54 protein-coding genes (1 of these 54 only partly in view) are annotated in these 55,190 nt (G+C 72.0%); 33 read left to right on the plus strand and 21 right to left on the minus strand.

Translation table 11 applies throughout. From position 1 onward, the window contains the following. On the minus strand, window positions 1-106 hold the 5' end (the start) of the coding sequence (locus E3N83_RS19090; protein ID WP_151084694.1) for an enoyl-CoA hydratase/isomerase family protein. The gene continues 695 nt to the left of window position 1, outside the view; the window shows 106 of its 801 coding nt (coding positions 1-106); the start codon lies at window positions 104-106; its stop codon lies off the left edge, out of view. Window positions 107-131: 25 nt separating this feature from the next. Further along, the gene (locus E3N83_RS19095) at window positions 132-908 is read right to left on the minus strand and encodes a PaaX family transcriptional regulator (RefSeq protein WP_151084695.1); all 777 of its coding nucleotides are present in this window, start codon (window positions 906-908) and stop codon (window positions 132-134) included. A 137-nt stretch (window positions 909-1,045) separates the two neighbouring features. Here E3N83_RS19095 and E3N83_RS19100 point away from each other — a divergent pair, with 137 nt between their 5' ends. The 3 genes from E3N83_RS19100 to E3N83_RS19110 are packed head-to-tail and all read left to right on the plus strand — an operon-like array spanning window position 1,046 to window position 3,094. Beyond that, window positions 1,046-1,213: a DUF3117 domain-containing protein gene (locus E3N83_RS19100; RefSeq protein ID WP_151084696.1), complete on the plus strand. Its 168-nt coding sequence runs from the start codon at window positions 1,046-1,048 to the stop codon at window positions 1,211-1,213. Window position 1,214: 1 nt separating this feature from the next. Continuing rightward, a complete protein-coding gene (locus tag E3N83_RS19105) occupies window positions 1,215-2,750 on the plus strand; it encodes a leucyl aminopeptidase family protein (protein WP_238342987.1) in 1,536 nt (511 codons plus the stop codon). Beyond that, window positions 2,747-3,094, plus strand: coding sequence for a hypothetical protein (locus E3N83_RS19110; RefSeq protein WP_238342988.1), 348 nt, complete (start codon window positions 2,747-2,749; stop codon window positions 3,092-3,094). The genes E3N83_RS19105 and E3N83_RS19110 overlap by 4 nt, the downstream gene beginning before the upstream one ends. Before the next feature lie 10 nt (window positions 3,095-3,104). Here E3N83_RS19110 and E3N83_RS19115 read toward each other — a convergent pair whose 3' ends face one another. Next, entirely contained in the window at window positions 3,105-3,767 is a 663-nt protein-coding gene (locus E3N83_RS19115) for an O-methyltransferase (RefSeq protein WP_151084697.1), read from the minus strand. 238 nt (window positions 3,768-4,005) lie between these two features. Here E3N83_RS19115 and sigE point away from each other — a divergent pair, with 238 nt between their 5' ends. The 4 genes from sigE (at window position 4,006) to E3N83_RS19135 (ending at window position 7,437) form a co-directional block, all read left to right on the plus strand. Further along, entirely contained in the window at window positions 4,006-4,617 is a 612-nt protein-coding gene (gene sigE, locus E3N83_RS19120) for an RNA polymerase sigma factor SigE (protein ID WP_191907874.1), read from the plus strand. Beyond that, window positions 4,614-5,174 (plus strand): anti-sigma factor family protein, encoded by a 561-nt coding sequence (locus tag E3N83_RS19125; protein WP_151084698.1) that lies wholly within the window; start codon window positions 4,614-4,616, stop codon window positions 5,172-5,174. The genes sigE and E3N83_RS19125 overlap by 4 nt, the downstream gene beginning before the upstream one ends. A 64-nt stretch (window positions 5,175-5,238) precedes the next feature. Beyond that, the gene (locus E3N83_RS19130; RefSeq protein ID WP_151084699.1) at window positions 5,239-6,558 is read left to right on the plus strand and encodes a S1C family serine protease; all 1,320 of its coding nucleotides are present in this window, start codon (window positions 5,239-5,241) and stop codon (window positions 6,556-6,558) included. Between the two features lie 42 nt (window positions 6,559-6,600). Then, window positions 6,601-7,437, plus strand: coding sequence for a DUF3105 domain-containing protein (locus E3N83_RS19135; protein WP_151084700.1), 837 nt, complete (start codon window positions 6,601-6,603; stop codon window positions 7,435-7,437). On the opposite strand, the gene E3N83_RS19140 is transcribed toward E3N83_RS19135, so the two are convergent. Next, the gene (locus tag E3N83_RS19140; protein ID WP_151084701.1) at window positions 7,438-7,692 is read right to left on the minus strand and encodes a helix-turn-helix domain-containing protein; all 255 of its coding nucleotides are present in this window, start codon (window positions 7,690-7,692) and stop codon (window positions 7,438-7,440) included. Window positions 7,693-7,834: 142 nt separating this feature from the next. Between E3N83_RS19140 and E3N83_RS19145 the strand changes: the two genes are divergently transcribed. Together E3N83_RS19145 and E3N83_RS19150 are read left to right on the plus strand one after the other, a co-directional pair. After that, the gene (locus E3N83_RS19145) at window positions 7,835-8,497 is read left to right on the plus strand and encodes a CpaB family protein (RefSeq protein WP_151084702.1); all 663 of its coding nucleotides are present in this window, start codon (window positions 7,835-7,837) and stop codon (window positions 8,495-8,497) included. A 2-nt stretch (window positions 8,498-8,499) separates the two neighbouring features. Then, window positions 8,500-9,726 carry a CpaE/TadZ family protein gene (locus E3N83_RS19150; RefSeq protein ID WP_151084703.1) on the plus strand — a complete coding sequence of 409 codons (1,227 nt, stop codon included), beginning with the start codon at window positions 8,500-8,502 and terminating at the stop codon, window positions 9,724-9,726. Window positions 9,727-9,730: 4 nt separating this feature from the next. Here the strand turns inward: E3N83_RS19150 and E3N83_RS19155 are convergent, their stop codons facing one another. The 3 genes from E3N83_RS19155 to E3N83_RS19165 are packed head-to-tail and all read right to left on the minus strand — an operon-like array spanning window position 9,731 to window position 13,184. After that, complete coding sequence (locus E3N83_RS19155; RefSeq protein WP_151084704.1) at window positions 9,731-11,434, minus strand: formate--tetrahydrofolate ligase; 1,704 nt, start codon at window positions 11,432-11,434, stop codon at window positions 9,731-9,733. 53 nt (window positions 11,435-11,487) lie between these two features. After that, window positions 11,488-12,825 (minus strand): hypothetical protein, encoded by a 1,338-nt coding sequence (locus E3N83_RS19160; RefSeq protein WP_238342989.1) that lies wholly within the window; start codon window positions 12,823-12,825, stop codon window positions 11,488-11,490. Then, the gene (locus E3N83_RS19165) at window positions 12,822-13,184 is read right to left on the minus strand and encodes a hypothetical protein (RefSeq protein ID WP_151084705.1); all 363 of its coding nucleotides are present in this window, start codon (window positions 13,182-13,184) and stop codon (window positions 12,822-12,824) included. The genes E3N83_RS19160 and E3N83_RS19165 overlap by 4 nt, the downstream gene beginning before the upstream one ends. A 96-nt stretch (window positions 13,185-13,280) precedes the next feature. On the opposite strand from E3N83_RS19165, the gene E3N83_RS19170 reads away from it, so the two are divergent. From E3N83_RS19170 to pruA, 3 genes are read left to right on the plus strand one after another with little or no spacing between them, the layout of a single operon-like run. Further along, entirely contained in the window at window positions 13,281-14,735 is a 1,455-nt protein-coding gene (locus E3N83_RS19170; protein WP_151084706.1) for a WS/DGAT/MGAT family O-acyltransferase, read from the plus strand. Beyond that, window positions 14,732-15,088, plus strand: a complete 357-nt coding sequence (locus tag E3N83_RS19175; RefSeq protein ID WP_151084707.1) for a DUF6912 family protein — start codon at window positions 14,732-14,734, stop codon at window positions 15,086-15,088. Before E3N83_RS19170 ends, E3N83_RS19175 begins: the two co-directional genes overlap by 4 nt. Before the next feature lie 45 nt (window positions 15,089-15,133). Beyond that, window positions 15,134-16,762, plus strand: a complete 1,629-nt coding sequence (gene pruA / locus E3N83_RS19180) for an L-glutamate gamma-semialdehyde dehydrogenase (RefSeq protein WP_151084708.1) — start codon at window positions 15,134-15,136, stop codon at window positions 16,760-16,762. A gap of 261 nt (window positions 16,763-17,023) precedes the next feature. On the opposite strand, the gene E3N83_RS19185 is transcribed toward pruA, so the two are convergent. Together E3N83_RS19185 and E3N83_RS19190 are read right to left on the minus strand one after the other, a co-directional pair. Then, window positions 17,024-17,518 carry a DUF2505 domain-containing protein gene (locus tag E3N83_RS19185; protein ID WP_151084709.1) on the minus strand — a complete coding sequence of 165 codons (495 nt, stop codon included), beginning with the start codon at window positions 17,516-17,518 and terminating at the stop codon, window positions 17,024-17,026. 25 nt (window positions 17,519-17,543) lie between these two features. After that, entirely contained in the window at window positions 17,544-18,350 is an 807-nt protein-coding gene (locus E3N83_RS19190) for a hypothetical protein (protein ID WP_151084710.1), read from the minus strand. Between the two features lie 115 nt (window positions 18,351-18,465). Here E3N83_RS19190 and E3N83_RS19195 point away from each other — a divergent pair, with 115 nt between their 5' ends. Beyond that, window positions 18,466-23,352 carry an NAD-glutamate dehydrogenase gene (locus tag E3N83_RS19195; protein WP_151085503.1) on the plus strand — a complete coding sequence of 1,629 codons (4,887 nt, stop codon included), beginning with the start codon at window positions 18,466-18,468 and terminating at the stop codon, window positions 23,350-23,352. A gap of 173 nt (window positions 23,353-23,525) precedes the next feature. On the opposite strand, the gene E3N83_RS19200 is transcribed toward E3N83_RS19195, so the two are convergent. Genes E3N83_RS19200 through E3N83_RS19210 form a run of 3 tightly spaced genes read right to left on the minus strand, consistent with a single transcriptional unit; the run spans window position 23,526 to window position 26,362 of the window. After that, window positions 23,526-24,383 carry a COG4705 family protein gene (locus E3N83_RS19200; protein ID WP_151084711.1) on the minus strand — a complete coding sequence of 286 codons (858 nt, stop codon included), beginning with the start codon at window positions 24,381-24,383 and terminating at the stop codon, window positions 23,526-23,528. A 51-nt stretch (window positions 24,384-24,434) separates the two neighbouring features. Then, the gene (locus E3N83_RS19205) at window positions 24,435-25,709 is read right to left on the minus strand and encodes a sensor histidine kinase (protein ID WP_151084712.1); all 1,275 of its coding nucleotides are present in this window, start codon (window positions 25,707-25,709) and stop codon (window positions 24,435-24,437) included. Beyond that, the gene (locus tag E3N83_RS19210) at window positions 25,700-26,362 is read right to left on the minus strand and encodes a response regulator transcription factor (RefSeq protein WP_151084713.1); all 663 of its coding nucleotides are present in this window, start codon (window positions 26,360-26,362) and stop codon (window positions 25,700-25,702) included. The genes E3N83_RS19205 and E3N83_RS19210 overlap by 10 nt, the downstream gene beginning before the upstream one ends. A 106-nt stretch (window positions 26,363-26,468) precedes the next feature. Here E3N83_RS19210 and E3N83_RS19215 point away from each other — a divergent pair, with 106 nt between their 5' ends. After that, window positions 26,469-28,238: an ABC transporter ATP-binding protein gene (locus tag E3N83_RS19215; protein WP_151084714.1), complete on the plus strand. Its 1,770-nt coding sequence runs from the start codon at window positions 26,469-26,471 to the stop codon at window positions 28,236-28,238. Further along, entirely contained in the window at window positions 28,235-30,106 is a 1,872-nt protein-coding gene (locus tag E3N83_RS19220; protein WP_151084715.1) for an ABC transporter ATP-binding protein, read from the plus strand. The genes E3N83_RS19215 and E3N83_RS19220 overlap by 4 nt, the downstream gene beginning before the upstream one ends. A gap of 7 nt (window positions 30,107-30,113) precedes the next feature. On the opposite strand, the gene E3N83_RS19675 is transcribed toward E3N83_RS19220, so the two are convergent. Next, the gene (locus tag E3N83_RS19675; RefSeq protein WP_191907875.1) at window positions 30,114-30,278 is read right to left on the minus strand and encodes a hypothetical protein; all 165 of its coding nucleotides are present in this window, start codon (window positions 30,276-30,278) and stop codon (window positions 30,114-30,116) included. Window positions 30,279-30,446: 168 nt separating this feature from the next. Between E3N83_RS19675 and E3N83_RS19225 the strand changes: the two genes are divergently transcribed. Together E3N83_RS19225 and E3N83_RS19230 are read left to right on the plus strand one after the other, a co-directional pair. After that, on the plus strand, window positions 30,447-30,959 hold the full coding sequence (locus E3N83_RS19225) for a sigma-70 family RNA polymerase sigma factor (protein WP_151084716.1): 513 nt from the start codon (window positions 30,447-30,449) through the stop codon (window positions 30,957-30,959). Then, window positions 30,956-31,648, plus strand: coding sequence for an anti-sigma factor family protein (locus E3N83_RS19230; protein ID WP_151084717.1), 693 nt, complete (start codon window positions 30,956-30,958; stop codon window positions 31,646-31,648). Before E3N83_RS19225 ends, E3N83_RS19230 begins: the two co-directional genes overlap by 4 nt. Before the next feature lie 170 nt (window positions 31,649-31,818). Here E3N83_RS19230 and E3N83_RS19235 read toward each other — a convergent pair whose 3' ends face one another. Both E3N83_RS19235 and E3N83_RS19240 read right to left on the minus strand, forming a co-directional pair. Next, window positions 31,819-32,208 carry a hypothetical protein gene (locus E3N83_RS19235; RefSeq protein WP_151084718.1) on the minus strand — a complete coding sequence of 130 codons (390 nt, stop codon included), beginning with the start codon at window positions 32,206-32,208 and terminating at the stop codon, window positions 31,819-31,821. Window positions 32,209-32,280: 72 nt separating this feature from the next. Continuing rightward, entirely contained in the window at window positions 32,281-34,605 is a 2,325-nt protein-coding gene (locus E3N83_RS19240; protein WP_151084719.1) for a CDP-alcohol phosphatidyltransferase family protein, read from the minus strand. Window positions 34,606-34,708: 103 nt separating this feature from the next. Between E3N83_RS19240 and E3N83_RS19245 the strand changes: the two genes are divergently transcribed. From E3N83_RS19245 to E3N83_RS19270, 6 genes are read left to right on the plus strand one after another with little or no spacing between them, the layout of a single operon-like run. Next, the gene (locus tag E3N83_RS19245) at window positions 34,709-35,707 is read left to right on the plus strand and encodes a zinc-dependent alcohol dehydrogenase (RefSeq protein ID WP_151084720.1); all 999 of its coding nucleotides are present in this window, start codon (window positions 34,709-34,711) and stop codon (window positions 35,705-35,707) included. After that, window positions 35,695-36,093, plus strand: a complete 399-nt coding sequence (locus tag E3N83_RS19250; protein WP_151084721.1) for a 6-pyruvoyl trahydropterin synthase family protein — start codon at window positions 35,695-35,697, stop codon at window positions 36,091-36,093. The genes E3N83_RS19245 and E3N83_RS19250 overlap by 13 nt, the downstream gene beginning before the upstream one ends. Next, a complete protein-coding gene (locus E3N83_RS19255) occupies window positions 36,090-37,154 on the plus strand; it encodes a glycosyltransferase family 4 protein (RefSeq protein WP_151084722.1) in 1,065 nt (354 codons plus the stop codon). Before E3N83_RS19250 ends, E3N83_RS19255 begins: the two co-directional genes overlap by 4 nt. After that, window positions 37,151-38,104 (plus strand): lysylphosphatidylglycerol synthase transmembrane domain-containing protein, encoded by a 954-nt coding sequence (locus E3N83_RS19260; RefSeq protein WP_151084723.1) that lies wholly within the window; start codon window positions 37,151-37,153, stop codon window positions 38,102-38,104. The genes E3N83_RS19255 and E3N83_RS19260 overlap by 4 nt, the downstream gene beginning before the upstream one ends. Further along, window positions 38,097-38,801: a RibD family protein gene (locus tag E3N83_RS19265; protein ID WP_151084724.1), complete on the plus strand. Its 705-nt coding sequence runs from the start codon at window positions 38,097-38,099 to the stop codon at window positions 38,799-38,801. The genes E3N83_RS19260 and E3N83_RS19265 overlap by 8 nt, the downstream gene beginning before the upstream one ends. Before the next feature lie 9 nt (window positions 38,802-38,810). Beyond that, entirely contained in the window at window positions 38,811-40,193 is a 1,383-nt protein-coding gene (locus E3N83_RS19270; protein WP_151084725.1) for an amidase, read from the plus strand. Window positions 40,194-40,287: 94 nt separating this feature from the next. Here the strand turns inward: E3N83_RS19270 and E3N83_RS19275 are convergent, their stop codons facing one another. Next, window positions 40,288-41,553, minus strand: coding sequence for an RNA polymerase sigma factor (locus tag E3N83_RS19275; protein WP_151084726.1), 1,266 nt, complete (start codon window positions 41,551-41,553; stop codon window positions 40,288-40,290). A 201-nt stretch (window positions 41,554-41,754) separates the two neighbouring features. Between E3N83_RS19275 and E3N83_RS19280 the strand changes: the two genes are divergently transcribed. Further along, window positions 41,755-42,657: an ABC transporter ATP-binding protein gene (locus tag E3N83_RS19280; protein ID WP_202879282.1), complete on the plus strand. Its 903-nt coding sequence runs from the start codon at window positions 41,755-41,757 to the stop codon at window positions 42,655-42,657. Next, window positions 42,654-43,715: an ABC transporter permease gene (locus tag E3N83_RS19285; protein WP_151084728.1), complete on the plus strand. Its 1,062-nt coding sequence runs from the start codon at window positions 42,654-42,656 to the stop codon at window positions 43,713-43,715. The genes E3N83_RS19280 and E3N83_RS19285 overlap by 4 nt, the downstream gene beginning before the upstream one ends. Here E3N83_RS19285 and E3N83_RS19290 read toward each other — a convergent pair. After that, window positions 43,712-43,933 (minus strand): hypothetical protein, encoded by a 222-nt coding sequence (locus E3N83_RS19290; RefSeq protein WP_151084729.1) that lies wholly within the window; start codon window positions 43,931-43,933, stop codon window positions 43,712-43,714. The two genes, E3N83_RS19285 and E3N83_RS19290, sit on opposite strands and share 4 nt — an antisense overlap. A 12-nt stretch (window positions 43,934-43,945) precedes the next feature. Next, entirely contained in the window at window positions 43,946-44,242 is a 297-nt protein-coding gene (locus E3N83_RS19295; RefSeq protein WP_191907876.1) for an AAA family ATPase, read from the minus strand. Window positions 44,243-44,294: 52 nt separating this feature from the next. On the opposite strand from E3N83_RS19295, the gene E3N83_RS19300 reads away from it, so the two are divergent. Both E3N83_RS19300 and E3N83_RS19305 read left to right on the plus strand, forming a co-directional pair. Beyond that, the gene (locus tag E3N83_RS19300; RefSeq protein ID WP_151084731.1) at window positions 44,295-44,879 is read left to right on the plus strand and encodes a hypothetical protein; all 585 of its coding nucleotides are present in this window, start codon (window positions 44,295-44,297) and stop codon (window positions 44,877-44,879) included. 9 nt (window positions 44,880-44,888) lie between these two features. Next, the gene (locus E3N83_RS19305; protein WP_151084732.1) at window positions 44,889-45,392 is read left to right on the plus strand and encodes a GNAT family N-acetyltransferase; all 504 of its coding nucleotides are present in this window, start codon (window positions 44,889-44,891) and stop codon (window positions 45,390-45,392) included. 19 nt (window positions 45,393-45,411) lie between these two features. Here the strand turns inward: E3N83_RS19305 and E3N83_RS19310 are convergent, their stop codons facing one another. Continuing rightward, complete coding sequence (locus tag E3N83_RS19310) at window positions 45,412-46,068, minus strand: calcium-binding protein (protein WP_191907877.1); 657 nt, start codon at window positions 46,066-46,068, stop codon at window positions 45,412-45,414. Window positions 46,069-46,364: 296 nt separating this feature from the next. On the opposite strand from E3N83_RS19310, the gene E3N83_RS19315 reads away from it, so the two are divergent. Continuing rightward, window positions 46,365-47,810, plus strand: a complete 1,446-nt coding sequence (locus tag E3N83_RS19315; RefSeq protein WP_151084734.1) for a sugar transferase — start codon at window positions 46,365-46,367, stop codon at window positions 47,808-47,810. Window positions 47,811-47,921: 111 nt separating this feature from the next. On the opposite strand, the gene E3N83_RS19320 is transcribed toward E3N83_RS19315, so the two are convergent. Both E3N83_RS19320 and E3N83_RS19325 read right to left on the minus strand, forming a co-directional pair. Then, entirely contained in the window at window positions 47,922-48,497 is a 576-nt protein-coding gene (locus tag E3N83_RS19320; protein ID WP_151084735.1) for a LamG-like jellyroll fold domain-containing protein, read from the minus strand. A 234-nt stretch (window positions 48,498-48,731) separates the two neighbouring features. Beyond that, window positions 48,732-49,757, minus strand: coding sequence for a glycosyltransferase family 2 protein (locus tag E3N83_RS19325; protein ID WP_151084736.1), 1,026 nt, complete (start codon window positions 49,755-49,757; stop codon window positions 48,732-48,734). 111 nt (window positions 49,758-49,868) lie between these two features. Here E3N83_RS19325 and E3N83_RS19330 point away from each other — a divergent pair, with 111 nt between their 5' ends. The 5 genes from E3N83_RS19330 to E3N83_RS19350 all read left to right on the plus strand — a co-directional run bounded on the left by E3N83_RS19330 (window position 49,869) and on the right by E3N83_RS19350 (window position 55,021). Further along, entirely contained in the window at window positions 49,869-50,609 is a 741-nt protein-coding gene (locus E3N83_RS19330; protein WP_151084737.1) for a hypothetical protein, read from the plus strand. Beyond that, complete coding sequence (locus E3N83_RS19335) at window positions 50,606-51,676, plus strand: glycosyltransferase family 4 protein (protein ID WP_151084738.1); 1,071 nt, start codon at window positions 50,606-50,608, stop codon at window positions 51,674-51,676. Before E3N83_RS19330 ends, E3N83_RS19335 begins: the two co-directional genes overlap by 4 nt. 121 nt (window positions 51,677-51,797) lie before the next feature. Then, entirely contained in the window at window positions 51,798-52,775 is a 978-nt protein-coding gene (locus tag E3N83_RS19340; protein WP_151084739.1) for a hypothetical protein, read from the plus strand. Window positions 52,776-52,838: 63 nt separating this feature from the next. Next, a complete protein-coding gene (locus tag E3N83_RS19345; RefSeq protein WP_191907878.1) occupies window positions 52,839-53,897 on the plus strand; it encodes a sulfotransferase family protein in 1,059 nt (352 codons plus the stop codon). After that, window positions 53,894-55,021 (plus strand): phosphoenolpyruvate carboxykinase (ATP), encoded by a 1,128-nt coding sequence (locus tag E3N83_RS19350; RefSeq protein ID WP_151084741.1) that lies wholly within the window; start codon window positions 53,894-53,896, stop codon window positions 55,019-55,021. The genes E3N83_RS19345 and E3N83_RS19350 overlap by 4 nt, the downstream gene beginning before the upstream one ends. Window positions 55,022-55,190 lie beyond the last annotated feature (169 nt).

Raw genomic sequence — 55,190 nt, forward strand, 5'->3', positions numbered from 1 at the left:
CCTTGGTGGCCACGTCGAGGCTGTTCATGGCCTCGGGACGGTTGAACGTGATGGTCGCGACGCCGTCGGCGACCTCCAGCAGGACGGGTGAGTCGTCAGCGCTCATGCCCGCAGGCTATTCACCCGAGCGGTCAGGCGCGGAGGCAGCGTGCCACGAACCGGTCGGAGGCGGGCTTCAACCGCCGCGCCTCGCTGGTGAACAGCTCCGCGGCGGGACCTCCCGGCCAGTCGCGCGGCAGCAGCTCGGCCGGCAGCCCCGGGTCGGCGAACAGGAACTTGCGCCACTCGTGCACGAGCCGGAAGCGGGCCGCGAAGGAGGCCTCCTCCTCGTCGTCGTGGCGGGCGAGCTCGTGGCGCACGAGGTCGTCGGCCACGTCCGGCCAGCCGTCGTACGACGCCGCGAGGCCGGTCAGGTCCCAGGCGGTGACCGGATCGGGCCGCAGTTCCACCGCCACCGCGTGCCGGGCCCGGCCACCCGCCCGGGCCACGACGTCGTCGAGCTCGGGCCGGTCGTAGGGGCACAACCAGACTCCCGGAGCGTGCTCGGCGTGCCCGAGGTAGCTCAGCTCCTGCCGGAGCCGGCTGCGCGCCCCCCGGTCGCCCGGCAGCTCGACGAAGGTCAGGCGCCAGCGGCCGTCCCAGGTCTCGGGGCTGCTGCGGTAGATCCGGCCGGCCGCCTCGGACAGCCGCTCGATGGCACGCGGGGTGGCCCGGTAACCGGGAGCGGCGGCCACCCGGGTCGGCTCCAGCCAACCCTGCGCGGCCATCCGCGAGATCGCCGTCCGCACCGCCGGGGCAGCGATCCCCACCGGCTCGAGGAGCCGGATCAGGGCCGAGACGGGGGCCTGGTGGGCGCGGGACCGGAGGTGATCGCCGTACACGTCGAACAGGGCCGAACGGGCGCGCATGGCGTCACTGTGCCAGTACGACGTCGGGGTTGGGCGGGCGCGTGTCGCCGCGATAGGGGATAATGGCTCGACAACGGGCATGTGGGGGCTCTTTCTCCGCACGCCTCGGTTCCGAACCAACCAGAAGAGGTGCGCGGATGGCGGCAATGAAGCCGCGGACAGGTGACGGTCCGCTCGAGGTCACCAAGGAAGGCCGCGGCATCGTGATGCGGGTGCCGCTGGAAGGCGGTGGCCGCCTCGTGGTCGAGCTCAACGCCGACGAGGCGGGGGCGCTGGGAGACGCACTCAAGGAGGTCGTCGGCTGACGTGCCCGCGACCCTCGCCCTTCCCGCCCAGGTCTCGCCTCCTGCTTTCGCACTGAGCGACAAGACGCCGCTCGAGCTGGGCGGCGTCGAGGTGATGGCGTTCTCGTTCACCGCGGCCGACGGAGTGGTCGACCTCGGCCCGGAGGCCGCGGAGACCGGTGCCGCCCTGGGCCTCGACCTGACCGAGGCGCTGGCGGCGCACCGCGCGACCGGCAAGGCCGGCGAGATCGTGTCGGTGCCCGTCGCCGGCCGCGGCGCGCGCTCCGCCCTCCGGCTGGTGCTGCTGGTCGGCCTCGGCGACGGCACGGACGCCGACTTCCGCCGGGCCGGTGCCGCGCTGGCCCGGGCGACCACCGACCGCGACACGGTGGCGACCACGGTCGCCGCGTCCGGAGACGGCCACGCGCTGACCGCGTTCGTGGTCGGCGCGATGCTCGGCTCCTTCGGCTTCCACTGGCGCTCACAGGGTCCCGAGCACCACCCCGTACGCCGGATGGTGCTGGCCGGGCTGGCCGACGACGACTACTCCGGCGACCTCGAGCGTGGGCTCGAGCTCGGTGGTGCCGGCTGGCGAGCCCGGATGCTGTCGACGGTGCCGTCCAACCTCAAGTCGCCGCAGTGGCTGGCCGAGCAGGCCGAGACGCTGGCGCGTGAGCACGGACTGGCGTGCGAGATCTGGGACGAGCGCAAGCTAGCCAAGCAGGGCTTCGGCGGCATCGTCGGCGTCGGCCAGGCCTCGGCCACGCCGCCGCGGCTGATCCGCCTCGACTACGCGCCGACCAAGGCGGGCCGCCGGACCCCGCGGGTCGTGCTGGTCGGCAAGGGCATCACCTTCGACACCGGTGGCCTCTCGATCAAGCCCGGCGAGGGCATGACGACGATGAAGCGCGACATGACCGGCGGCGCTGTCGTGCTCGCGGTGATGGCGGCCCTCGGTCGGCTCGGCTGCCCGGTCCGGGTGACCGGCCTGGTGCCGGCCGCCGAGAACGCCATCGGCGGCAACGCACTGCGCCCCGGCGACGTGCTCACCCAGTACGGCGGTCGCACGACCGAGGTGCTCAACACCGACGCCGAGGGGCGACTGGTGCTGGCCGATGCGATGGCCTACGCCGTCGACCACCTCGACCCGGCCGTGATCGTCGACGTCGCGACCCTGACCGGCGCGATGAAGGTGGCCCTCGGCCAGCGCGTGGGCGGCTTCTTCGCCAACGACGAGCGGCTCGCCACCCGGTTGTTCGAGGCCGGTGAGGCGTCGGGCGAGCCGCTGTGGCGGATGCCCCTGGAGCCCGACTACGAGGACACGCTGGCCTCGACGGTCGCCGACTCGAAGAACAACCCCGGCGGGCCGGGTGCGATCACCGCCGCCCTGTTCCTCCAGCACTTCGCCGGTGACGTGCCGTGGGCGCACCTCGACCTGGCCTCGGTGGGCGACTCGCCCTCGGAGTCCTTCGAGTGGACCACCGGTCCGTCGGGCTTCGGTGCCCGGGCGCTGCTGACCTGGCTGACCGGGCCCGAGCCGCTGGCCGGCATCGGGTGACCGACCTGCGGGGGCTGACCGTCCGCTGGTCGCTGGAGGGAGCCCCCGAGGGGGTCGAGGAGGCGCTGGCCGCCTACGTCGCGGAGACGTCGTACGACCGGTTCAGCGCGATGCCCGACCTCGCCTTCAAGAGCTGGCGCTGCGTGAGCGGCGCGTGGTTCGAGGGCTGCTACGTCTTCGCCGACGACGCGAGCCGGGCGGCCTTCCAGGCCACCTTCACGGCCGGCGCCGCCGACGCCCCGGGCTCGCAGATCATCGGCAGCCCTCCGGTGCTGATCGAGGCCTGCACCATTGTGGCGGTCGCCGAGGGCGGCGCCGGATTCCGGCCCGCCCGCCCCGCCTGAGCCGGCGGCGTCACGCCCCGGAGGCGTCGGGCGACCATTCCTTCTTCGCGACCAGCAGCCCGTCGCCGACCGGGAGCAGCATCGGCACCAGGGACTCGTGGGCGGCGATCTCCCGGCCGAGGTCGCGGATCACGGTGGTCTCCTCGTCGCGCTGCGAGGGGTCGGCCACCCGGTCGTGCCACAACGCGTTGTCGAAGGCCACGATGCCGCCCGGACGGAGCAGGCGCAGGGCCTCCTTGAGGTAGGCGGCGTACTCGGTCTTGTCACCGTCGCAGAAGACGAGGTCGTAGTGGCCGTCGGTCAGCCGGGGGAGCACGTCGAGCGCGGCACCGGCGATGGTCCGGGCCCGCTGCGGTGCGACTCCGCCCTCGTTGAAGGTCTCCCGGGCCAGCCGCTGGTGCTCGGCCTCGATGTCGACGGTGGTCAGGATGCCGTCGGGGCGCATCCCGCGCAGGAGCCACAGGCCGCTGACGCCGGTGCCGGTGCCCACCTCGACCACCGCGCGGGCCTCGATCACCGAGGCCAGGAAGCGCAGTGCGGCGCCGCCGCCCGGGCTGATCGCGACCACCCCGACCTCGTCGGCGCGGGCGCGCGCGGCGGCGAGCACGTCGTCCTCGGCCACGAAGCTCTCGGTGTAGGACCAGCTGGCGGGCTTGGGCGGGGCAACGGGCATCGCGGTCGGAGCCTTCCGGTCGGGGCGTCGGTCAGGCCGACACTATCGCGAGGGGACCGGGTCGGAATCGGGGAACATTGCCGACCCCCTCGCTCGTTGGAGGAGTGAGTCGGCCGCGAGTTCACATGATGTGGCGGGCTCTGCTCACAGGTTCCTCTCAGTCGCAGGGTCGAGAGTTCTCACGAAGGGAAAGCCACTGTTCGGGTCACCGGCGCGCAGGCGCCCTCAGGAGGAGTCCGTGGACGCCGTGTCCAGCCAGGCGTACGACGACACCCAGGCCGACCACGACGGCGTGCCGACGTGGGAGGAGATCGTCGACCGGCACTCCGAGCGCGTCTACCGGCTCGCGTTCCGCCTGACCGGCAACCGCCACGACGCCGAGGACCTGACCCAGGAGGTGTTCGTCCGCGTCTTCCGGAGCCTGTCCACCTACCAGCCCGGCACGTTCGAGGGCTGGATCCACCGGATCACCACCAACCTCTTCCTCGACCAGGCCCGCCGCAAGCAGCGGATCCGCTTCGACGCCCTGTCCGACGAGCGTGCCGACCGCCTGCACAGCGCGCTGCCGACGCCCGACACGGCGTACGCCGACCAGACGTTCGACGACGACATCGAGCGCGCCCTGTCCACCCTGCCGCCGGAGTTCCGGGCGGCCGTGGTGCTGTGCGACGTCGAGGGGCTCTCCTACGACGAGATCGCCACGATCCTCGACGCCAAGCTCGGCACCGTGCGCTCCCGGATCCACCGCGGCCGCGCGATGCTGCGCGAGGCCCTGGCCCACCGCGCTCCCGCCGACGGCCGCACCCGCTACCGCGGACCGGCCGTCCTGCCGCAGGGGTCGACGTCGTGATCGGCCACCTCGGCCCCCGGATCAGCGCCCTGCTCGACGGCCAGCTCACGCCGGCCGAGGAGGACCGCGCCTGGGAGCACGTCCACGCCTGCCACGAGTGCCGCGACGAGGTCGAGCGCGAGGGCTGGGTGAAGACTCGGCTCTCCTCGATGCAGTACGCCGGCTCGCCGGCGCCGGCGCACCTCAAGGGCTCGCTGATGGTCTCCGGGGTGATCGCCCAGTGGCACGAGGCGATGCCCGAGGAGATGTTCCTGGCCGTGGGCGGGCGCACCCGCCGGCATCTCGGTCTGGCCGGGATCGGCGGTGGCGCCATCGGTGCCGCGGTGATGGGGGTGCTCGCCCTGGGCGCCTCACCGGCCAACGCGCCGGGCTCGGTGGACGGCCCGGTCGAGGTCTCGCACGGCAGCTCGCTGTCGAGCTCGATCACCGCCGTCGTCGACCGCACCGACCCGCGGGCCGCCCAGTCGTCCCACCCGTCACCGCAGCCCGGGTCGACCCGGAGCCGTTCGGACGCCGACCCGGTGCTCCGCGCGCTGCGTCGTACACTCGCGCAGTAGGGCCCGACCGGGCCGGAACGCCGCCGCGAGGGCGGCATCTCGAGGGTGGAGAGCCAGGTCCCGCGTGAGCGACGAGCAACCCGGTAGCGACGACACCGCGCCGCTCGCAGGCTCCGACGGTGGGAGCTGGCTGCCGCCGCGCGTGCAGCCGCCTCCCCCGTTGCGCGACGAGATCACCGGCTACGGAGGTGCTCCGGCGGCCTTCGGCACCGGTTACCCGCCGCCCGGCCCGTCGACCCAGCCGTACGGCGTACCGCCGGCACCGCCCCCGCCGCCGCGCGGGCGGGTGCCCGGCTGGCTGTGGCCGGTGGTGTGCGTGCTCGCGCTGCTGCTCGGCGTGGTCGGTGGTGTCGCGGGCGGCGCCGCCTACGAGAGCTGGCACCGCCACCACACCGAGGGCCGGCTCGCCGGTGGGCTGGGTGAGGCCGGCACCGTGTCGAAGCGTCCCCTGCCGGGCAACCACTCCGTCGCCGCGGTCGCCCAGCGCCTGCTGCCGAGCACGATCCAGGTGCTGGCGGCCTACCAGGGCAAGAAGGACGGCGCGACCGGCTCGGGGTTCGTCCTCGACAGCGCCGGGCACTACATCACCAACAACCACGTCGTCGCCGACGCCGTCGCCAACGGCGGCCCGATCGAGATCGTGGACCAGAAGGGCGACAAGTTCACCGCGACCGTGGTGGGCCGCAGCCCGACCTACGACCTGGCCGTCCTCTACGTGAAGGGCGGCCCGTCGCTGCCGCCGGCCAGCCTCGGTTCGGCCCACCTGCTCCGGGTCGGCGACCAGGTCGTGGCCTTCGGGTCACCCCTCGGGCTGAGCAGCACCGTCACCTCGGGCATCGTCAGCGCGCTGAACCGTCCGGTCACCACCAGCGACTCGACCTCCGAGGCCTCGTCGTACATCAACGCGGTGCAGACCGATGCCGCGATCAACCCGGGCAACTCCGGTGGGCCGCTGGTGGATCTCTCCGGCCGCGTCGTCGGTGTGAACTCCGCGATCGCCACCACCGGCAGCAGCGGCACCGGTCAGTCGGGCAACATCGGGGTCGGCTTCGCCATCCCGATCGACCAGGTCAAGATCACCGCCGACCAGATCCTGCGCACCGGTGCGGCGCGCTATCCGGTGATCGGCGCCACCGTGAACACGTCCGGGGCCGGCGGGTCGGGTGCCCGGATCCTGGCGGTGACGAAGTCCAGCCCGGCCGCCCGAGCCGGGCTGCACAAGGGCGACGTGGTCACCGCCGTCGCCGGTGAGCCCGTGGCCGACGGGATCGCGCTGATCGTGGCGATCCGGGCGCACCAGCCCGGCGACACCGTGCCGTTCACGGTCCGCCGGGGCGGCTCCACGATGTCGGTGAGGATCACGCTGGGGTCTCAGGTCGGCTGACCTCCCACACACCGACTTGGACGATGCTTCTAAGGTGTCGTCGTGGCCAAGCCCTCCCGACGTGAAGCCGAAGCCGCGCGACGCGAGCGCGCGGCCCAGATCCAGCGCGAGCACCAGCAGCGCGAGCGCCGCCGGATCATGCTCGGCGTCGTCGTCGTCCTGCTGATCCTGATCGGCATCGGCTTCGGTGTCTACCGCGGCCTCCACAAGACCAAGCTGTCGGCGGACACCCAACAGATCCTGCCGGCCGCGGTGACCGGCCAGACGACCACCGAGACCAAGCCCAGCACGGTGGCCAACCCGACCAAGATCTCCGGCGTGATCGCCTACGACACGGCCGGCTACCCCGGCCCGGGTACGCCAGGGCCCGGCACCCTCTCCCACGACCACGTCACCGGCCCGGTCACCTACGCGGTGACCCCGCCGGTCGGTGGCGAGCACAACGCGATCTGGATGAACGCCGGCGTCTACACCAAGCCGGTGCCCTCCGAGCGGGCCGTGCACAACCTCGAGCACGGCGCCGTCTGGATCACCTACGACCCCGACCTCTCGGCCGCCAAGGTTCAGCAGCTGGTCGACTTCTTCGACAAGCAGACCATGATCTCGGAGTCGGGCGGCCGGTCCAACCGGTACGTCGACCTGAGTCCCTGGACCGACAACAGCCTGCCGAGCCCGATCATGATCAGCTCGTGGGGCTACCAGCTCGGTGTGGACAGCCCGACCGACCCGCGCCTCCAGCAGTTCGTGGACACCTTCCGCAACAGCAAGACCTACAGCCCGGAGTACGGCTCGCCCGTGGACGGCGTACCGGTGCAGACCGGTGGTCAGCCCGCGATCAACGGCTCGTCCAAGCCCAACCCCGCCGGCGCTGCCAACTGATCAGTCGACCTCGGTGGGCCGCTCGTCGGCGGCCGGCTCGGAGAACGGGTGCTGGTCCACGAAGGTCCGCGCCTCGTCGTACATCCGCTCGATGTAGGCCTCCAGCTGGCTGGCCTCGACCCGCCACTGGCCGCGGCCGCCGATCTTGATCGCCGCCAGGTCGCCGCGGCGCACCAGGGCGTAGACCTGCGCGCTGGAGGTGCTCAGGATCTCGGCGACGTCCGCGAGCGTGAGGAAGCGTGGCGTGGGAGCCATGGGGCCATCGTTGCACGAGTGACCGTCCGCCCGGGCCCGGCTCGAACGAGCCTGTGGAGGAGGGTGCACCGGAGGCCGGTTCTGGGGTGAGAATGGCGCGGTGAGCAGGACTCTCGGGAAGACTGACACGCCCTCAGGCAGCTTGCCGGCCTCGTCCGCGGCCATGGTGCCGGCCACCCGCGCCACCACGCCGGGCTGGCGCGACCCCCGGATGTGGGTCGGGATCGCGATCGTGGCCGCCTCGGTCGTGGTCGGGTCGCTGGTGCTCGGCGCCTCCGACGACACCGCGCCGGTCTGGGCCGCGGCCCGCACCATGGGCACCGGCCACGTGCTGACCGCGGACGACCTGACCGTACGCCGCGTGCACTTCGCCGACGCCTCGGACGCCGACCTCTACTACCCGGCCGGTCGGCCGCTCCCGGCCGACCTGCGGCTGGTGCACGGCGTGGGTGCCGGCGAGCTGCTGCCCCGGGGCGCCGTCGGCTCCGCCTCGGCCGGCGAGCTGCGGCAGGTGCCGGTCTCGGTCGCGGCCGACCAGGTGCCCGGCTCGGTCGCGGCCGGCGCCAGCGTCGACGTCTATCTTCGCCCGTCGTCGCGCGCCGGCTGCCAAGGCTCCCCGGTGTGCACCGGGCAGCCGGTCCTGTCCGGGGTCACCGTGCTCGAGGCGCCGCCTCCCGACCAGGAGTTCGGGGCTGGCGGTCAGCGGATGCTGGTGCTCGCGATGAGCAGCGGCGAGGCGCAGACGTTCTTCCGGCTCCTGGCCTCGGTCGACGACCCGGCGCTCACCGTGGTGGGCAGGGGCTGAGCGTGGTCGTCGTCCTGGTCGTCGCGGCCGGCGCCGCGTGGGAGTTCCCGCTGCTGGAGGTGCTCGGCGGCCGGTCCGGGGTGGTCGTGCTGAGGCGTTGTGTCGACGTCGAGGACCTGCTCGCGGCCAGCAGCGCCGGACGGGCCGACGCTGCCGTGGTCGCGCTCGACGCACCGGGGCTCGATCAGGCCGCCATGGATCTCCTGCGCCGCCACCAGGTGCGGGTCGTGGCCGTGTCCGGCCCCGGCTCGGCCGAGGCGGCCCGCACCCGCGCCTCGCGGATCGGCGTCGACGCCCTCACCGCGGCCGACGACCCCTCGGCGATCGCCGACCTGGTCGAGTCCGCCGACCCGCCGTTCGTCGTACCCGACGACGAGGACGACGATGCCCCGACCCCGGCCGAGGTGGGCCGGATCATCGCGGTCTGGGGGCCCGCCGGGGCACCCGGCCGGACGACGGTCGCGACCGCGGTCGCCACCGAGCTCGGCCGGCGCGGGGCACACACCACCCTGGTCGACGCCGACCCCTACGGTGGTGCCGTCGCCCAGCACCTCGGCGTGCTCGACGAGGTCTCGGGTCTGCTGTCGGCGGCCAGGCTGACCGGCGACGGTGCGCTGGAGGCCGGCTTCTCCTCGGTGCCGCGAGCGCTGCACGACCGGCTCGCCGTGGTCACGGGCCTGCCCCGGCCCGACCGCTACGCCGAGGTCCGGACCGGTGTGGTCGAGCACCTCCTCGAGGTGGCGGCCACGCGGGGTCACGTCGTCGCGGACACCGGCTTCAGCCTGGAGGACGAACGCATCGGCGACCTGACGAGTCGTCCCGGACGCAACGAGCTGACGCTGGGTGCGCTCGCCGTGGCCGACGAGGTGGTGGTCGTGGGCAGCGCCGACCCGGTCGGCCTCTCGCGGCTGGCCCGCGGGCTGGTCGACCTGCGCGAGCGGCGGGCCGGCGCCCCGGTGCGGGTCGTGGTCAACCGGATGCGCTCCAGCCTGGCGTGGTCCGAGCGCGAGATCGTGGGCATGGTCGAGGGCTTCGCGCGGCTGGCCGGGGTCCACTTCCTGCCCGACGACCGGGCGACGGCCGACCGGGCGCTGCTGACCGGCGCGAGCGTCGTCGAGTCCGCAGACACCGAGCTGTCCCGGGCCCTGCGCCCTCTCGTCGACGCGCTGGTGCCGTCGTCGGCGCCGTCACACCGCCGTGAGCGCGGCCGGCTGCGGCTGCGGCGATGACGCCTCAGAAGAGGCCGGTCACCCTGCCGTCCGCGTCGAGGTCGATGCGCTGGGCGTTCGGGTGCTTGGGCAGGCCCGGCATGGTCCGCATGTCACCGCAGATCGCGTAGACGTAGCCCGCGCCCGCGGCGAGCCGCACCTCGCGGACGGGGAGCCGCCATCCGACCGGCGCGCCGTGCAGCTGGGGATCGGAGCTGATCGAGAGGTGGGTCTTGGCGATCACCACCGGCAGCCCGCCGTACCCGAGGTCCTCGTACGACGCCAGCCCACGCGCTGCGGTCGGCGACAGGTCGATGCCGTCCGCGCCGTAGATCTGGGTGGCGACCGTCTCGATCTTCTCCACCAGCGGCATCGACAGCGGGTAGAGGTACTCGAACGACGAGCCCTTCTCGAGCTCCTCGAGCACGGTGTCGGCGAGGTCGGCCGCTCCCAGACCACCTTCGGCGGCGTGCCGGGCGGTGGCGCAGCGGACGCCGAGCCCTTCGCAGAGCTGCTGGATGACGGCGTGCTCGGAGGGGTGGTCCTGCGGGAAGGCGTTGATGGCGACGACCGGGATCACTCCGAACCGGCGCACGATGCCGATGTGGGCGGCCAGGTTGGCCAGCCCCGCGGTGACGTCGTCCGGGTTCTCCTCGAGCAGGGCCGGCGGAAGGTCCTTGCCGGGCTTGATGTCGTAGCGTCCCGAGTGCGCCTTCATCGCCCGGACCGTGGTCACGATCACGGCGACGTCGGGGATCAGGCCCTCGGAGCGGCACTTGACGTCGAAGAAGCGCTCGGCGCCCATGTCGGCGCCGAACCCGGCCTCGGTCACCACGATGTCGGCGTGGGCCAGCGCGATCTGGTCGGCGATCACCGACGAGGTGCCGGTGGCGATGTTGCCGAACGGGCCGCAGTGGATCAGCGCGGGTCCGCCCTCGAGCGTCTGCAGCAGGTTGGGCTTCAGGGCGTCCTTGAGGATCACGGCCATCGCACCGGCCGCGCCGAGGTCCTCGGCGGTGACCGGCTTCCCGGCCGCAGTGGTGCCGACGACGATCCGGCCGAGCCGCTGCCGGAGGTCCTCGAGCGAGGTGCTCAGCGTCAGGATCACCATCACCTCGCTCGCGGCGGTGATGTCGAACCCGCTCTCACGGGGGACGCCGTCCAGCCGGGGACCGAGGCCGATCACGACGTTGCGCAGGGCCCGGTCGTTGACGTCGATCACCCGACGCCAGGTCACGTTGCGCGGGTCGAGGCCGTCCGGGCTGCCGTGGTGCAGCTCGTTGTCGACCATGGCGGCGAGCAGGTTGTGGGCGGCCGTCACCGCATGGAAGTCACCGGTCAGGTGCAGGTTGATCCGCTCCATCGGGACGACCTGGCTGTAGCCACCGCCGGCCGCGCCGCCCTTGATGCCGAAGGTCGGACCCATGGACGGCTGCCGAAGGGTCACCACGGCCTTGGCGCCGCGGGCCACCAGCCCCTGGGTCAGCCCCACCGATGTGGTGGTCTTGCCCTCACCGAGCGGGGTCGGGGTCACGGCCGTCACCACGACGTACTTGGCGCGGTCACCGGACCTCGGGGCGCCGAGAGCGGTCAGCTCGATCTTGGCCACACCGCGGCCGTAGTGCTCGAGATGCTCCTCGTCGACCCCGAGGTCGGCGGCTACGTCGGAGATGGGGCGGAGGGTGGCGGCCTGGGCGATCTCCAGGTCGGACGGCATCGATGTGGGCATGGCATCGGACCCTAGTGATCACTTGCCTCCGTGGTAAGGGGCCGAAGGTCCGCTCAGGTCGAGAACAGGAGGTACAGCCCGCCGACGGTGAACGCGATCATCGCCGCCAGGAGCGGCAGCTGGCCGGTGAGCTGGTGCCGCTTCGGCAGCACCTTGATCGCCCGCTCGTGGGCGGCGACCACGCCGACGACGTGACCGGTCACCACCGCGGCCACCTTGCACTCGGCCAGGAACGTCGGGTGGTAGGACAGCCAATAGTTCACGGTCAGGCCGCCGGTGCCGAAGACGTTGCTGCCGTTGCCCAGAGGGTCGCTGGCCTGGATCAGGGTGTAGGTGCCGATCTCGACGAAGTAGCTCAGGTAGTGCGCCACGATGTAGCCGACGATGATCGGCACCAGTGAGTGGGCGAAGAGGCCGGGCAGCTGCCGCCGGGACTGACCGGGTACGACGCCGGTCGAGACGCACGCGATCCAGAAGACCAGGGCGACCCCGGCGCAGAAGCCGGCCAGGCCCAGGGTGTTCTGGAGCATGATCGGCGCGCCGTTGCCCTGGATGTAGACCAGCCACCGGGTGGACTCGCGGAAGGCGTCGAACGCCGTACTTCCGAAGAGCACCGCGACGACGGCGAGCAGGCCCGGCGTCGGCGGGGTCGCGTCGAGGTTGGCGAGCGGGCTGCGCACGATCAGGACGCCGTCCCGGCGGTCCCACACCGAGACCCGGGCGACCAGCGAGGAGTAGACCTCGAAGGGGTCGGCGTTCGCGTAGAAGGTGTTGCCGAACAAGGCGCCGCCCACCACCATCGCCGCGAGGTAGATCGCGCACCAGAGCGTGACCTGACCCAGCTCGGTGTTGTGGGTGTCGACCAGCTCGAACCACACGAACGCGAACAGGCCGAACGCGGCCGGCCACAGCCCGAGTCGTTGCGGGTAGGTGTAGAGGCCCGCGTCCGGCTCCGCACCGGTGACCCTGGCCAGTCCCGCGTTGATGGTCCGCCAGGGACTGATCGCGCGCCAGACCCGGCCGAACAGCAGGGAGGCCGGCACGAACCCGACCCAGATCCAGACGTAGAAGATCCCGAAGATCGGGTTGGTCAGCAGGTCCTTGCCGGCCAGCGCGACCAGGACGAGGTAGAGCAGTGCGACCAGTCCGACCGCGCGCAGCAGCGCCCGCCAGGCCGTGGAGTCCACGATGGCGACCAACCAGGTGGGCGCGGGTCGCCCGGTGGTCGCGGCGTCGTACCGCGGTGTGCGCCAGGCCAGGGCGAGGACCACGAACGACACGGCGACCGCCGCCGCCGCTCCGAGGATGGCGAGCTCCCGCGAGATCGGAAGGTCCTGCGCGCCGCCCAGGCCGTGCTGCGGAAGGAGGAGCGGCAGCGAGGAGCTGTTCACTTGGCCTGGAGGATGAACAGGGTCTTGTCGAGCGTGTGCGACTCGACGGTGGTGCGACCGGGCGCCGGGATCGGCTTGATCTCGACCGTGCTGGAGCCCTTGTCGTACTGGAACTCCTGCTCGGTGGGGGAGGAGTGCACGTGGATCTCGCCCGGCGCGTCTGCCGTCACCCGGAGCTCGATCCGCTGCCCGATCGCGACATCGATGGTCTGACCGCTCGGCGTGGTCGTGCTGCCGCTGATCGTGACGTCGATGACCTTGGTGGGCTGCGCCCCCGAGGACGGGGTCTTGCTGCCGCACGCCGTGACTGCCAGGGCGACGGTCAGGAGGAGCGCGGCGATCGTGGTCAGGCGTCGCACGGAGTGGCCTTTCTCGCAGTCGGACCGTCGGGCGCGGCGGTGGAGCCTCTGACAGAATCCCACGACGGACAACTCTCCGAGCACAGGGGCGAACAGGTGGGCGATCGGCTGCGCGCGCGCGACCTGGCCTTCCTGACCGCGGAGACCCCGTCGACGCCGATGCACAACGCGACGGTGGAGGTGTTCGACCCGGGCACCTCGGGCTTCGACTACACCGCGCTGGTGTCCCTGATCGGTGAGCGGATCGCCTTCGTCCCGCGCTACCGGCAGCGGGTCCGCGAGGTTCCCGGCCACCTCGCCAACCCGGTGTGGGTGGACGACCCGCAGTTCGACCTCGGCTACCACGTACGACGGTCGGCCCTGCCGCGGCCGGGGTCGCTCGAGCAGCTCCGTGAGCTGGTGGCCCGGATCGTGTCGCGGCCGCTGGACCGGCAGCGGCCGTTGTGGGAGGTCTACTTCGTGGAGGGCCTGGCCGACGGCCGGGTCGCCGTCCTGTCCAAGGCGCACCAGGCGCTGGTCGACGGGGCCCAGATCGTCGACCTGGCCCAGGTGCTGCTCGACCGGGAGCCGGGCCGGCGCGACCTCGGCGCCGACGAGTGGCGACCCGAGCGGCCGCTCTCCTCGACAGGCCTGGTCCTCGAAGCGGTCCGCGACAGCGTCGCCGCACCTCTGACGGCGCTCGACACGGTGCGCGGCACCGCCGACTCGGTGCTGCGGGGTGCCGACGCCGCCACCCGGCGCGTGGGCTCGGTGCTCAACGCCCTGGCCAACCGACGCTCCGAGCTCGACACGCCGATCAGCGGCACCCTGTCGCAGCAGCGCAGGTTCGTCACCGTCCAGCGTTCGCTCGCCGACCACCGACTGGTCCGCGACGCGCACGGCGGCACGGTCAACGACGTGATCCTGGCGACCGTCACCGGCGGCCTGCGCGCCTGGCTGATGACCCGGGCGGAGTCGTTGGGTGGGCTGCGCCAGGTGCGGGCCGTGGTCCCCGTGTCGGTGCTCGACCACGACCTCGAGGCCACCTCCCTCGGCACCCAGATCGCGGCCCACTTCGTGGACCTCCCGGTGGGTGAGCCGAGCCCGGTCGTGCGGCTGCACCAGGTGTCCTACTCGTTCAAGGCGCACAAGGACACCGGTCGTGCCGTCGCCGCCAACCGGATCGCCGGCATCGCCGGCTTCGCCCCGTCCACCTTCCACGCGATCGGCTCGCGGGTGGCAGCCGAGCAGGTGCGTCGCGGGTTCCAGCTGACCGTCACCAACGTGCCCGGCCCGCAGTCCCCGCTCTACGCCGCGGGCGCAGTGATGGAGCAGACCTACCCGGTGCCGCCGCTGCTGCCGGGACACGCCCTGGCGATCGGCGTCACGTCGTACGACGGCAGCGTCTTCTACGGCGTGACCGCCGACCGCGACCTGGTCCCCGACGCGGACATGTTCGCCGTCTGTCTCTCCGAGGCGCTCGACGAGCTGCTCGACACCGCGGGGGACGCCCGGCCCCGGGTGCCGCGCGGGCGCCGTCGCAGGACGCGGAAGCCGGTCGACCCCGCATGACCCGGCTCTACGTGCCGGCGACGCTGGTCTCCCTGGCCGAGCTCGACGCCGGGTCCATGCTCGACAGCGCCGAGGCGTTCGTGGCCGCCGACGAGTCCGAGGAGGCGGAGTACGACGCCCTGGTGGCGGCCGCAGAGGCGTCGGCGGCACTCGTCGCCGGACTGGGCGGCGGCCTGCGGCGTCGGGTCGTCGTCGTGGCCGAGGTCGACGATGAGCCGCAGACGATCGGCATCCGGGACGTGGTCGCGGTGCACGCCGACCCGGTGGACCTGGGGCCCGGTGGGGCCGATCCCGACGACGACCTCGGGTGGTACGCCACCCAGGAGATCGCCGACCTGCTCGCGGGCGGCTGATCGGGGGAATTGAGCGGCTGCTGCTTGTCTGACAGCATCGCCGACATGGACGCCGTCACGCACCCGCCCCTCCCGGTCAACGAGCCCAACCTGACGTACGCGCCCGGCAGCGCCGAGCGCGAGGCGCTGGCCGCGGAGCTGGTGCGGCAGGAGCGCCGGCAGGTGACGCTGCGAGCTCACATCGGCGGACGCCGCCGCAACGGCGGCGGCGTGGAGATCAACGTCGTCCAGCCGCACGACCACCAGCACGTGCTGGGCACCCTCAAGGCTGCAACCCACAAGGACACCGAGGCCGCGATCAAGGCCGCTGCGGACGCGGCCCCCGGCTGGCGGGCGATGTCGTTCGACGACCGTGCCGCGATCATCCTCAAGGCCGCCGACCTGCTGGCCGGCCCGTGGCGGCAGCGGCTGAACGCCGCCACCATGCTGGGCCAGTCGAAGACGGCGTTCCAGGCCGAGATCGACGCCGCCTGCGAGCTGATCGACTTCTGGCGCTTCAACGTCCACTTCGCCCGGCAGATCCTGGCCGAGCAGCCGATCGCCAACAGCCCCGGCATCTGGAACCGCACCGACTACCGCCCGCTCGAGGGCTTCGTCTACGCGATCACGCCCTTCAACTTCTCCGCGATCGCGGGCAACCTGCCGACGGCCCCGGCCCTGATGGGCAACACCGTGATCTGGAAGCCGGCAGTCACCCAGCAGCTCGCCGCCAACCTGACCATGGAGCTGCTCGAGGAGGCGGGGATGCCGCCGGGAGTCATCAACATGCTCCCCGGGCACGGCCACGACGTCTCCGAGGTGGCGCTCGCCCATCCCGACCTGGCCGGCATCCACTTCACCGGCTCGACCGGCGTCTTCCACCACCTGTGGCAGACCGTCGGCGCGAACATCGCGTCGTACCGCTCCTACCCGCGGATCGTCGGCGAGACCGGCGGCAAGGACTTCGTGGTCGCGCACCCCAGCGCCGACCCCGACGTGCTGCGCACCGCGCTGATCCGGGGCGCGTTCGAGTACCAGGGCCAGAAGTGCAGCGCAGCCTCGCGTGCGTACGTCGCGAAGTCCGTGTGGGCCCGGATGCGTGACCAGTTCGTGGCCGAGGTCGAGGGCCTGACCATGGGCGACGTCACCGACCTATCGAACTTCATGGGCGCGGTGATCGACGACCGCGCGTTCGCCAAGCACAAGAGCGCGATCACCCGCGCCAAGCGCAACAGCCACCTGTCGATCCTGGCCGGTGGCCAGGTCGACGACTCGGTCGGCTACTTCGTGCGACCGACGGTCGTGGCCTCGACCGACCCCAAGGACCAGATGTTCTCCACCGAGTACTTCGGCCCGATCCTCGCCGTGCACGTGTACGACGACAGCCGCTACGACCGGGTGCTCCAGCAGATGGAGTCGTTCGCGCCGTACGCCCTGACCGGGTCGATCATCGCCCAGGACCGACGTGCCATCGTCGAGGCCCAGGAGCTGTTGCGCTTCGCGGCCGGCAACTTCTACATCAACGACAAGCCCACCGGTGCGGTCGTGGGGCAGCAGCCCTTCGGTGGCGCCCGGGCGTCGGGCACCAACGACAAGGCCGGGTCCGCTGCCAACCTGATGCGCTGGACCAGCCCCCGGTCGATCAAGGAGACCCTCGTCCCCCCGACCGACTACCGCTACCCCCACATGCGCTGACTCGGCGCAAAGGTGCACGTGTAAGACGCTGACTCGGCGCAAAGGTGCACGTGTAAGGCGCTGAGTCGGCGCAAAGGTGCACGTGCAAGACGCCGACTGGGCGATCTTGGTGTCTGTTTGCGCCGACTCGGCGGTCTTGCGGTGTCTGTTTGCGCCGACTCGGCGGCCTTGCGGTGTCTGTTTGCGCCGACTCAGCGGCATTGGCGTGCCTGTTTGCGCCGACTCAGCGGCATTGGCGTGTCTGTTCGCGCCGACTCGGCTTCAGGCGCGCCACTCGCCGGCGAGCCACTTCACGCCGACCTTGTTCTCGGCGTCGAAGGCCTTGCCGATGAACCCGCCGATGAGGTCCTCGACCTTGCCCCCGACGATCGGCATGTTGACCTTGACCGCGAGCTCGATCTGCTGGACGACGTCGTCACCGGACTGCGTGAGGGTCTCGGTGCCGCTCATCTCGCCGGGCTTGCCGGGGATGGTCACGTGGATGTCGGCCGCCTCGGGCGAGGCCCACGCCTCGGTCTGCAGGAAGCGGATCTCGTGCCCGACCAGCCGCTGGGCGAAGCCCGGGATCCGGTCGGTGCCGTGCGCCTGCTCGAGCTGCACGTCCATTCCCTCGCCGTTCATGGAGATCCGGCAGTCGAAGTCGACGACGCGCTGGTACTCCGAGACGGCCCGGCGGTACGCCGGGTCCCCGAACATCGCGAACACGTCGTGCACCGAGGCACCGGGATAGGTCAGGGTGTGGCTCACGCGCTTCATGCCCTCATCATGCCGGGCGGCCGCGTCACTGCAAACGGGAGTTGCAGTCCCGGAGCGCGGCGGCGAACGCGGGGTCCGTCGGCGGCAGGCTGACCACCTCGGCGGTCGGTGGCGGCGCCGGGGTCCCCGTCGACCCCGGCCGGAACCACAGCGTCCAGGTCCCCTGCCGGGTGTGCCGCGACGAGTTGCCCGCGGCCGCGACGAGGGCTGACCACGCGATGGTGACCTGCAACCCACCCCGGCTGGGCGCGAAGGTCGCCGCCACCCGCACGCCGGCCGGCGGCAGCAGGGACCGCCGGCTCAGCTCGGCATCGGTCCCGACGATCTCCAGCACCGACCTGGCCGACATCGACCCGGAGATGAGTGAGCCGTCGGCCCGGACAGCCCGCGACGAGAGCAGCGCGCCCAGCTCGGGGGTGCGGGGCCCGGCGAAGCGCGCCGCCGACGATCCGGCCCGCGACCAGCACGCGGCGCCGGCCCCGGTCGGGCGGGACAGGAAGGCGCCCGGGCTCCGGAACACCTCCGTCCCCGGCCCGCTGCGCCCGATCGGCAGCACCGACGCGTCCACGACCGAGCCGGCTGCCCGCCAGGCGAGCCGCACCTCGGTCTGGCGGCCATCGACCACGTAGTCCTCGTCGACGGCGACCGACGGCGAGGTCGCCACGGCCCGGACCAGTCCGCTCAGGAGCCGCTGCGGCGACGGTCCGGACGCGGTGGGTGTGGGCAGCGACGTCGCCCGGGACCGCTCGGCCGCGGTCGGGCCACCCTCGGCACAGCCGGCCAGGGTCAGCGAGAGTACGACGACAGCCGCACCGATCTGTGTCCCGCGCACCTGCGCATCATGCCCGACCGGCCGGATCGCGACCACGACCTCACGACGCCGTACGACGTCCCCGCACGGCGGGTTGGTACGCGCGTGCCGGGGGTCCTACTGTCGGGTTGTGTCAATGACGACCGGCCTGTCGACCGACCCTGCGAAGTCCCACCTCCTGACCCAGGCGATCGCCCTCGCGGAGCGCAGCTCCGGGAGCGGCGGGCCACCCAAGGACGAGGCCGCCCGGCTGTTGACCGCCTACTACCGTCACGTCGCCGTCGACGACCTGGTCGACCGCTCGGCCGAGGAGCTGTACGGCGCGCTGGTCTCGCACTACCGCACCGCCGAGGTGCGTCCGCAGGGCACCGCCCGCGTGCACGTCTTCACCCCCGCGCTCGGCGAGCACGGCTGGTCGGCCGGCGGTCACTCGGTGGTCGAGGTGGTGACCGACGACATGCCGTTCCTGGTGGACTCCGTGGTGATGGAGCTGACCCGGCAGCAGCGTGACGTGCACCTGGTCGTGCACCCGCAGTTCGACGTCGTCCGCGACCTCACCGGCAACCTCGAGCACGTCGCCTGCCCCGACAACGAGTCCGCGCCGCCACCCGACGGCGCCGCCCGCGAGTCGTGGATGCACGTCGAGATCAGCAGGATCGGTCACGACGAGGACCCGGAGGCGATCGCCGCCGAGGTGGAGCACGTGCTCCGCGACGTCCGGGAGTCGGTCGAGGACTGGGGCCGGATGCGCCAGCAGATCGGCGAGATCGTCGAGGAGCTGACCGCGACGCCGCCCCCGTCGGTCGACCGCCAGGAGGTGGACCGCTCCGTCGCCTTCCTGAAGTGGCTGGCCGACGACCACTTCACCCTGCTCGGCTATCGCGAGTACCACCTCGAGAAGCACGACGACGGCGAGTACCTCCGCGGTGTTCCCGGCACCGGTGCGGGCATCCTGCGCAACGACCCCGACATGTCCTCGGCGACCTTCGGCAGGCTGCCCGACAAGGCCGCCGCGACCGCGCGCGAGAAGACCCTCCTGGTGCTGGCCAAGGCCAACTCCCGCTCGACGGTCCACCGCCCGGCGTACCTCGACTACGTCGGGGTGAAGACGTTCGACAGCGCCGGTGAGGTCTCCGGCGAGCGTCGCTTCCTCGGGTTGTTCTCCAGCGCCGCGTACACCGAGTCGGTCTGGCGGATCCCGCTGCTGCGCGAGAAGGCCAAGGGCGTCCTGCACCTGGTCGGCCTCGACCCGCACAGCCATGCCGGCAAGGCCCTGATCGACACGCTCGAGACCTACCCGCGCGACGAGCTGTTCCACACCCCGATCGAGGAGCTCGCGACGATGTCGTCGCGGGTCAGTGAGACCCGCGGCCGCCGGCAGCTGCGCACCTTCGTACGTCGCGACACCTACGACCGCTACGTCAGCGTGCTGGTCTTCCTGCCCCGCGACCGCTACAACACCACGGTCCGCGAGCGCTTCTCCGAGATCCTCAAGGACACCTTCGATGGCGAATCGGTGGAGTTCACGGTGCGGATGAGCGAGTCCACGACCGCGCGCGTGCACTTCGTGGTGCACCCGCCCAAGGGCCGACGCATCCCCGACGTCGACGTCTCCGAGCTGGAGCGCCGGCTCACCGACGCCTCCCGTTCCTGGCGCGACGACTTCACGGCGGCGACCATCGCCGAGTTCGGCGAGGACGTCGGCTCGACCCTGGCCCGCACCTTCGAGGGCTCGTTCCCCGAGGCCTACAAGGAGGACTTCTCCGCGGCCACCGGCGCCCTCGACCTCGGCCGGCTCGAGGCGCTCGGCGAGGGCGGCACCGACCTGTCGCTGTTCTCACCCCTGGACGCCGCGCGCGGCGAGGCACGGCTCAAGGTGTTCCGCCGCGGCGCCGCCATCTCCCTCTCGCAGGTCCTGCCGGCGCTGTCCTCGATGGGGGTCGAGGTCGTCGACGAGCGCCCCTACCGGCTCGACCACGTCGACGTCCCGTCGTACATCTACGAGTTCGGCCTGCGCTACGCCCCGGGCATGCCGGACACCATGCGCGAGCCCTTCCAGGACACGATCCGGGCGGTCTGGGACGGCTTCAACGAGATCGACGGGTTCAACGCCCTCGTCCTCGGCGCCGGCATCACCTGGCGCCAGGCCACGGTGCTGCGCGCCTATGCCAAGTACATGCGCCAGGGCGCCAGCCCCTTCGCCGTGGACTACATCGAGGAGGCGCTGCGCGGCAACACCGACATCACCCGCCTGCTGGTGCAGCTCTTCGAGGCCCGCTTCGACCCGGGCCGCAGCGGCCTGGCTGCCGACGCCGAGGCACGTACGGCGCGGGTCGACGAGATCAGGGGCCGGATCCAGCGGGCGCTCGACGACGTGGCCAGCCTCGACCACGACCGGATCCTGCGGTCCTATCTGACCCACATCACCTCCACGCTGCGCACCAACTACTTCCAGAACGACCCGAGCGGCGCACCGCACCCCTACATGTCGTTCAAGCTCGACCCGTCGGCGATCCCCGACCTGCCGCGGCCGCGGCCGCGCTTCGAGATCTTCGTCTACTCGCCGCGGGTCGAGGGCGTGCACCTCCGGTTCGGCGCGGTCGCTCGCGGCGGCCTGCGCTGGTCGGACCGGCGCGACGACTTCCGGACCGAGGTGCTCGGACTGGTCAAGGCGCAGATGGTGAAGAACACCGTGATCGTGCCGGTCGGCGCCAAGGGCGGGTTCTTCTGCAAGCAGCTGCCCGACCCGTCTGACCGCGAGGCCTGGCTGGCGGAGGGCATCGCCTGCTACAAGACGTTCATCTGCGGGCTGCTCGACATCACCGACAACCTCGTGGACGGCGCGAACGTGCCGCCGCGTGACGTCGTCCGCCACGACGGGGACGACTCCTACCTCGTCGTCGCCGCCGACAAGGGCACCGCGACGTTCTCCGACATCGCCAACGGCGTGGCCAAGGAGTACGGCTTCTGGCTGGGCGACGCGTTCGCCAGCGGTGGCTCGGTCGGCTACGACCACAAGGCGATGGGGATCACCGCCCGGGGCGCCTGGGTGTCGGTCCAGCGTCACTTCCGCGAGCGGGGCATCGACTGCCAGGCCGAGGACTTCACCTGCGTCGGCATCGGGGACATGTCGGGCGACGTCTTCGGCAACGGATTGCTCTGCTCCGAGCACACCCTGCTGCTGGCGGCCTTCGACCACCGCGACATCTTCCTCGACCCGCACCCCGACCCGGCCGCCTCGTTCGCCGAGCGGAAGCGGATGTTCGGGCTGCCCCGGTCGAGCTGGCAGGACTACGACGCCTCGCTGATCTCCGAGGGGGGAGGCGTCTACTCACGTGCCCTCAAGTCGGTGCCGATCAGCCCGCAGGTGCGGGCGGCGCTCGGCCTGGCCGACGACGCGACGGCGATGACGCCGGCCGAGCTGATGAAGGCGATCCTCCAGGCGCCGGTCGACCTGCTGTGGAACGGCGGCATCGGCACCTACGTCAAGGCCGGGGACGAGACGCACGCCGACGCCGGCGACAAGGCCAACGACGCGATCCGGGTCGACGGCGACCAGGTGCGGGCGAAGTGCGTGGGGGAGGGCGGCAACCTCGGGCTCACCCAGGGCGGCCGGATCGAGTACGCCCTGCGCGGCGCCGAGGGCAAGGGCGGCGCCCTCAACACCGACTTCATCGACAACTCCGCCGGTGTCGACACCTCCGACCACGAGGTCAACATCAAGATCCTGCTCGACCGGGTGGTGGCGGCCGGTGACCTGACCGAGAAGCAGCGCAACCGCCTGCTGGCCGAGATGACCGACGAGGTGGCGAGCCTGGTCCTGCGCGACAACTACGAGCAGAACCTCGCCCTGGCCAACGCCGCCGCCAACGCCCCGTCGCTCCTGCACGTGCACGAGGACTGGATGCGCACCCTCGAGCGCGAGGGCGTGCTCAACCGCGAGCTCGAGGGCCTGCCCAGCTCGCGCGTCGTACGACGCCGGATCGACCGCGGCGAGGGCCTCACGGTGCCGGAGCTCTCGGTGCTGCTGGCCTGGACCAAGATCCTGCTGGCCGACAAGCTGATCGACGACGACCTGCCCGACGACCCGTACTGCCACGTCGACCTGATGGCCTACTTCCCCACGCAGCTGCGCGACGGTTTCGAGGCCGCGATCGCCGAGCACCCGCTGCGCCGGGAGATCATCGTGACCCAGGTGGTCAACGACCTGGTCAACGGTGCCGGGATGACCTTCTGGCCGCGGCTGGCCGGCGAGACCGGCGCCACGCCGGCCGAGCTGACCCGGGCCAACTTCGTGGCCCGCGAGATCTTCGGCTCGCTGCCGCTGCGTGACGAGATCAAGACGTTCGACAACGTCCTCGCCGCGTCGTGCCAGACCCGGATGCGGGTCGAGATGCGCACGCTCGTGGAGCGCGCGTCGCGCTGGCTGGTCAACAACCGCCGGCCGCCGCTCGACAGCCAGGGCACGGTCGACTACTTCAGCGCGCCGGTCCAGGAGCTGATGAGCGAGCTGCCGTCGCTGCTGACCGGGCGTGAGCTCCGCGCCTTCCAGTCGCGCCGGAAGTCGCTGACCGACCAGGGCGTCCCCGAGGAGCTGGCGACCCGGGTGGCGGTGCTCCATCCGGCCTACATGCTGCTCGGCGTCGTCGAGATCGCGGACCGGATGTCGCTCGACCCGGCGCAGGTCGCCCGCCTCCACTTCGCGCTCGGCGAGCGGCTCGGGCTCCCCGACCTGGTCACCCGGATCCTCGACCTGCCCCGCGACGACCGCTGGCAGACGATGGCCCGGGCCGCGCTGCGCGACGACGTGTACGCCGTACACGCGCAGCTGACCGCGCAGGTCCTGCGCGACACCTCGCCCGACGAGAGCGTGCCGGCCCGGATCCAGCAGTGGGAGGACGGCGACTCGGTCGTGGTCTCACGGGCCGCCACCACGCTGGAGGAGATCTGCCGCGACGACGCCGCCGACCTGGCGCGGATGTCGGTGGGTCTGCGCGTCGTACGCGGGCTGCTCGCCAACTGACGTCCGGACGCACCGACCGGCCCGCACCCACAGGGAGGGCGGCGGGCCGGTCGGCTCCGGGGGATCGGATCGGCCGCGCAACGTGATGAGCGTGAGGCGGCCGCCCCGGATGACGACGCTCGCGAATCCTCGGGAAAGCGGGCGGGCGTCGTCGATCTGTGGGTCGGGACCGATCAGTGGTGGCAGGTATGGGCCTCCGCTTCGGCCTCGGCGAGAAACGACTCGGTGTCGTACTCGTCGTCGGCGGTGACGTCGCTGCGGGTGACGGTCAGGAAGACCACCAGGGAGAGGATCGTCCCGAGGAAGATCACGCTGGTCGCGGTGCCCAGGCCCAGGCCGCCGGCGTGGCGGGCCTGCGACACGTAGTCGCCGATCGACGCGCCCAGTGGCCGGGTCAGGACGTAGGCGAGCCAGAAGCTGACGACCGCACCGAGCCGGAGCCCGTAGTGGGCGACGGCCACGACCGCGATCGCGGCGGCGAAGACCGTGACCGTCGCGAGGTGACCCAGGCCCATCTGCTCCGAGAGCAGGTCGCCGCCGGCGGTGCCGAGGGCGAACGTGAACAGGACCCCCACCCAGTAGAACGCCTCGCGACGAGGGGTGCGGATGGTGTGGATGGACAGGGTCCGCTCCGCCTTCCACCAGGCCGCGAAGGTGATCGCCAGGAGCACCGCGAAGACGGGCGTGGTCACGCTCGTGGGTACGCCGTACCCGGCGGTGAGGTTGTCGGTGATCAGGGTGCCGAAGACGCTGACCAGCGCCACAGTCAGCCAGTAGATCCACGGCACGTAGTGGCGGGCGCGGAGCTGGAGCGTGAGCGCGACGAGGAACGCCGCCCCGATCACGATCGTGGTGAGGGTCAGACCGAGACCCAGGGTCCGGTCGAGGTAGTCGGCGAAGGTCTGGCCGACGGTCGTGCACAGGACCTTGATCAGCCAGAAGTAGACGGTGATCTCGGGCACCTTGTTCATCAGGTGCGCATACCGGTCGACGTACGCGCGCCCGCGCGCGGCCGTCGGATCGGTGGTCATGCCACCCAGCGTGCGGCAGAGCGCCTGCCACCTACCTGAACGGGCGCGGTCTCAGCGAGCCGGTGCGCGGACCTCGAACCGGCCTCCGGGACCGGGCCGGGCGACCAGGTCCGCACCGACCGCCCTGGCCATCCGGCGAGCGAGCGGGAGCCCGAGCCCGGCTCCCTCGGAGCTGGTCGTGTGGCCCGGCTCGAAGACCGACTCGACATCCGCGGCTCCGACCCCGGGCCCGTCGTCGAGGACCGCGATCACCACGGTGCCGCCGTCCCGGCTGACCTCGACGCGCGGGGTCCCGGTCCCGTGCCGCTCGGCGTTGTCGAGCAGCGGTCGGACGGCGGCGGCCAGCGGTGACGCGGGAGCCGCGAGCACGACGGCGTCGTACGACGAGGGGGGCAGGCCGAGGGACTCGAGGAGCGCCCCGACCGTGGTCCGGTCGTCGGCACCGGCGTGGGCGCGCGCGACGGCCAGCATGGTGTCGATGGAGTCGCGCATCCGCAGCGCTGCCTGGTGGATGCCGTCGAGGCCCTCGCGCTCGCCCGGTGTCGCCGACGTCCGGGCCAGGTCGGCCTCGGCCAGGATCACCGAGAGCGGGGTGCGCAGCTCATGGGCGATCTCGTCGGTGAGCCGCCGCTCGGCGGCCAGCGCGTCGACGATCCGGTCCAGCATCAGGTCCAGGGTCCGGCCGAGATGGGCGATCTCGTCGCCGCCCGGTCCGGGCGCGAAGCGGGCGCTCAGGTCGTGCTCGCGCCAGTCGTCGGCGAGCTCGGACATCGCCCGGACCTGGCGCAGGGACCCCGTGGCCGCCACCCAGGCCGCGGCGGTCGCGACCACGACGGTGCCGACGCCGAGCAGCAGCGAGAGCCACAGGGAGTGCCGCTCCGCGAGCTCGTAGGGCTCGAGGTACTCGGCCGCCACCACCGTGGCGACCCGCCGGCCCCCACGGTCGACGGGCAGCGCGTAGAACGTGACCTCGCCGTCGGAGGTCTGCCGGGGCTCGGGTACGGCGGCCAGGTTGCGGACCGGCACCTCGAGCGCGCGCTGCGACAGGCTGCCGTCCCGCAGCGCACCGTTCGCGTCGAAGATCCAGACGTTCTGGTCGAGCACCGACGAGCGCTGGTCGAGGATCCGCAGCAGCCCGCTCCGGTCCAGGAACACCGTCGCCGCCGCGGCCTGGGCGCGGCTCGTGAGACGGGAGTGCACGGTCGCGTCGTTGCTGCGGGCCAGGAGCACCTGGACGCCGATCACGAGCACCGCGGCGGTGAGGGTGGAGACCAGCAGCGCCGTCGCGGCCATCCGGGCCCGAAGTGACGGCGGCTTCACTGCCATCGGTAGCCGACTCCACGGACCGTCGTGATCAGGGCCAGGTCCAGCGGCCCGAGCTTGGTCCGCAGCCGTCGTACGTAGGAGTCGAGGGTGTTGTCGCTGACCATCGCGCCCATCGGCCACGCGGCCGCCACCAGCGCGTGGCGTCGTACGACGGTGGACGGCTCGGCCATCAGCCGGCCCAGCAGCCGGAACTCGGTGGGGGTCAGCGCCACCTCGGCGTCGCCGTGCACCAGCGCGTGCCGGCCCGGGTCGAGCACCGGCCGCTCGGCGGCCGCGTCGACGGCGTGCGGCGGGGTACGACGCAGCAGGGCGTCGAGGCGGACCCGCACCTCGTCGAGCTGGAACGGCTTGGTCAGGTAGTCGTCGCCGCCGGCCTCGAAGCCGGCGATCTTGTCGTGCAGCCCGTCGCGCGCGGTCAGGAACAGCACCGGCGAGTCCACGCTCGCCGCGCGCAGTGCCAGGCAGAGGTCCCGCCCGTCGGCGTCGGGCAGGCCGATGTCGAGCATCATCACGTCGGGCCGGCGGCGGACGAAGGCCCGCAGCGCCTCGGCGGCCGTCGCCACCACGAGCGGCTCGTGCCCCATGGCCCGCAGCGCGCGGGTGAGCACCGAGCGCAGGGCAGGCTCGTCCTCGCACACACCGACCAGGGCCACGACCGGAGCCTACGGGGCGGCGGTAGGTGTAAGACCCAGAACCCGAAGAGGTGTCATACAAAAGAATTCGTGATGTGTCGGCGCCCGGGGTTAGAGTCGGTCAACGATGCCTGCCGATCCCCATAGCCACCCGCCCGCCAGCGTGAACTCGCTGTGGCGGCTTCGGGCCTACCTTCGACCTCACCTCGCTGCCCTGGTGATCATGCTGGTCACCTCGATGTCCGGGGTCGTCGTGGCGATCTCGATCCCGCTCGTGATCAAGGCGCTGATCGACGGCCCGATCGAGGACCACCGTGCCAGTGGCATCCTGCCGCTGGGCCTGCTCGTGCTCGGCCTGGGCGTGCTCGAGGCGTTCCTGATCTGGTGGCGCCGCTGGGTCCAGAACAAGGCGGTCCTGGCCGTGGAGACCGCGATGCGCCGCGACCTCTACGACCGGCTCCAGGAGCTCCCGATGAGCTTCCACAGCCAGTGGCAGTCGGGCCAGCTGCTCTCGCGCGCCACCACCGACCTCTCGGCGATCCGCCGGTTCTTCGGCTTCGGGATGCTGTTCCTGCTGGTCAACATCACCCAGGTCACGGTGACGACCCTGGTGCTCCTGCACATGTACTGGCCGCTCGGCCTCGTGGTCGCGGCCACCTCCGCGCCCATCGTCTGGCTCTCGATGCGCTTCGAGAAGGCCTACGTCGTGGTCTCCCGCCGCGTCCAGGACCAGCAGGGCGACCTCGCGACGCTGGCCGAGGAGGGGGCCGTCGGCATCCGGGTGATCAAGTCCTTCGGCCGCACCGGTCACGTCTCCGGGCAGTACGACGACGCGGCGCGCACCCTGCTCGAGACCAGCGTCGACAAGGTGCGGCTGTCGGCGAAGTTCTGGACCTTCCTGGAGATGATCCCCAACCTCGCCGTCGTCGTGGTGCTGCTGCTCGGGGCGATCGGGGTCGGTCGCGGCGCGCTCACGCCTGGCGAGCTGGTCGCCTTCATCACCCTGATGCTCTCCCTGGTCTGGCCGGTCGCCTCGCTCGGTGTGATCCTGGCGATGGCGCAGGAGGCCATGACCGCCGCCGCCCGGGTGCTCGAGATCTACGACATGCAGCCCGACATCGTCTCCGGCGACGCCACCGCTCCCGACGCGCAGGGTCACCTTCGGTTCGAGCACGTCGACTTCACCTTCCCCGGCTCCGACACCCCGGTCCTGTGTGACGTCAACCTCGACCTCGCCCCCGGCGAGACGATCGCCCTGGTCGGGGCCACCGGCTCCGGCAAGACCGCCCTGACCGCCCTGGTCCCGCGGCTGTACGACGTCAGCGCAGGAGCGGTCACCATCGACGGCGTCGACGTGCGCGACTACTCCCTGCACGAGCTGCGCACCCTGGTGGCCACGGCCTTCGAGGAGCCGACGCTCTTCTCGATGAGTGCCCGGGAAAACCTCACCCTCGGCCGGGCCGACGCCACCGAGGACGAGATCGCCGAGGCGATCGACATCGCCCAGGCCGGCTTCGTGCACGACCTGCCCTGGGGCCTCGAGACCCGGATCGGCGAGCAGGGCATGTCGCTGTCCGGCGGCCAGCGCCAGCGCCTGGCCCTGGCCCGCGCCGTACTCGCGCAGCCGAAGGTGCTGGTCCTCGACGACACCCTCTCCGCCCTCGACATCCACACCGAGAAGCTGGTCGAGGAGGCCCTGCGCCGGGTGCTCGGTGCCACTACCGGCCTGGTCGTGGCCCACCGTGCCTCGACGGTGCTGCTGGCGGACAAGGTCGCCCTCCTCCAGGACGGCACGATCACCCACGTCGGTGCCCACCGCGAGCTGCTGGCCACCGTGCCGGCCTACAGAGAGCTGCTCGCCGCCGACTCCGAGGAGCTCGAGGAGGCCGTCTCATGACCACCGACACCACGGTGGCCGAGCGGAGTCGAGACGAGGCCCAGCCCCCCGAGAGCCAGAAGTGGCGCGGCGTCGCAGCCGACGGCCGCGACGACCTGACCGACGAGACCACCGCCAAGCTGGCCGGCCGCTCGCGCCGGTTGCTGCGCGACCTCCTGCGCCCCTACCGCCGCGCCGTGAAGCTGCTGACGATCGCGGTGCTGGTCGAGAACGCCGCCCGACTCTCGATCCCGCTGCTGGTCGCCAAGGGCATCGACCAGGGCATCCCGCCGATCCAGCAGAGCAACAACCTCCGGCCGCTGTTCGTCATCGTCGGCATCGTGCTGTTCGCGACGATCGTCCAGGCGATCTCCCGCAACATCTTCCTGGTCCGCTCGGGCCAGATCGGCCAGGACATCCTGTTCGAGATCCGGCAGCGCATCTTCCGGCAGTTCCAGCGGCTCAGCCCGGCCTTCCACGACTCCTACACCTCGGGGCGGGTGATCTCGCGCCAGACCTCCGACGTCGACGCCATCTACGAGATGCTCGAGACCGGCTTCGACGGTCTGATCACCGCCGCCCTGACCTTGGTCGGCACCGCCGTGCTGCTGCTCTACCTCGACGTCAAGCTCGGACTGGTCGCGCTGCTGTGCGGACCGTTCCTGGCCTGGGCGACCAACTGGTTCCGCAAGGAGTCGGCCAAGAGCTACCGCGTGACCCGCGAGAAGGTCGCGCTGGTGATCGTCCACTTCGTGGAGTCGATGAACGGCATCCGGGCGGTCCAGGCGTTCCGCCGCGAGCCCCGCAACCAGGAGATCTTCGACGACGTCAACGACCAGTACCGCGCGGCCAACCTGGTCGCCTTCCGGCTGGTCGCGTGGTTCATGCCCGAGATCCGGCTGATCGGCAACGTCACGATCGCGGTGGTCCTGCTGTACGGCGGCTACCTCGCCTACGACGGCCAGGTCACGGTCGGTGTGCTGGCGGCGTTCCTGCTCTACCTGCGCCAGTTCTTCGAGCCGATGATGGACATCTCGCAGTTCTACAACACCTTCCAGTCCGCCAACGCCGCCCTGGAGAAGATCTCCGGCGTGCTCGAGGAGGAGCCCGGCGTCCCGGAGCCGACCGCCCCGGTCGCGCTGAACGACCCGCGCGGCGACGTGCGCTTCGACCACGTCCGGTTCGAGTACGTCGACGGCGTGCCGGTCCTGCCCGACCTCGACCTGACCATCCCGGCCGGCCAGACCGTCGCCCTGGTCGGCACGACCGGGGCCGGCAAGACCACCATCGCCAAGCTGGCGACCCGCTTCTACGACCCGGTCGACGGCACCGTGACCATGGACGGCATCGACCTCCGCTCGCTCGGGTCGACCGACCTGCACCGGGCAGTGGTGATGGTGACCCAGGAGAACTACCTCTTCTCCGGCTCGATCGCCGACAACATCCGCTTCGGACGCCCCGACGCGACCATGGCCGACGTCGAGGAGGCCACCCGCGCGATCGGCGCCCACGGCTTCATCGCCACCCTCCCCGAGGGCTACGAGACCGAGGTGTCCAACCGGGGCGGCCTGCTCAGCGCGGGTCAGCGCCAGCTGATCGCCTTCTCGCGGGCCTTCCTGGCCGACCCCGCCGTGCTGATCCTCGACGAGGCGACATCGTCGCTCGACGTACCCTCCGAGCGTCTCGTGCAGCGGGCCCTGCGCACGATCCTGGCCAACCGGACGGCCGTGATCATCGCCCACCGGCTCTCGACGGTGGAGATCGCCGACCGGGTGCTCGTGCTCGAGCACGGCCGGATCATCGAGGACGGCACCCCGGCCGACCTGATCGAGGGCGGGGACGGCCGGTTCTCCGACCTGCACGAGGCCTGGCTCGAGTCGTTGGCCTAGACCACGCTCAGTAGGTGACCGACGGCTGGCACCGGGCGAACGACGCCGAGTCGCCACCCAGCAGCAGGACCCGGTCGCCCCAGATCGGCTGGCAGTCGCCCGGAGTCAGCTGCCGTACGGCGGTGCCGTCGTCGAAGCCGTTGCCGAAGCACCACCCGTAGTAGCCGTACATCTCATCCGTCCGCGGCGAGCCGCCACCCAGGTGGCGAACTCCTCGGGAGCGTCCTGCGTCACGGTCACACATTGTCTACGCAGCGCCGCCGGGCTTTGTTGCACTCGGCAGGGGAGAATCGAACCGATCTCGGACCTGCGTCGTATCACTGTGGTGTGGGGAGGTGTGATGGCTGAGAGCCCGGACGTCGTGATGCAACGACTCCATGACGAGCACGCCGGTGCGTTGTGGGGCCACTGCCTGCGCCTGACCAACTACGACCGCGTCCGTGCCGAGGACGTGTGCCAGGAGACCCTCCTGCGCGCCTGGCGCAACGCCGCCCTCCTCGACGAGACGCAGGGCTCGGTCCGCGCCTGGCTGTTCACCGTGGCCCGCAACATCCTCATCGACGAGTCGCGCACCAAGCGCTACCGCTCCGAGATCGCGATGGACGAGCTCCCCGAGCCGGCCACGACCGAGGACTCCAACGACCACCTCCTGATGACCTGGATCGTCGCCGACGCGGTGACCCAGCTCTCGCCCGAGCACCGTGCGGTGCTCCAGGAGACCTACTTCAAGGGCCACCCCGTCGCCGAGGCGGCGCGGCGGCTCGGCATCCCGGAAGGCACCGTGAAGTCGCGGACCCACTATGCGCTGCACGCGCTCCGGCTCGCGCTCGAGGAGATGGGGGTCGTCGCATGAGTGTCACGCCGATCCGATGCCCGTTCGCCATGGACGACGGCGCCTACGTCCTGGGCTCCCTGTCGCCGGCGGAGCGCAAGGCCTTCGAGGCGCACCTGCCCGGCTGCGAGCACTGCTCCGTCGCGGTCCGGGACCTGGCCGGCCTGCCCGGGCTGCTCGGTCGGCTGGACGCCGACGTGTTCGACCTTCCGGCGATCGACCCCGTCCCCGACACCCTGCTGCCCCGCCTGAGCCGCGCCGTACGACGTCAGCAGCACCGCCGCACCTGGTTGATCGCCGGTGCCGCCGCCGCTGTGGCCGCCGCGATCAGCATCGGTGGCGTGGCCGCCTTCGACCACCCCCACCCCGGCACCCCGGTGGCGGTCGCTCCGCCGCTCGGCCCGGCGATGACCCAGATCGGGAACGACCCGATGACCGCCCACCTCGCGGTCACCCAGGTGGGGTGGGGCACCAAGCTCGACCTGACCTGCACCTACCCCGTGCAGCACCGGGGGGCGTCCTACGACGCGGGTGCCTACGCCCTGGTCGTGCACACCCTCGACGGTCGTTCGCAGCGGGTCGCGACCTGGAGCGGGCTGCCCGGCAAGACCATGCACCTGTCCGCGGCCACCGCCTCGCAGGCCTCCGACATCAGCTCGGTCAACGTGGTCCGCGTGGGCGGACCGCCGGTCCTCGCCCTCCACCTCTGACCGCCGACTCCTGACCTGCAGGCCCCTACTGATCGAGTCGTGTGCCTGGGGACGCGCTCCAGAGCGTTCTCAGGCACACGACCTGCCCGCTGCCACCGGTTGTCACCGGATGGCACCTACCGCTCGGTGCGGGCCGCTGCGGATCGCCCGGCTCCGCTGAGCTCAGGAGGTCAGTGCGCGCCGACCGTGCTGCGCTGGGCGACCGGTGCGGTACGCCGTTCGGTGGCGAGGAGGTAGAGGCCAGTCAGGATGGCGACGGCCTCGGCCGCGGTGGCGGTCCAGACGTAGGGGCCCTGCCACTTCTCGTGATCACCGAACAGGCCCCACTGGGCGGCGATCACGAAGCCACCCAGCGTCGAGGCACCGAAGCCGAACGCCAGGAACGGCGCCGGCCAGCTCCGCCAGGTGACGAGGAGCGCCGCGATGGCCACGCCGGCGACGACGTTGACCATGAACAGCGGGCCGACCACGTGGTCGTGACGGAACCCGTCGAGCCACAGGTGCAGGTGGACGTACGCCGAGACCAGGACGGCAGTGGCAGCGACGAGACGGACGGTCATGGGAGCTCTCCGATCCGGGCCCCGGACCGGGCCCTCGACGGGTGACACGAGCAGCCGGCGGGATCGGTTCGGTCAGGGGGTGCGCTGCGATCCGAAGGCGGCCAGGAAGCGGTTGCGGAAGGTGTCCATCCGGGCCACCGGCCCGTGCGGGTCGGGCAGCATCCCGGGCGTCCAGCCCCAGCTCGCGATCCGGTCCAGGACGCGCGGGTCGTGGGCGATCAGCGAGATCGGCACGTCGTGCGAGGCGTCGAGCCCGCTGACCACGGTGTGCGGCTGGTGGTCGCCGAGCACGACCATCACCAGCTTGTTGTCGTGGGCGTGGCGCACGAAGGAGACCAGCGAGTGCAGCGAGTAGCGGATCGAGGTCGCGTAGTTGCGCTGTGTGTCACCCTGCTGGGCGAACAGCTGGAACAGCGACGCGTGCGACTCGGTCATGCCGTCGTAGACCGTGCCGTGCCCGAGCTGGTCCCACGGTACGACGTGGGGCAGGGGCGTCCAGGGCGTGTGGCTGGAGTCGAGGTCGATCTCGGCCATCACCGGCCGCCGGTCCCGGGGCTGGATCTCCCGGTGGTAGAACGCCTTGAACGTGTACTGGTCGGGCACCCGGGCGTAGCTGAAACGGGGGCCGCGGTAGCCGACGTTCGAGGCGCCGTACATCTGGTCGTAGCGGTAGAACTGCTTGCCCAGCGGCCACCCGTGCCCGTCCGACGGCACGTCGCCCACGGTGCGCCAGCCGGCTCGGCCGAAGGCCTGGCTGAGGGTGAACCGGTCACCGGACAGCACTTGGTCGTAGCGCGACTGGGAGTCGATCCACAGGCCGGTCTGGAGGGTGGAGTGGGCCAGCCAGCTGATCCCGCCGAAGGTGGGCGAGGTCAGGTAGCCGCTGCGAGCCGCGAAGCCGGCGGCGCCGAGCTGCTGGGTGACCCGGTTCAGCGTCTGGTCCACCCGGGGGGCGAACCACGTGTCCTGGACCGCCACCCGCCCGTAGCTCTCGATGAACACCAGCAGCACGTCCTTGCCGCGCAGCCGGGTGAGCAGCCGGCTGCCCGGGGTGAGGGCGTAGGCGTCGTGCTGGACCTCGGCCCGGAACGCCGCCCGGTCCCGTAGGTCGGCCTGGACCTGGTCGACCTGGGCGGCGAAGAGGGAGGCGGCCGGCGTCGCAGCGACCGGGACGCCGTCCACCTGCGCGCCGGCGGCGCCGGCCACGGCCCAGACCACGGTGAGCACCCCGGTCACCCGCAGCCACAGCTCGGGCCTGCTCCGGACCGCCCGGCGCGACCGCAGGGCTGCCCAGACGCACGCGACCGTGGCCAGGACCACGCCCAGGGCGATCCCGGCCAGCACCGTCACCTGGCCGGTCCGGCCCAGTGACGACTGGAGCAGGTCCAGGCCGGAGCCGGCGTAGCCGGGATCGGTCAGCGGGTCGAAGGGTCGGTCGAGTCCTTCGTAGAAGCCGAGGTCCAGCGCGGTGACGACGACGGTGACCGTCAGCAGCAGCCCGGCAGCCACTGAGAGCACGCGACCGATCGCCGTGGGCAGCACCAGCGCCAGGGCCAGGAACACCACCAGCTCGACCGGCACCGCGGCCAGCGCGCCGGGCCGGAGCAGGTCCGGACGAGGAGGCAGCGCCAGGGCGAGCCACACGACGCCGAAGGCCAGCGCGTCGACGGCCGGGCGCACCCAGCGCGCCCGCGCGGGCGCCTCCTGGCGATGGCGCTGCCGCCAGAGCACCCAGGCCTGGTGGCCGAACGACTCCACGAGCAGCAGCCAGGCGCCGGTCAGGAGCACCTCGGTCCAGCGGCGCGGCAGGAGGTCGGAGCCGACCACCGCGAGCACCACGCCCTGGACCGCCGCCACCACCTTGGCCCAGAGCCGCGGGGGAGTGGGGTTGGCCAGCCAGCGCCAGGCCTGGGCCGCCGCCAGGAGCGCGTAGCGGGCCAGCCCGATCGCCAGCACCCACGAGCCGGCGACCGGTACGACGTACGCGCTGAGCACGAGGATCAGGAAGGCGTCGGTCTCCATGTCGAACGCCGCGCCCAGCCGGGTCACGCTGCCGTTGCGGCGGGCCAGTTGGCCGTCGACCGCGTCCAGGGCCAACGCCACCGCGCTCAGCGAGACGACCAGAGGGCGCGGCACGGAGGCGGTCCACGACTGCACGACCAGGGCGGCCACCCCGGCGACCAAGGTGGCCCGTAGCAGCGTCACCTGGTTGGCCACGCCGAGCCGGTCCAACCCGGTGCGGGTCATCCCGCGGGCCAGCAGCAGGCAGGTCACCACCGCGCACGCTCCGCCCACGACCAGGGCAGGGCCGCCGAGTCCTACGCTGACCGTGAGCACGACCAGGAGGGCGGCGGCGCCGGCGAGCCCGGTCGCAGGACCGACCTGAACCCGACGCACGGTGCCTCCGTATGCAGTAGTGACCACGGACACCGGGTCATACGACGACGTGCAGTTTCCGGTTCAGCCGACTGGATGGGGAGTGGACGTGGAGGGAGCCGACATGGCCGCACGGGCGCGCGCGTTCTGGGTGCGCGAGCCCGGGCGCGGCGAGATCCGGCCGGTCGACCTCCGGGACCCGGGCCCCGGCGAGGTCCTGGTGCGGGCCGTGGCCTCCGGGGTGAGCCGGGGCACGGAGACCCTCGTCTTCCGGGGCGGGGTCCCTGTCGACCAGTACGACGTGATGCGGGCGCCGTTCCAGGAGGGCGCGTTCCCGGGACCGGTCAAGTACGGCTACCTCAGCGTCGGCGTCGTCGAGGCCGGCGAGGCCGCCCTGGTCGGGCGCACCGTCTTCTGCCTGCATCCGCACCAGACGGCGTACGTCGTCCCGGCGGCCGCGGTGGGCGTCGTACCCGACGACGTGCCGGCGCGCCGGGCGGTGCTCGCCGGCTGTGTTGAGACCGCGGTCAACGCGCTGTGGGATGCCCGCCCCCTGGTCGGCGACCGGGTCGCCGTGGTCGGCGCCGGCATGGTCGGGGCGTGCGTGGCCCGGCTGCTCGCCGGCGTCCCCGGAGCGGAGGTCTGGCTCGTCGACGTCGACCCCGCCCGGGAGAAGCTCGCCACCGACCTCGGGGTCCGGTTCGCGACCCCCGACGAGGCGCCGCGCGACCTGGACCTCACCCTGCACGCCAGCGGGACCGCCGCCGGCCTCCAGGTCTCGCTCGACCTGCTCGGCGCGGAGGGGACCGTGACCGACCTCAGCTGGTACGGCGACACCCCGGTCACGCTCCGCCTCGGCGGCAGCTTCCACTCGTCGCGGCTGACCATCCGGGCCAGCCAGGTCGGTCGGGTGGCCCCGGTGCGGAGCGCCCGGCGTACCACCGCCGACCGGCTGGCCCTCGCACTCTCGCTGCTCGCCGACCCGGCGTACGACGCCCTGCTCACCGGCGAGTCCGCGTTCGCCGAGCTCCCGGACCTGATGCCCCGGCTGGCCTCGGGGGACCTGCCCGCGATCTGCCACACGATCACCTACGACCGTGAGGAGCCGGCATGTTCGAGGTGACCGTCCGCGACCACATGATGATCGCCCACAGCTTCCGGGGTGAGGTGTTCGGCCCGGCCCGCCGCCTGCACGGGGCGACGTACGTCGTCGACGCGGCGTTCGCCCGCGACGGCCTGGACGACGACGGGATCGTGCTCGACATCGGCCGGGCGGGGGAGGCCCTGCACGCGGTGCTCGCCGAGCTGACCTATCGCAACCTCGACGACGAGGAGGCCTTCGCGCGCACCAACACCACCACCGAGGTGCTGGCCCGTGAGGTCGCGGATCGTCTGGCGCAGCGGCTCCGGGCCGGCGAGCTCGGGGTCGCCCACGACTCCCTGGCCCGGATCCGGGTCACGCTGCACGAGTCGCCGGTCGCGTGGGCGAGCTACGAGCGCGCGCCATGACCGGCGTCCTGCACGCGGTCGTGCCCGCCGGGGTGGACGACCCGGCCCGACCCAGCGGTGGCAACGTCTACGACCGTCGGGTGCTCGACGGCCTCCGGGCGTGCGGTTGGCAGGTCGAGGAGCACCAGGTCGAGGGCGCCTGGCCGACCCCCGACGTCGGCGCGCTGGCGGGGCTCGCCCGGGTGCTGGGCGACCTGCCCGAGGCAGCCCTGGTGCTGGTCGACGGGCTGATCGCCTCGTCCGCCGCCGTGGTGCTGCCCGGAGCCAGCTCCCGGCTGCGGACCGTCGTCCTGGTGCACATGCCGCTGGGCCCCGACGCCGGCGAGGAGGCCGTCCTGTCCGGCGCCTCCGCCGTGGTCACCACCAGCCGGGCGACCCGTGACCGGTTGCGCCAGTGGTACGCCCTGCGCCGGGTCCAGGTCTGCGAGCCGGGAGCCGACCGGGCGCCGCTCGCGACCGGCAGCGGCACCGACGGAGCCCTGCTCTGCGTGGCCGCGGTGCACCGGGGCAAGGGTCACGACCTGCTGCTCGACGCGCTCGCCGAGGTGGGCGACCAGCCCTGGACCCTGACCTGCGTCGGCTCGCTGGAGGTCGACCCGATCCACGTGGAGCGTCTCCAGCAGAAGGTCTACGCCCGGCGGTGGGAGGGTCGGGTCCGGTTCGTCGGCCCGTTGGGCGGGCGGTCCCTCGAGGCGGCGTACGACGTGGCCGATCTGGTGGTCCTCGCGTCGCGCGCCGAGAGCTACGGGATGGTGCTCACCGAGGCGCTCGCGCACGGGCTGCCCGTCGTCGCCACCCGGGTCGGCGGTGTGGCCGAGGCAGTCGGCCGGGCCCTCGACGGCTCGGCGCCGGGGCTGCTGGTGGCTCCCGACGACACCGCCGCCCTCGCCTCGGCGCTGGGCGGCTGGCTCTCCGACGGCGACCTGCGCCGGCGACTCGCCGCCGCGGCGGCCTCGCGTCGTACTGGTCTCCGGCCCTGGTCGGCGACCGCGGCCGACCTCGCAGCCGTGCTCACGCAGGTCGACCACCGCGTCCAGGCCACGGCCGGGACCCGCCGATGAGGGCGCGCTCGTGGCTCCGGCTGCTCGGCGGCGCGCTGGTGCTGGCCGTGCTCCTGTGGCGGTTCGGGACCGGGCCGTTCGTCGAGGCATGGCGGGTGACCACGTGGTGGGCCGTCCTCGCAGCGCTGGTCCTGACGTCCTTCGCGACCCTCACGTCGGCCTGGCGCTGGCGGGTCGTCGCCGGCCGGCTCGGCGTGCCTGTGGCCCCGGGTCCCGCGGTCGCGGCCTACTACCGCTCGCAGTTCCTGAACGCGACGCTGCCCGGCGGCATCCTCGGTGACGCCCACCGCGCCGTCCGGCACGGCCGCGAGGCCGGCGACCTGCCGGCCGGGCTCCGCGCCACCCTGTGGGAGAGGCTCGGTGGACAGGCGGTGCAGGTCGGCCTGGCGGTGCTCGCCGTGCTCCTGCTGCCCTCACCGCTGCGGCCCTTCGCTCCGCTCGCGGTCGCGGTGGCCGTGGCCGTCGGGATGGTGGCGTGGTGGCTGCGGCGTCGCGGGGACGCTGCTCGCCCCGGCTTCGTCGCGGCCGACCTGCGGGCGCTGCTCGAGCGTCGTACCGCCTCTCGCGTCGCGCTGGCCTCGGCCGGCTCGACGGCCGCCCATCTCGGCGTGTTCCTGGTCGCGGTGCTGGCGGTCGGCGTGGCCGCGCCGCTCACGGTGCTGGTCGCGACCGCCCTGGTGGTCCTGGTGGTCTCGTCGGTGCCGGTCAGCATCGCCGGCTGGGGGCCGCGCGAGGGCGTCACCGCCTGGGCCTTCGGCTTCGCCGGGCTCGGCTCCGCGGCCGGCCTCACGGTCTCGGTGGTGTACGGCGTGCTGGCCGCGGTCGCGACGCTGCCGGGCGCCGTGGTCCTGGGCGCCGAGGCGGTGCGCGGACGCGGGCTCCGCCGCGCGGCCACGCCACCCGCCCCGCTGACGTCGTCCCCGGTGCTCGAGGAGGCGCGTCATGGCTGAGCGGCCCTACACCCTGCTGAGCTGCAGCATGTCGATCGACGGCTACATCGACGGCGCCTCCGAGAGCCGGCTGCTGCTGTCCAACGACCTCGACTTCGACCGGGTCGACCGGGTCCGCGCCGGGGTCGACGCGATCATGGTCGGCGCGACCACCGTCCGCAACGACAACCCCCGCCTGCTGGTCCGCGACGCCGGGCTGCGGGCACGCCGCCGCGACCGGGGCCTGCCCGAGAGTCCGGCCAAGGTCACCGTGACCAGTCGCGGGCTGCTGGACCGGTCGGCGCGCTTCTTCGCCGACGACGGCAGCGCGAAGCTGGTCTACGCCGCGTCCCCGGTCGTCGACGGGCTCACCGACCGGGTCGGGCACGCGGCCGAGGTGGTCGACGGCGGCGAGCCACTGAGGCTGGTCACCCTCGCCGAGGACCTCCACGCCCGCGGGGTGCGGCGACTGATGGTCGAGGGCGGTGGCTCGGTGCACACCCAGCTCCTCGCCGACGACCTCGTCGACGAGCTCCAGCTGGTGGTGGCTCCGTTCTTCGTCGGCGAGCCCGCGGCGCGCAGGTTCGTCGGCGAGGGCCACTTCCCGTGGCACGCGGGCCGCCGGGCCGTGCTGGCGGACACCCGGCAGCTCGGCGACGTGGTGCTGCTGCGCTACGCGCTGTCGGACCGCTACGACGCCGCGATGCCCAGCGCCTAGGGTTCCGGGGTGACCGAGACCCCGCTGTCCGCTGCCGCCATCGTCGAACGCGTCACCGCAGGCGACCTCACGCCCGGCGCCGTCGTGGACGAGTCCCTGCGCCGGATCGAGGCGGTCAACGGCGAGCTCAACGCGTTCTCCGTCGTGCTCGCGAACGAGGCTCGCGAGCAGGCCCGCTTCCTGGCGCTCGGGGCGGGCGAGGCGCCCGGCCCGTTGTACGGCGTACCGGTCGCGATCAAGGAGGAGCTCGACGTCGCCGGCTGCGTGACCACGTTCGGCGGCCGGGCCAACAGCACTCCGGCCGCGTCGGACGGCGAGGTCGTGCGTCGCCTGCGCGAGGCGGGCGCGATCATCGTGGGCAAGACCCAGATGCCGGAGTTCGGAGCGTGGCCCTACACCGAGTCCGTCGCCTACGGCCACACCCGCAACCCCTGGGACACCCGCCACACGCCCGGCGGCTCGAGCGGAGGTACGGCGGCAGCCGTGGCCTCGGGCATGGTGCCGGTCGGGATGGGTGGCGACGGCGGGGGGTCGATCCGGATCCCGGCCGCCTGCTGCGGGCTGTTCGGCCTCAAGCCGCAGCGGGGGCGGGTCACCACCGCGCCGATGGAGCACCTGTGGTGGGCGCTCGGCACGGTCGGGCCGCTGAGCCGGACCGTGCTCGACTCCGCGATCGTCTACGACGTGATCCGCGGCAACCTGCCGACCGACCGGTGGCGCGCGGGAGAGGTCGGCTCCTTCGCCGACGCCGCCCGCCGCGATCCCGGCCGGCTGCGGATCGGCTGGACGGTCAAGCCGGTGACCAGAGGCGTCAAGCCGCATCCCGAGCACGTCGCGGCGGTCCGCGACACCGCCCGGCTGCTCACCGGGCTCGGTCACGACGTCCGCGAGGTCGACCCTCGCTACCCCGACCCGACCACGGCGTTCGTCCCGCAGTTCTTCGCCGGGATCCGGGCCGAGGCCGACGCCGTCGAGCACTACGACCGTCTCGAGCAGCGCACCCGGGAGACGTGCCGCCTCGGGTCGTGGGTGACGCCGCGGGTGATCGACTTCGCCCTGCGTCGCACCGAGCAGGTCTCGGCCAGGGCCAACCGGGTGTTCGCCGACATCGACGTCCTGCTCACCCCGTCGATGGCCCACCGCCCGCCGCCGGTCGGCGTCCTCGACGGCACCGGCACGGTGCGTGCGTCACTCAAGGCGATGCCGGCGATCGCCTACGCCGCGCTGTGGAACCTCGCGGGCAACCCCGCCTGCAGCGTCCCCTCCGGCACCGGCACCGACGGTCTGCCGATCGGCTGCCAGCTGGTCGGCCGTACCGACGGCGAGGAGACCCTCCTTAGCCTGGCCGCGCAGCTCGAGGCCACCCGCCCCTGGCCCCTCGTCGCCCCCTGACGAGTCGGCGCAAACAGGCACCCAGGACACGCCGAGTCGGCGAAAAGAGGCACCCAGGACACGCCGAGTCGGCGCAAAGAGGCACGTGATGACGTCAATCGGCCGAGCGCCGGCGCTCCTGCACGGCCCGGGTGGAGAGCAGGGTGCGTTCGCTCTGGTTCGCGGTCAGCTCGGCGGCTTCGGCGAACGAGTCGGCAGCCTCGCCATGCCGGCCGGCGCGCGCGAGCAGGTCGCCGCGGACACTGGGCAGCAGGTGGGACGCGCTCAGCGCCGGGTCGTCGGCCACGGCATCGAGTACGGCGAGCCCAGCGGCCGGCCCGAAGGCGCGACCGTGGGCGACGGCGCGGTTCACCTCGACGACCGCGCTGTGTCCGGCGCCGGCCAGCACGTCGTACCAACCCGCGATCGCGCGCCAGTCGGTCTCGTCGGCCCGGCCGGCCCGGGCGTGGCAGGCGGCGATCTGGGCCTGGACGACGTAGCCACCGATCGGCGTCCCCAGCGTCATCGCCCGCTCGAGGTCGGCCAGGCCGCGCCGGATCAGCAGCGCGTCCCACCGCGACCGGTCCTGGTCGTCGAGGAGCACGGGGGCGCCGGCCCCGTCGGTGCGGGCGTGGATGCGCGAGGCCTGGAGCTCCATCAGCGCCAGCAGACCGTGTACGTCGGGCTCCTGCGACGCCAGCTGGGCCAGCATCCTCGCCAGCCGGATCGCCTCCGTGCACAGGTCCGGGCGCATCCAGTCGTCGCCGGCGGTGGCGGTGTAGCCCTCGTTGAAGATCAGGTACAGCACGCCCATCACGTCGTCGAGCCGCTGCACGCGCTCGGCGCCGACCGGCAGGTCGAACGACTCCCCGGCCAGCGTCCTCTTGGCCCGCGAGATCCGCTGGCCGATGGTCGCCTCCTTCGTCAGGAACGCGCGGGCGATCTCCGGGACGGTGAGGCCCCCGACCAGCCGCAGGGTGAGCGCGGCCCGGCTCTCCGGCGCCAGGGCCGGGTGACAGGTGAGGAAGACCAGGCGCAGCACGTCGTCGTCGATGTGGTCGACGAGCGCGTCGAGATCCGCCATGGTGTCCTCCTCTCGCTCCAGGGCGTGGCCGAGGTCCGTCGTACGACGGCGCAGGGTGTCGGCGCGACGGAAGTGGTCCACGGCCCGCCGCTTCGCGGTCTGCATCAGCCAGGCCCCGGGACGGTCCGGGACCCCGCCCTGCGGCCACTGCTGCAGGGCGGCGACCAGGGCGTCCTGCGCGAGGTCCTCGGCCAGGGCCAGGTCGCCGGTGATCCGGGTCAGCGCGCCGACCAGGCGCGCCGACTCCTCGCGCCAGACCCGGGTGACGGCCTCCTGGGCGGTCCCGGTCTCGTCCACAGCAGGAGACTAGGACCCGCTCACGAGCCCTCGTGGTGGCAGGCTCAGGTGTCGGGCATCGGGGTGCCTCTCGGTCGTGGGTCGGTTCACCCGTACGTCGAACGGCGGGCCCGGTTTTCGACAGGCCCAGCCGAGCCGGTCCGGCGACCGATGACAGAAGTCACTGGTCGGTCCCCGGGACAGTCGCTAGCGTCTCGACCCGTGGGAGCAGCCATCGAGGTCGCGGACCTGGCCATGTCCTACGGAACCCTCCGCGCGGTCGACGGCGTCACCTTCGAGGTCGGCGAGGGCGAGTTCTTCGGGATCCTCGGGCCCAACGGAGCCGGCAAGACGACCACGCTCGAGATGATCGAGGGCCTGCGCAAGCCGGACTCCGGCACGGTCACGCTGCTGGGCGAGCCCACCTGGCCCCGCAACCCCGGCCTCCTCCCGCGGATCGGCGTCCAGCTCCAGGCGTCGTCGTTCTTCGAGCGGCTGACCGCGCGCGAGCAGATCCACACCTTCGCCGCGATGTACGGCGTCGGGCCGGGCCCGGCGGACGCCTGGCTGGAGCGGGTGGGGCTCGACGACAAGGTCGACACCAGGGTGGAGAAGCTGTCCGGTGGTCAGGTCCAGCGGCTCTCGATCGCCTGCGCGCTGGTCCACGACCCCGACGTGGTCTTCCTCGACGAGCCGACGGCGGCTCTCGACCCGCAGGCGCGACGCAACCTCTGGGACCTGCTGTCCGGGCTCAACGAGTCCGGCCGCACGGTGGTGCTGACCACGCACTACATGGACGAGGCCGAGGCGCTCTGCGAGCGGGTCGCGATCATGGACCACGGCCAGGTGCTCAGGCTCGACTCGCCGGCCGCTCTGGTCCGCGGCCTCGACGCACCTACCCGGATCACCGTGGCCGCCGGCCAGCTCACACTCGACGACGGGCGGGCGATCGGCGGGGTCGACGTCGCCGAGGCCGAGTCGGGCGGGCTCGTCCTGACCACCAGGGATCCCGCCGTCGTCCTGACCACCCTCGCCGAGCGCGGCCACCTCGACGGCATCCAGGTCCGCACCGGCACTCTGGAGGACGTCTTCCTCGACGTCACCGGCCGGGAGTACCGCGCATGAGCAGCTTCCGCGCTCTTTCGCTGGCGATCCTCAAGGGCTTCCTGCGCGACCGAGCGGCGGTCTTCTTCGCGGTCGTCTTCCCGCTGATGTTCCTGGTTCTCTTCGGCGGCATCTTCAACAACGCCAGCGTGTCGAAGGTCGACCTGATCGAGGTCGGGGACGTCTCCCTGGTCGACCACCTCCCGCCGAGTGCCCGGGCGGCGTTCGACCAGACCTTCCACGTCACCCACAGCAACGACCTGGCCGCGTCGATCGCCCAGGTCCGCAAGGGCGACGCGGACGTCGCCCTGGAGGCCCGCGGCAGCCAGCTCGTCGCCCACTACACCAACACCGACCGGGTGAAGGCCGCCGAGACGCAGGGCACCCTGCAGGCCTTCGTCGACGGCGCCAACGTCGCGGCCAGCGGCAAGCCGCCGACGTACTCCCTCCAGGTCGTCAGCGTCGAGGACAAGTCGCTGAAGGTGATCCAGTTCGTCACGCCCGGGCTCCTGGGCTGGGCAGTGGCGATGAGTGCGTCGTTCGGTGCGGCGGCGACCCTCAACGGCTGGCGGAACAGCAAGCTGCTGCGCCGCCTCCAGCTGGCGCCGGTGCCCACCTCGACGGTGGTCGGCGCGCGGGTGGCGGTCACGGTGGCGATCGCGCTCGGCCAGCTGGCGATCTTCCTCGGCCTCGGCACCGCGGCGTTCGGGCTCCAGCTCACCGGCGCGTGGCCGATGGCGATCCCCCTGCTCGTCGTGGGCACCTTGTGTTTCATGGCGGTCGGCCTGCTCGCCGGCGCGGTGGCGAAGTCCACGGAGGGCGCGGTGAACATGGCCAACTTCATCGTCTTGCCGATGGCCTTCCTGAGCGGCTCGTTCTTCCCGCTGGAGGGTGCGCCGGGCTGGCTCCAGGCGCTCTCCCACGTCCTGCCGTTGCGATGGCTGAACGACGGCATGACCGACGTGATGGTGCGCGGGGAGCCGTGGACCGCGGCGCTGGTGCCGATGGCGGTGCTCGCCGCCTTCGCGCTCGTGGTCAGCGCCGTCGCGGCGCGCTTCTTCCGCTGGGAGACGACCTAGCCCCGAGGGTCGCCGAGCGCGACCAGCAGGGCGGCGTACGTCGTGTCCGGTTCTGCGGCGGGCAGTCGCAGGCCGTCGAGTGCCTCGAGCCGCTCGGCCCAGGCGCGCAGGGCCCGGTCGCCACCGTCCAGGTCGACCTGCCGGGCGGCCTGGTCCTGCCAGACGTGGTCCTCGCGCTGGCGGAACCGTCGTACCACCTCGTCGTGCGGCGCGGTCATCAGCACGTGCACTTACCCCGCGCCCGCATCGGCGGCGGCGCCGGCGAACCGGGCGAGCTGATCGGGTACGGCGACCAGCTGGGGGACCACCACGTCACCGCCCTCGCGGAGGTACGCCGAGATCATCGCCAACGCGCCGGTCCGGACCCGGGGGCCGACCTCGGGCAGGTCGTCCTCCCAGCCGGAGACCATCGTCCGCAGGGCGTCGATCTCGCAGACCAAGGTGCCCGGATGGTCTGCTCCGTAGCGGCGAGCCAGCGTCGACTTGCCGATCCCCGGTGGCCCGTTCAGGTGGAGAAGTCTCGGCACCAGGTCACGCTAACCGCCGCGGGCCGGGCCCGCGCGTCTTACCCTGATCGGTGTGTGGACCCACCTGGCCTCGTGGCTCGTGAAGTCCGGTGAGGTGTCGCAGCTGGAGCTGGGCGACACCTTCCGGGACGTCTCCGTGCGCGCGTCGTCCTGGAGCTTCACCGACGCCCAGGGGCCCGACGGGCTGGACCTGCGGCCGGGGCCGGACCCGACCGGCGAGCCGTCCCTGCACTACGCGATCACCGGCGAGGTGGCCTGGCGACGGGAGCCGGGCTCGATGCTCGTGCAGGTCGGTGACCTGGCGTTCGTGGTCGAGCCCCGCGAGGGCGCGGTCCCCGTCGACCGGCTGCCGGAGGTCGGCGAACGGGTCACGGCGCTGGCCACGCTGGACGTGATGGGCACCTACGAGATCGACGCCTTCGACTATCCCGACGTGCGCCGCGACTGGCTCGTGCGAGGGCTCAAGGTGGAGCACCGCGAGCTGGTCACGTCGCCGACCTTCCCCGACACCCGCGAGCCCGGCCACATCCTGCGCATCGACGACATCCCCCAGATGCTGCGCTGGGCCGACGCCACCAGCCGCGACCACGCGACGTACGTGCTGGACCTCGAGCCGTTGACCGCCCCGACTGGTTAGATTCTGCGCATGGGAGAGCGCCCTCCGCTGTTTCTCGGGCTGCTCGCGGACCATCCGGAACTGATCGCCGAGGTCGGCGTGCTGCGCTGGCGCGAGTGGGGCAACGGCTCGCCGACGCCCGGCAGCTGGATCGAGGTGACGGCGCGGGAGGCAGGCAGCGAGCACCTGCCGGTCACGCTGGTCGCGATGGACCTCGACGGGTACGCGCTCGGCGCGGTCGCGCTGGGGGAGTACGACGACGCGCTCGACGCCGACGAGCGGGCAGGGCGCGGCCCGTGGCTGCTCGGGATGGTGGTACGTCGTCCGGAGCGCAAGTGCGGCGTCGGCCGGCTCATGGTCGCCGCGATCGAGGACCTCGCCCGCAGCCGGGGACACGAGCGGGTCTGGGTCGCCACCGGCGCCGAGGCTGTCGAGTTCTACGAGCGGTGCGGTTGGCAGGTGGACGAGCACCTGGTCTTAGCGAAGGACCACCTGCCGACCACGATCCTGACCCGACGTGTGGCGACCGCCTGACCAGTCTCGGCCCGCGCGGTCAGGGGCAGCCGTTGATGACGTCTCCGATGTCGGCCAGGCACGTGTCCGTGCCTGCACCTCCGAGCAGGCTGTCGTCGGGCACGCCGTCCTGTGCGTCGAGCGAGTCGTCGCCCTCGCCTCCGCTGACGTGATCCTTGCCGGTCCCGGCGAGGATCGTGTCGGTGCCGGTGCTTCCGAACAGGATGTCGCCGCCCTTGCCGCCCCTCAGCGCGTCGTCATCGGCTCCGCCGGCGATCCGGTCGGCCCCGCGGCTGCCCTTGAGGAAGTCGTTGCCCGCGCCGCCGGAGATCCGGTCGCCCTTGCGACCCCCGCGCAGGCTGTCGCCGTCCGCACCTCCGCGAAGGGTGTCGACTCCTCGCTGACCGGACAACCGGTCGGTGCCTCGGCTGCCGGCCAGGTGGTCGGCCCCCCGTCCGCCCTTGAGGACGTCTGCGCCGTCGTCGCCACAGAGGAAGTCGTTCCCCGCGAGGCCGCGGATGGTGTCGTTGCCCTCGAGCCCGACGATGACGTCGGCCCCTGGTGTGCCGGTGAGCTTGTCGTCCCCGGGCGTGCCGATGATGGTGGCCGGATGTCCGAAGCAGGTGTGCGCGGTCGTCGCCGAGCTGTGGACCTGCAGGCCGAAGGTCGCCGCCGAGATGACGGCGAGTGAAGCCAATCCTCGCCATGTGAAGTGCCGCATGTGTTCCCCCAACAACAACGTGCGCCCCGGCCCTGCGCCCGAGCTCTGTGGCATCACCCTAGGTGGTGCTACCGGTATGGACTAGGTAATCACCTCCCCTACACCACCCGTCCTCCCGAACGCCGGAAATCGCGTTATTTGGGTAAGCCGACCGTGCCCTGCGTGCTGAAGGATTGGCCGCGGACCGGCGAAGACCTGTGGGGGGTAGGCCCGGTCCTCTGACGCCGACGGGTCCATCGCGGCGTCCACACAACGTTCGGGGGGACGTTCACATGAGCACACAGGTTGAGGTGGGTCCGCCTGGGCCGGCCAAGACGGCGCGAGCGGTGGTCAACCGGCTGGCTGTGGCCAGTGGCGGGCTCGAGACCGACCATGCCCTGCCCATCGAGGTGGCGTACGACGACGGCCCGACCGACCGGCAGTTCGGCCTCCGGACCTCCTCCCTGGAGATGTTGATCCGGCTCGCCGCCGACGTCGTCGCGCTGGTCGTCGCGGTCGTCGCGGCCGGCATCTCCACCACGCTCGGCGTGCTCTGCGCCTTCATCATGCTGGCCGCCTTCGCTGCGGCCGGGCTGTACGGTCGCCGCCTTCGGCTCTCGGCCCTCGACGACGTACCGGCGATCCTGGTCGGCTCCCTCGCCGGGCTGGTGGCGATGTCGCTGGCGCATGGTCCTCACTTCTCCAAGGCCGTGCTCGCGGCTGCTCTGGCCGGGTCGCTGGTGGTCCTCGCTCGCGGCTGCGCCTATCTCCTCATCCGGGGTTGGCGCCGTGACGGTCTGCTGCGTCGCAACACGGTCCTGGTCGGGACCCGGTCGCGTAGCGCTGAGCTGGTCTCGCGGATCGAGGCACATCCCGAGACCGGGCTCAACGTCCGCGGCGTCCTGGGAGCTCGACCTTCCGGCCTCGGTGCCTTTCCCATCTGCGGTGCCGTTGCCGACCTGCCTGCCCTGATCAGCTCCGGCGCGGTCGACACCGTGATCGTGGGTGACGCCTCCTCCAAGGAGGAGCGGCGCGTCATCGAGGCGCTGCGTACGTGCTCGACCTCCGCCGAGATCTTCGTGCTGCCCCGCCTCTCCGAGCTCTCCGCCTCCACGGACGAGATCTGGGGCGTCCCGTTCCTGAGGCTGAAGCAGCGCCGTTCGCGCGCCCAGCTGGCCGTGAAGCGGCTCGCCGACGTGGTCATCGCCTCCAGCGCCCTCGTCGCGGCGAGCTGGCTCCTGGGCATTGCTGCCTTGGCGGTTCGGATCGAGATGGGTCCCGGAGTGATCTACCGCCAGGAGCGGGTGGGACGCAACGGCCGGCACTTCCAGCTCCTCAAGCTGCGCTCGATGCGCCCGCTGCCGCCCGACGCCTCGTCCGAGTGGGCTGCCAGTGCGGACCGGACCGGTCGCGTGGGCGCCTTCATCCGTCGATACTCCATCGACGAGCTGCCCCAGCTGGTCAACGTGATCCGCGGGGACATGAGCGTGGTCGGCCCCCGGCCGGAGCGCCCGGAGTTCGTGGACCAGTTCGGTCACGAGTTCCCGTCGTACGTGTTCCGGCACCGCGTGATGGTCGGCCTGACCGGCCTGGCGGCGGTCGAAGGTCTGCGCGGGGACACCTCCATCGAGGAGCGGGCCTACTTCGACAACTGGTACATCGAGCACTGGTCCCTCTGGCTCGACGTCAAGATCATGGTGCGCACGGTCAGCGCCCTGCTCAAGGGCACGGGCGGCTAGACCCGGCCAGACCGGGTGAGGCACGGCCAGGCTCTCCGGCGACCCCGACAGCCGATCTGTCCACCTCGGTGGCGGTGCTGTGGGTTGCCGGTGACGCTCCGTGCCCGCAGGTCAGCTGACGCCGGCCTGCAGGATCTCACCGTTGAACCAGTCGGCCCCGGGACCGCCTTCGGACTTGGCGCCGATCGAGAGCGGAGCCGAGTTGCTGATCGTTCCCGTGGAGCCGGTCTTGGTGCGGGGCGCGAGGTCGTCGACGACGACCGTGAGTCCACTGCTCGTCCGACTGCAGGTGATCGTGTGCACCCGACCGTCGGCGAGGTCGGTCGTGCCCCGGATCTGCAGTGCCTTCTTCGCCGAGTCCTTGACGACGCACAGGGCACGGGCCTTGCCGTTGGCCTGGAGGATCTCCACCTTGTACTCGCCACCGGTGGTGGTGGTCAGTCCCTTGCGCATCAGGTCGTAGTCGAGGCCGTTGCCGGGCGGCACGCTGGTCTGGAACGTCACGGAGAAGGAGAAGGCGTCGGTCCCCGGGTTGAGTGAGGGGGACGTCGGTACGACGACCAACGAGCTGCTGCCGTCGAACTGGTACCCGCTGCCGTCCATGATCACGTTGAAGGCCGTGCCGTCGTTGCCGTTCCCGGACGAGTCGAACGCAGTACTGCCCGAGGTCTCGTCGAGCTGCCACACCCCACGGGCGGTCGCAGCGACCGCCGGCCCTGCGACCGCGACCACTCCGACGGCAGCCGTGACGCCGCAGGCTGCCAGTCCCGTGAGTCCCGGAGTGCGGCGAGGAGCACGGTGCCTGGGCGAGTACCTGTTCCGTGACTGGACGATCATGGCCACCCTTGCTCTCCACCGGACAGCCGCAAGGGACCGAGAGCGCGACCGTTCCGGCGAATCTACGGAGGGCTCCGGCATTGCTCAACCCCCTTGATGGGGTAAAAGCGGTGTGCCGGGGCGCAGCATGCCCCGGAGCAGCCCGGCCCAGAACCCGTAGCCCCACCCGACGTGCATGGCTGCGAAGGCCCCGGGCAGGTGGATCCAGTCGGCGTCGTCCTCCAGCGTTGCCCGGGTCTGACGCGTCGCCAGGGCCACGCCGGCGAGATAGGGCGAGATCATCACCAGAGCCTGGGCCGGGTGCCGGCGACCACGGACGGCGGCCAGGGCCACCCAGGCCACCAGTCCCGGCGCGACGACGTGCCGCGCGGCCAGGGACGCCGGATGGAGCATCGCCACGTCGGCCTTGCCCTTGCCGTAGCGGACGTACTGCCGGTACAGGTCCGGCACCGACTGCCGGCAGTGCCAGGCGATCACGATCTGCGGGTCGAGCAGCAGCCGACCTCCGCGCTGTCGGAGCCGATAGTCCAGCTCGTAGTCCTCGTTGGCGACCAGGTGCTCGTTCCAGCCCCCCACCTCGCGCAAGAGCTCGACGGGGTACGCGCCGAAAGGCAGATGGTCGACTTCCATCACGCTCGTTGCGTAGTGGTACTTGCTGTTGCCCACCCCGAAGCGGCTGCCCATCGCCGCCGCGATCGCCCGTCCGGCCGGGGTGACCCCCACGCCCGGCTTGACTCCCCCGACACCCGCCCAGGTGCCTTCGCGGAGTCGGGTCACCAGGTCCTCGACGTACGTCGGGGGAACGGTGCTGTGCGCGTCGACCCGGACCAGCCATCTGCCGCGGGCCGAGGCGAGGCCGAGGTTGAGTGACACCGGAATGCTCGGGAGTGCGTTGGTGATGATCTCGATCCGGGCATCCTCCGCCTGCCGCTCCTCGAGTATCGCCAGCGTGCGATCGGTGGAGCCGCCCTCGATGACCACGAACTGGAGGTTGCGATACGTCTGGCTCAGCACCGAGTCGACAGCGTCACCGATCGCCTGTTCCTCGTTGCGGGCCGGCATGATCACCGTGACCAGCTCGTCCCCGTCGTCGTGTCCCGTCGCAGTCACATGGGCACGCTAGCCGCAGTGACGCCCACCGGTGAGCGATGCCATACCTTTTCCTGGGTAGTCCGAGCGGAACCGGACATGGCCGCCGGTCCCAGCCAGTAGCGTGACGTCGTGCGTGTCGGCCAGGAGGTGTTGCGGCTCCGCCTCCACCTACGGCGTCCGGTGTCGCGGCTGCCGTACGTGTGGGACGCGGCGATGTACGCACGTCGGGACAAGCGTTGCACCCTGGCCCGCAAGGACACTGCCCTCGTGATCGAGGGCTTTCCCCGCTCGGGGAACACGTTCGCCGTCGCGGCCTTCCAGATCGCCAACGATCGTCGGACTCACCTCGGGCGGCACCTGCACGGAGCTCCGCACCTGTTGCGCGCGGCGCGGCTCGGAGTCCCCGCGATCGCGCTCGTGCGAGCACCCGAGGACGCGATCCCCTCGTACCTGATCCGACGTTCAGGGCTGCACGCTGAGGATGCGCTCGTGGAGTATCTCGACTTCTACCGCACGGCCTGGGCGGCACGCGACGACTTCGTGGTGGGCCTCTTCGCCGACGTCACGGGCAGCTTCGGAACGGTGATCGACCGGGTGAACCAGCGCTTCGGGACGTCGTTCGAGCGCTACGAGTCGACTCCCGACAACGAGGCTGCGGCCTTCGAGCTGGTCGAGGAGATGAACCGGCTGGAGTGCCGTGGCGAGATCGTCGAGAGCCACGTCGGTCGGCCCTCTGCGGAGCGGGACGAGCGCAAGATCGAGGTGGCCGCGAGCCTGGGACGTCCCGGCGCCCAGCGCCTCCTGGGTCGGGCGCAGGATCTCTACCAGCAGTACGCGGCCTTGGCTGTCGGAACGGGGAGTCGCCCGTGAGCAAGGTGCTGCTCGTCGGCAAGGGGTACCCGGACCGCGGAGGCATCCCGACATTCCTCCACACCCTCCAGGGCGGAGAGCTGGGTCAGCTGCACGACATCACGTTCCTCAACGTCGCCCACTTCGGGACACCTGAAGGCGGCGAGGTGACCGCAGGCAACATCGGCCGAACCCTGCAGGACGCGCGTCGGGTGTTCCGGATGGCGAAGGGCCAGGACGTCGTGCACCTCCACTCCGCGCTGGCGCCGGCCGTGACCGTCGCTCGAGCCGGGCTGCTGGCCGCCGCCGGTCGGCTGCGCGGCGCCAAGGTCATCGTGCACGCCCACGGCGGCAACATCGAGACCTGGCTGACCTCGCGGCGCACTCGTCTCCTGATGCGCCTGGCGATGCTTCCGGCGAGCCACGTGGTCGCGGTGTGGTCGGCAGGGGAGCGGACGCTGGCTGGGGCCCTGGGGTCGGCGAAGGTGAGCCTGATCGACAACGGCGTCGACGTCGAGCGCTTCGTCCCGGCTGCGGTCGACCACCGTCCCCCTCGCATCCTGTACGTCGGGCTGCTGACCCCCCGCAAGGGGGTGCTCGACCTGATCGAGGCGTCGAGGCTGCTGAAGCAGGACGGTGTCGAGCACGAGCTCCTGCTGGTCGGCGGGATGCCCGACGAGGGACCCGAGGCAGCAGCGCCGGTCCTGGCGGCGGCCGACGGGGTCGCCCAGCTGCTCGGCACCCGGCCGCCGGAGGAGATGCCGGCCGCGTACGCCGACGCCGACCTCTTCTGCCTGCCGTCGTGGTGGGAGGCGATGCCGCTGTCGGTGCTCGAGGCGATGGCGGCCGGGTTGCCGGTGGTCGCGAGCGATGTGGGTGACGTGTCCAGGCTGGTGACCCCCGAGTGCGGGGCCGTGGTGCCGGTCAAGGATCCGGTGCGACTGGCGGCGGCCCTCCGCACCCTGCTGGCGGATCCCGAGCTGCGGCGGCAGCAGGGCGAAGCGAGCCGGAAGCGCGCCGTCGAGCACTTCTCCAGCTCCGCGACGGCGCTGGCGATCGACCGCGTGTTCCACGATGTGAGACGCTGAAGTCCCGCCTGAGCGCCGTCCCTCAGCACGTCCGGCCTTTGTCAGGTCGCGGATCTTCTGTGATCTTGGTGTTCTCGGGAAAACACTGAATCCCCCGCTGCCCCCAAAGGTGATACCCCCGATGTCCCACCCCGCCGGGCGCCTACGCGCCATCCTGCTCACCCTCGCCACCGGTTCCCTGATCGCCGGTGTCGCCACGCTCCCCCCGACCGTCCAGGCTGCGGTGCACCACACGCCGCCCGGGGCAGCCGCTGCGACCCCGTCCACCGGCACCCGCCCCTTCAAGCCGGGCTCCTACTGGAACACCAAGCTCGGCAACGCGCCGCTCGACGCTCACAGCTCGGCGTGGATCAACGACGCCGAGGCCCACAGCGGCACCCACCTCACGCTCGTCCTCGGCGCGTGGGGGATGCCCGTCTACCGGTCCAGCGCGTCCGACCCGCTGGTGCAGATCTCCTCGGGTGGTCACACGGTCCGCTTCCACATCCCGGCCGGCGCCCGCCCGATGGCGGCGAACGACGCCGCCCTCACGGTCATCGACCCCACCACCAACCAGGTCGTCGGTCTCTTCGGTGCCCACGTCTCAGGCGGAAAGTGGAGCGTCTCCGGGCTCTCGCGTTACCGCTACTCCTCGAAGGGCATCGCCGGCGGGCTCCCGGGCGGCATCAAGGCCAACTTCGGGCACCGCGGGATTCCCGCCTCCGTCCCGGCGGTCACCCTGGCCGAGATCCGGCGTGGTCGGATCCGGCACCGTCTCGAGATCTACTGGCACGAGACGGCGTCCCGCACCCCTGAGGGGGCGAGCGCGTACTTCCCGATGACCGGGTCGGAGTCCGGCAAGACCGGCGTGGTCCCGGAGGGCGCGGTGATCCGGATCAAGCCCGGCCTGAACCTCGATGCGCTGCGCCTGTCCCCTGCGGCGAAGGTCATCGCCCGGGCTCTGCAGAAGTACGGCGCCGTGGTCGGGGACAATGCCGGCTCCGGCAACAGCCTGAAGCTCCAGGGCAACGCGAACTGGTCGGGAGTCCTCAACAAGGACTCCCTCAAGAGCATCCCGTGGAGCGACTTCGTGTTCGTGAAGGGCGGCTTCCGGCCCTGACCCCGGAGGAAGCCCGGGTGTGCCGTGACCCGGGGGGTTCCGTCGGCGACCATAATGGCGCGCATGGACGAGGGACCGGTCTTCATCGTCGGCTCGATGCGCTCGGGTTCGACCATGCTCCGGCTCATCCTCGACAGCCATCCGCGCATCGCCATCGGGGCGGAGACCGGGTTCATGGGCGCCCTGCTCGCCAACCGCCGGATCCCCGGTTGGAAGCACGGGGCCGAGTGGTTCGGCAGGATCGGCTGGAGCGCCGACGAGCTGGACGCGCGCCTTCGCGAGTTCTACGGCGGCATGTTCCTGCGGCACGCCCAGTCGCAGGGCAAGGTGCGCTGGGGTGACAAGACGCCGTTCCACACCTCCCACATCCCGGAGATGGCCGAGGTGTTTCCGGATGCCGCCTTCGTGGGCATCGTCCGCCACCCCGGAGCGGTCGCCGCATCGCTGCACCGGAGCTTCCACTACGCCTTCGACGAGGCCGTCGGCTACTGGTGTGATGTGAACCGCCAGATGCTGGTCGCCGCGGGGGAGCTGGGCGACCGGTTCACGATGTGCCGTTACGAAGACCTCGTCAGCGGAAGCGAGAGGGTCTTGAGGGAGCTGATGCCCGCGATCGGTGAGGAGTTCGACGACGCCCTGCTGCGACACCACGAGGTGCAGCGCGCTCAGGGCGCCCCGAAGCTCACCGACGGCAGCACCAGCTCACGTGACCCGATCGATGCTCGCCGCGCGGAGCGATGGGCTGACGAGATCACTCCCGAGCAGCTGCTGACGCTGGCCGAGGCGGTGCCGATCGCGGCGGCTCTCGGATACACCGCGACCGGCACCGGTGCGTTCCCGGCCGGCGCTCACGAGTGGACCGCGAGCGGCACCGAGCTCGCCGGGCTGTTCGCCGGGCAGCCGGCGCTGCTCGACGGAGGCGGGGGCACGCCTCTCGACCTCGACGCCGACCCGGCCGAGCTGGCCCGGCGGCTGGTCCAGGTGGAGGCTGCGCTGGCCCGGACCAGGGGGCGGCGTGCGGTCCGGTTGGCGGACGCCGCGAGGCGCGTCCAGCACGGACGGACCTGGGCCGATGTGAAGGCCGCGTCCGCCATGCTGCGCCGCGACGGCCGGGCCAGATGAGCTCCCCGGGCGTGGTCAGCGACTTCGACCTGAACGGCCTGGTCGGTGTGCGCGTGGTCGACGGGTCACCCTCCGACGTGGCCGTCGTTCGCCGCCAGCTCGGCCACCCGGAGACCGTCTTGCGACGCGAACCGGATGTCACGATCCGGTTCGTCGAGCGCCTGGCCCGGGTGCCGCTGACACTCGTCGGGGTGGGCGAGAGCGGGTACGACGACGAGGCCTTCTACCTCCTGCAGGCCAAGGGCGGCAGCACCCGGCGGACGATGATGCCGTTCGACCGGCTCGGCCCCGGCACCGAGATCGTGTGCGAGCGAGGCATCTCTGCGGTTCCGCACCTCCTCGCCATCGTCAACCTCGTCCTGCTGGGGCAGGGTGTGCTGCCCCTCCACGCCACCGCCTTCGACGTGGAGGGCGTGGGCGTGCTGATCACCGGATGGTCCAAGGGTGGCAAGACCGAGGCCCTGCTGGCGGCCACCAGCCTCGGTGCCCGCTACGTCGGCGACGAGTGGGTCCATCTCACGCCGGACGGGCGGATGCTCGGGCTTCCCGAGCCGATCCGGCTGTGGGCCTGGCAGCTGGACCAGCGACCCGACCTGCTCGCTTCGCGGGCCGCGAGCGACCGCCGTCGCCTGCGGATGTGGGCCGGCGTCGCCCGGACCGCTGACCGCGTCGCTGGTCGGCCCTGGCGGGTGTCGGCTCCCGTACGCCGGCTGGCTCCCGCGTTGGGGCGCCAGGCCTACCTCCAGGTGCCCCCCGACGACCTCTTCGGACCCGACGGCATGGTCGCGAGTGCTCCCCTCGACGCTGTCGTGCTGGTGCTCAGCCACGAGGCGCCGCAGACCGCCGTCCAGCAGGCCCAGCCCGGAGAGATCGCCCGTCGGATGGCGGCCTCCCTGTCCGAGGAGCGGGCACCGTTGATGACGCACTACCGCCAGTTCCGCTATGCCTTTCCCGACCGGTCCTCGCCCCTGCTCGAGTCGGTTCACGAGCTGGAGGCTCGGCTGCTGTCCGAGCGGCTCGATCACGTGCCCTCGGCGAAGGTCACCCATCCCCACCCCTGTGACATCCACGAGCTCGGTCGAGTGGTCCTGGAGGCCGTCCGCGACGCGCGTACCCGGAATTGATGAACCGAAGGTTTTGCCCGAGACCGTGCCCGGTTAGGCGACGAACCGACATAGGCTGCCTTGGCATATGGCAAAGGGGGAAAGCCATTGGCTCGGCCACGGCTCACTGTCGCCCTCGTCGGAGCAGACGGGGCCGGTAAGAGCACCGTCAGTGCTCGCCTGCGCCAGG

It is taken from the genome of Nocardioides cynanchi (genome assembly GCF_008761635.1).
Lineage (GTDB): Bacteria > Actinomycetota > Actinomycetes > Propionibacteriales > Nocardioidaceae > Nocardioides > Nocardioides cynanchi.

Coding starts and splice junctions, on each gene's coding strand:
- E3N83_RS19095 (WP_151084695.1), bottom strand. CDS start 908: ATGCGCGCCCGTTCGGCCCTGTTCGACGTGTACGGCGATCACCTCCGG.
- E3N83_RS19100 (WP_151084696.1), top strand. CDS start 1,046: ATGGCGGCAATGAAGCCGCGGACAGGTGACGGTCCGCTCGAGGTCACC.
- E3N83_RS19115 (WP_151084697.1), bottom strand. CDS start 3,767: ATGCCCGTTGCCCCGCCCAAGCCCGCCAGCTGGTCCTACACCGAGAGC.
- E3N83_RS19140 (WP_151084701.1), bottom strand. CDS start 7,692: ATGGCTCCCACGCCACGCTTCCTCACGCTCGCGGACGTCGCCGAGATC.
- E3N83_RS19155 (WP_151084704.1), bottom strand. CDS start 11,434: ATGCCCACATCGATGCCGTCCGACCTGGAGATCGCCCAGGCCGCCACC.
- E3N83_RS19175 (WP_151084707.1), top strand. CDS start 14,732: ATGACCCGGCTCTACGTGCCGGCGACGCTGGTCTCCCTGGCCGAGCTC.
- pruA (WP_151084708.1), top strand. CDS start 15,134: ATGGACGCCGTCACGCACCCGCCCCTCCCGGTCAACGAGCCCAACCTG.
- E3N83_RS19185 (WP_151084709.1), bottom strand. CDS start 17,518: ATGAAGCGCGTGAGCCACACCCTGACCTATCCCGGTGCCTCGGTGCAC.
- E3N83_RS19195 (WP_151085503.1), top strand. CDS start 18,466: ATGACGACCGGCCTGTCGACCGACCCTGCGAAGTCCCACCTCCTGACC.
- E3N83_RS19200 (WP_151084711.1), bottom strand. CDS start 24,383: ATGACCACCGATCCGACGGCCGCGCGCGGGCGCGCGTACGTCGACCGG.
- E3N83_RS19205 (WP_151084712.1), bottom strand. CDS start 25,709: ATGGCAGTGAAGCCGCCGTCACTTCGGGCCCGGATGGCCGCGACGGCG.
- E3N83_RS19215 (WP_151084714.1), top strand. CDS start 26,469: ATGCCTGCCGATCCCCATAGCCACCCGCCCGCCAGCGTGAACTCGCTG.
- E3N83_RS19220 (WP_151084715.1), top strand. CDS start 28,235: ATGACCACCGACACCACGGTGGCCGAGCGGAGTCGAGACGAGGCCCAG.
- E3N83_RS19675 (WP_191907875.1), bottom strand. CDS start 30,278: ATGTACGGCTACTACGGGTGGTGCTTCGGCAACGGCTTCGACGACGGC.
- E3N83_RS19225 (WP_151084716.1), top strand. CDS start 30,447: ATGGCTGAGAGCCCGGACGTCGTGATGCAACGACTCCATGACGAGCAC.
- E3N83_RS19230 (WP_151084717.1), top strand. CDS start 30,956: ATGAGTGTCACGCCGATCCGATGCCCGTTCGCCATGGACGACGGCGCC.
- E3N83_RS19235 (WP_151084718.1), bottom strand. CDS start 32,208: ATGACCGTCCGTCTCGTCGCTGCCACTGCCGTCCTGGTCTCGGCGTAC.
- E3N83_RS19245 (WP_151084720.1), top strand. CDS start 34,709: ATGGCCGCACGGGCGCGCGCGTTCTGGGTGCGCGAGCCCGGGCGCGGC.
- E3N83_RS19250 (WP_151084721.1), top strand. CDS start 35,695: ATGTTCGAGGTGACCGTCCGCGACCACATGATGATCGCCCACAGCTTC.
- E3N83_RS19255 (WP_151084722.1), top strand. CDS start 36,090: ATGACCGGCGTCCTGCACGCGGTCGTGCCCGCCGGGGTGGACGACCCG.
- E3N83_RS19260 (WP_151084723.1), top strand. CDS start 37,151: ATGAGGGCGCGCTCGTGGCTCCGGCTGCTCGGCGGCGCGCTGGTGCTG.
- E3N83_RS19265 (WP_151084724.1), top strand. CDS start 38,097: ATGGCTGAGCGGCCCTACACCCTGCTGAGCTGCAGCATGTCGATCGAC.
- E3N83_RS19285 (WP_151084728.1), top strand. CDS start 42,654: ATGAGCAGCTTCCGCGCTCTTTCGCTGGCGATCCTCAAGGGCTTCCTG.
- E3N83_RS19290 (WP_151084729.1), bottom strand. CDS start 43,933: ATGACCGCGCCGCACGACGAGGTGGTACGACGGTTCCGCCAGCGCGAG.
- E3N83_RS19305 (WP_151084732.1), top strand. CDS start 44,889: ATGGGAGAGCGCCCTCCGCTGTTTCTCGGGCTGCTCGCGGACCATCCG.
- E3N83_RS19315 (WP_151084734.1), top strand. CDS start 46,365: ATGAGCACACAGGTTGAGGTGGGTCCGCCTGGGCCGGCCAAGACGGCG.
- E3N83_RS19340 (WP_151084739.1), top strand. CDS start 51,798: ATGTCCCACCCCGCCGGGCGCCTACGCGCCATCCTGCTCACCCTCGCC.
- E3N83_RS19345 (WP_191907878.1), top strand. CDS start 52,839: ATGGACGAGGGACCGGTCTTCATCGTCGGCTCGATGCGCTCGGGTTCG.
- E3N83_RS19350 (WP_151084741.1), top strand. CDS start 53,894: ATGAGCTCCCCGGGCGTGGTCAGCGACTTCGACCTGAACGGCCTGGTC.